The organism is Paenibacillus odorifer, from assembly GCF_000758725.1.
In the GTDB taxonomy this organism is placed as follows: Bacteria; Bacillota; Bacilli; order Paenibacillales; family Paenibacillaceae; genus Paenibacillus_AQ; species Paenibacillus_AQ odorifer.
On record NZ_CP009428.1, the window covers coordinates 922,747 to 980,417 of the forward strand.

Annotated in this window: 37 protein-coding genes, 15 tRNA genes and 3 rRNA genes (2 of these 55 only partly in view); 40 read left to right on the top strand and 15 right to left on the bottom strand. The window is 46.9% G+C overall.

Features of this window, described 5'->3' with window-relative positions:
* The 4 genes in view from PODO_RS03915 to PODO_RS03930 are tightly spaced (at most 36 nt apart) and all read left to right on the top strand, a layout consistent with a single transcriptional unit that may run on beyond the window.
* On the top strand, window positions 1–1,232 hold the 3' end of the coding sequence (locus PODO_RS03915; RefSeq protein WP_038568802.1) for an alpha-mannosidase. 1,927 nt of this gene lie to the left of the window's left edge; the window shows 1,232 of its 3,159 coding nt (coding positions 1,928–3,159); its start codon lies beyond the left edge, outside the window; it ends in the stop codon at window positions 1,230–1,232.
* Between the two features lie 36 nt (window positions 1,233–1,268).
* Window positions 1,269–2,588, top strand: coding sequence for a glycoside hydrolase family 125 protein (locus PODO_RS03920; protein WP_038568803.1), 1,320 nt, complete (start codon window positions 1,269–1,271; stop codon window positions 2,586–2,588).
* A complete protein-coding gene (locus PODO_RS03925; RefSeq protein ID WP_038568804.1) occupies window positions 2,585–5,746 on the top strand; it encodes a beta-galactosidase in 3,162 nt (1,053 codons plus the stop codon). Before PODO_RS03920 ends, PODO_RS03925 begins: the two co-directional genes overlap by 4 nt.
* Window positions 5,747–5,767: 21 nt before the next feature.
* Entirely contained in the window at window positions 5,768–8,515 is a 2,748-nt protein-coding gene (locus PODO_RS03930; protein ID WP_038568805.1) for an alpha-mannosidase, read from the top strand.
* Window positions 8,516–8,559: 44 nt separating this feature from the next.
* On the opposite strand, the gene PODO_RS03935 is transcribed toward PODO_RS03930, so the two are convergent.
* Entirely contained in the window at window positions 8,560–8,847 is a 288-nt protein-coding gene (locus PODO_RS03935; RefSeq protein ID WP_036684938.1) for a hypothetical protein, read from the bottom strand.
* 473 nt (window positions 8,848–9,320) lie between these two features.
* Here PODO_RS03935 and PODO_RS03940 point away from each other — a divergent pair.
* The 18 genes from PODO_RS03940 to PODO_RS04025 all read left to right on the top strand — a co-directional run bounded on the left by PODO_RS03940 (window position 9,321) and on the right by PODO_RS04025 (window position 15,684).
* Window positions 9,321–10,878: ribosomal RNA gene (locus tag PODO_RS03940) — 16S ribosomal RNA — on the top strand.
* A gap of 232 nt (window positions 10,879–11,110) precedes the next feature.
* Window positions 11,111–14,037, top strand: a 23S ribosomal RNA gene (locus PODO_RS03945).
* 74 nt (window positions 14,038–14,111) lie between these two features.
* Window positions 14,112–14,228: ribosomal RNA gene (gene rrf / locus PODO_RS03950) — 5S ribosomal RNA — on the top strand.
* Together the 16S, 23S and 5S rRNA genes with 15 tRNA genes alongside form the textbook arrangement of a ribosomal RNA operon.
* A 57-nt stretch (window positions 14,229–14,285) precedes the next feature.
* Window positions 14,286–14,362 (top strand) — tRNA-Ile (locus tag PODO_RS03955).
* Between the two features lie 3 nt (window positions 14,363–14,365).
* Window positions 14,366–14,441, top strand: a tRNA-Asn gene (locus PODO_RS03960).
* 5 nt (window positions 14,442–14,446) lie between these two features.
* A tRNA-Ser gene (locus PODO_RS03965) sits at window positions 14,447–14,539 on the top strand.
* A 16-nt stretch (window positions 14,540–14,555) separates the two neighbouring features.
* Window positions 14,556–14,627 (top strand) — tRNA-Glu (locus PODO_RS03970).
* Between the two features lie 6 nt (window positions 14,628–14,633).
* A tRNA-Val gene (locus PODO_RS03975) sits at window positions 14,634–14,709 on the top strand.
* A 15-nt stretch (window positions 14,710–14,724) separates the two neighbouring features.
* A tRNA-Met gene (locus PODO_RS03980) sits at window positions 14,725–14,801 on the top strand.
* A gap of 71 nt (window positions 14,802–14,872) precedes the next feature.
* Window positions 14,873–14,949 (top strand) — tRNA-Met (locus PODO_RS03985).
* A gap of 25 nt (window positions 14,950–14,974) precedes the next feature.
* Window positions 14,975–15,052 (top strand) — tRNA-Asp (locus tag PODO_RS03990).
* Between the two features lie 16 nt (window positions 15,053–15,068).
* A tRNA-Gln gene (locus tag PODO_RS03995) sits at window positions 15,069–15,143 on the top strand.
* A gap of 7 nt (window positions 15,144–15,150) precedes the next feature.
* Window positions 15,151–15,226 (top strand) — tRNA-Lys (locus PODO_RS04000).
* A 15-nt stretch (window positions 15,227–15,241) separates the two neighbouring features.
* Window positions 15,242–15,326, top strand: a tRNA-Leu gene (locus tag PODO_RS04005).
* Window positions 15,327–15,333: 7 nt separating this feature from the next.
* Window positions 15,334–15,408, top strand: a tRNA-Gly gene (locus tag PODO_RS04010).
* 10 nt (window positions 15,409–15,418) lie between these two features.
* Window positions 15,419–15,495: transfer RNA gene (locus PODO_RS04015), tRNA-Arg, on the top strand.
* 32 nt (window positions 15,496–15,527) lie between these two features.
* Window positions 15,528–15,601: transfer RNA gene (locus PODO_RS04020), tRNA-Pro, on the top strand.
* 12 nt (window positions 15,602–15,613) lie between these two features.
* Window positions 15,614–15,684 (top strand) — tRNA-Gly (locus tag PODO_RS04025).
* A 209-nt stretch (window positions 15,685–15,893) separates the two neighbouring features.
* Here the strand turns inward: PODO_RS04025 and PODO_RS04030 are convergent.
* The gene (locus PODO_RS04030; RefSeq protein WP_036686880.1) at window positions 15,894–16,349 is read right to left on the bottom strand and encodes a GreA/GreB family elongation factor; all 456 of its coding nucleotides are present in this window, start codon (window positions 16,347–16,349) and stop codon (window positions 15,894–15,896) included.
* Window positions 16,350–16,745: 396 nt separating this feature from the next.
* Here PODO_RS04030 and PODO_RS04035 point away from each other — a divergent pair, with 396 nt between their 5' ends.
* Window positions 16,746–16,940, top strand: coding sequence for a sporulation protein Cse60 (locus PODO_RS04035; RefSeq protein ID WP_036686883.1), 195 nt, complete (start codon window positions 16,746–16,748; stop codon window positions 16,938–16,940).
* A gap of 151 nt (window positions 16,941–17,091) precedes the next feature.
* Here the strand turns inward: PODO_RS04035 and katA are convergent, their stop codons facing one another.
* Both katA and glgP read right to left on the bottom strand, forming a co-directional pair.
* The gene (katA, locus tag PODO_RS04040) at window positions 17,092–18,549 is read right to left on the bottom strand and encodes a catalase KatA (protein WP_036686886.1); all 1,458 of its coding nucleotides are present in this window, start codon (window positions 18,547–18,549) and stop codon (window positions 17,092–17,094) included.
* A gap of 262 nt (window positions 18,550–18,811) precedes the next feature.
* Window positions 18,812–20,428 (bottom strand): alpha-glucan family phosphorylase, encoded by a 1,617-nt coding sequence (gene glgP / locus PODO_RS04045; RefSeq protein ID WP_038568806.1) that lies wholly within the window; start codon window positions 20,426–20,428, stop codon window positions 18,812–18,814.
* 255 nt (window positions 20,429–20,683) lie between these two features.
* Here glgP and rbsK point away from each other — a divergent pair, with 255 nt between their 5' ends.
* Window positions 20,684–21,613, top strand: coding sequence for a ribokinase (gene rbsK, locus PODO_RS04050; RefSeq protein ID WP_218918668.1), 930 nt, complete (start codon window positions 20,684–20,686; stop codon window positions 21,611–21,613).
* A gap of 61 nt (window positions 21,614–21,674) precedes the next feature.
* Window positions 21,675–22,439 carry a type I 3-dehydroquinate dehydratase gene (gene aroD, locus PODO_RS04055; RefSeq protein ID WP_038568810.1) on the top strand — a complete coding sequence of 255 codons (765 nt, stop codon included), beginning with the start codon at window positions 21,675–21,677 and terminating at the stop codon, window positions 22,437–22,439.
* 83 nt (window positions 22,440–22,522) lie between these two features.
* Here aroD and PODO_RS04060 read toward each other — a convergent pair whose 3' ends face one another.
* From PODO_RS04060 to bglX, 4 genes are all read right to left on the bottom strand, one after another.
* Window positions 22,523–23,275 (bottom strand): MerR family transcriptional regulator, encoded by a 753-nt coding sequence (locus PODO_RS04060; RefSeq protein WP_076317262.1) that lies wholly within the window; start codon window positions 23,273–23,275, stop codon window positions 22,523–22,525.
* A 176-nt stretch (window positions 23,276–23,451) separates the two neighbouring features.
* A complete protein-coding gene (locus tag PODO_RS04065; protein WP_036686897.1) occupies window positions 23,452–24,204 on the bottom strand; it encodes a 3'-5' exonuclease in 753 nt (250 codons plus the stop codon).
* Window positions 24,205–24,390: 186 nt separating this feature from the next.
* The gene (locus PODO_RS04070; protein ID WP_036686900.1) at window positions 24,391–25,359 is read right to left on the bottom strand and encodes a metallophosphoesterase family protein; all 969 of its coding nucleotides are present in this window, start codon (window positions 25,357–25,359) and stop codon (window positions 24,391–24,393) included.
* A 116-nt stretch (window positions 25,360–25,475) separates the two neighbouring features.
* Complete coding sequence (gene bglX, locus PODO_RS04075) at window positions 25,476–27,635, bottom strand: beta-glucosidase BglX (protein WP_036686903.1); 2,160 nt, start codon at window positions 27,633–27,635, stop codon at window positions 25,476–25,478.
* 644 nt (window positions 27,636–28,279) lie between these two features.
* Between bglX and PODO_RS04080 the strand changes: the two genes are divergently transcribed.
* The 5 genes from PODO_RS04080 to PODO_RS04100 all read left to right on the top strand — a co-directional run bounded on the left by PODO_RS04080 (window position 28,280) and on the right by PODO_RS04100 (window position 33,822).
* Window positions 28,280–29,224, top strand: a complete 945-nt coding sequence (locus tag PODO_RS04080) for an ABC transporter permease (protein ID WP_305953532.1) — start codon at window positions 28,280–28,282, stop codon at window positions 29,222–29,224.
* Between the two features lie 28 nt (window positions 29,225–29,252).
* Window positions 29,253–30,149: a carbohydrate ABC transporter permease gene (locus PODO_RS04085; RefSeq protein ID WP_036686906.1), complete on the top strand. Its 897-nt coding sequence runs from the start codon at window positions 29,253–29,255 to the stop codon at window positions 30,147–30,149.
* Window positions 30,150–30,229: 80 nt separating this feature from the next.
* The gene (locus tag PODO_RS04090; protein WP_036686909.1) at window positions 30,230–31,807 is read left to right on the top strand and encodes a DUF3502 domain-containing protein; all 1,578 of its coding nucleotides are present in this window, start codon (window positions 30,230–30,232) and stop codon (window positions 31,805–31,807) included.
* Window positions 31,808–31,875: 68 nt separating this feature from the next.
* Window positions 31,876–32,898 carry a LacI family DNA-binding transcriptional regulator gene (locus PODO_RS04095; protein WP_036686912.1) on the top strand — a complete coding sequence of 341 codons (1,023 nt, stop codon included), beginning with the start codon at window positions 31,876–31,878 and terminating at the stop codon, window positions 32,896–32,898.
* Between the two features lie 36 nt (window positions 32,899–32,934).
* Window positions 32,935–33,822 (top strand): sugar phosphate isomerase/epimerase family protein, encoded by an 888-nt coding sequence (locus PODO_RS04100; protein WP_036686914.1) that lies wholly within the window; start codon window positions 32,935–32,937, stop codon window positions 33,820–33,822.
* Window positions 33,823–33,898: 76 nt separating this feature from the next.
* Here PODO_RS04100 and PODO_RS04105 read toward each other — a convergent pair whose 3' ends face one another.
* The 6 genes from PODO_RS04105 to PODO_RS04130 all read right to left on the bottom strand — a co-directional run bounded on the left by PODO_RS04105 (window position 33,899) and on the right by PODO_RS04130 (window position 41,214).
* Window positions 33,899–34,678 (bottom strand): spermidine synthase, encoded by a 780-nt coding sequence (locus PODO_RS04105; RefSeq protein WP_051491484.1) that lies wholly within the window; start codon window positions 34,676–34,678, stop codon window positions 33,899–33,901.
* Window positions 34,650–36,149: a response regulator transcription factor gene (locus tag PODO_RS04110; RefSeq protein ID WP_036686917.1), complete on the bottom strand. Its 1,500-nt coding sequence runs from the start codon at window positions 36,147–36,149 to the stop codon at window positions 34,650–34,652. The genes PODO_RS04105 and PODO_RS04110 overlap by 29 nt, the downstream gene beginning before the upstream one ends.
* 17 nt (window positions 36,150–36,166) lie before the next feature.
* Complete coding sequence (locus PODO_RS04115) at window positions 36,167–37,999, bottom strand: cache domain-containing sensor histidine kinase (protein ID WP_036686920.1); 1,833 nt, start codon at window positions 37,997–37,999, stop codon at window positions 36,167–36,169.
* Between the two features lie 31 nt (window positions 38,000–38,030).
* The gene (locus PODO_RS04120; protein ID WP_051491485.1) at window positions 38,031–38,864 is read right to left on the bottom strand and encodes a carbohydrate ABC transporter permease; all 834 of its coding nucleotides are present in this window, start codon (window positions 38,862–38,864) and stop codon (window positions 38,031–38,033) included.
* A 2-nt stretch (window positions 38,865–38,866) separates the two neighbouring features.
* Entirely contained in the window at window positions 38,867–39,760 is an 894-nt protein-coding gene (locus PODO_RS04125) for a carbohydrate ABC transporter permease (RefSeq protein WP_036686923.1), read from the bottom strand.
* Window positions 39,761–39,867: 107 nt separating this feature from the next.
* Window positions 39,868–41,214: an ABC transporter substrate-binding protein gene (locus tag PODO_RS04130; protein ID WP_038568815.1), complete on the bottom strand. Its 1,347-nt coding sequence runs from the start codon at window positions 41,212–41,214 to the stop codon at window positions 39,868–39,870.
* Between the two features lie 311 nt (window positions 41,215–41,525).
* On the opposite strand from PODO_RS04130, the gene PODO_RS04135 reads away from it, so the two are divergent.
* The 5 genes from PODO_RS04135 (at window position 41,526) to thrC (ending at window position 51,189) form a co-directional block, all read left to right on the top strand.
* On the top strand, window positions 41,526–44,078 hold the full coding sequence (locus tag PODO_RS04135) for a beta-mannosidase (protein WP_038568817.1): 2,553 nt from the start codon (window positions 41,526–41,528) through the stop codon (window positions 44,076–44,078).
* Window positions 44,079–44,103: 25 nt separating this feature from the next.
* Entirely contained in the window at window positions 44,104–46,257 is a 2,154-nt protein-coding gene (locus tag PODO_RS04140; RefSeq protein ID WP_038568820.1) for an alpha-galactosidase, read from the top strand.
* Between the two features lie 617 nt (window positions 46,258–46,874).
* Complete coding sequence (locus PODO_RS04145) at window positions 46,875–47,834, top strand: alpha/beta fold hydrolase (RefSeq protein ID WP_370510575.1); 960 nt, start codon at window positions 46,875–46,877, stop codon at window positions 47,832–47,834.
* A gap of 1,211 nt (window positions 47,835–49,045) precedes the next feature.
* The gene (locus PODO_RS04150; RefSeq protein ID WP_036680734.1) at window positions 49,046–49,549 is read left to right on the top strand and encodes a CYTH domain-containing protein; all 504 of its coding nucleotides are present in this window, start codon (window positions 49,046–49,048) and stop codon (window positions 49,547–49,549) included.
* 248 nt (window positions 49,550–49,797) lie between these two features.
* Window positions 49,798–51,189, top strand: a complete 1,392-nt coding sequence (gene thrC / locus PODO_RS04155; RefSeq protein ID WP_036680736.1) for a threonine synthase — start codon at window positions 49,798–49,800, stop codon at window positions 51,187–51,189.
* A gap of 87 nt (window positions 51,190–51,276) precedes the next feature.
* On the opposite strand, the gene PODO_RS04160 is transcribed toward thrC, so the two are convergent.
* Complete coding sequence (locus PODO_RS04160) at window positions 51,277–52,551, bottom strand: PucR family transcriptional regulator (protein ID WP_038568822.1); 1,275 nt, start codon at window positions 52,549–52,551, stop codon at window positions 51,277–51,279.
* A 121-nt stretch (window positions 52,552–52,672) separates the two neighbouring features.
* Between PODO_RS04160 and PODO_RS04165 the strand changes: the two genes are divergently transcribed.
* The 5 genes from PODO_RS04165 to PODO_RS04185 all read left to right on the top strand — a co-directional run.
* Window positions 52,673–54,613 (top strand): NAD(P)/FAD-dependent oxidoreductase, encoded by a 1,941-nt coding sequence (locus tag PODO_RS04165; protein WP_036680741.1) that lies wholly within the window; start codon window positions 52,673–52,675, stop codon window positions 54,611–54,613.
* Between the two features lie 29 nt (window positions 54,614–54,642).
* Window positions 54,643–55,455 carry an acetoacetate decarboxylase family protein gene (locus PODO_RS04170; protein ID WP_052096788.1) on the top strand — a complete coding sequence of 271 codons (813 nt, stop codon included), beginning with the start codon at window positions 54,643–54,645 and terminating at the stop codon, window positions 55,453–55,455.
* A gap of 77 nt (window positions 55,456–55,532) precedes the next feature.
* Window positions 55,533–56,306 carry an SDR family NAD(P)-dependent oxidoreductase gene (locus PODO_RS04175; protein WP_036680744.1) on the top strand — a complete coding sequence of 258 codons (774 nt, stop codon included), beginning with the start codon at window positions 55,533–55,535 and terminating at the stop codon, window positions 56,304–56,306.
* A gap of 252 nt (window positions 56,307–56,558) precedes the next feature.
* Complete coding sequence (locus PODO_RS04180; protein ID WP_038568824.1) at window positions 56,559–57,545, top strand: Gfo/Idh/MocA family protein; 987 nt, start codon at window positions 56,559–56,561, stop codon at window positions 57,543–57,545.
* A gap of 22 nt (window positions 57,546–57,567) precedes the next feature.
* Window positions 57,568–57,671 carry the beginning of a radical SAM/SPASM domain-containing protein gene (locus tag PODO_RS04185; RefSeq protein WP_036680750.1) on the top strand. 772 nt of this gene lie beyond the right edge of the window, so 104 of the gene's 876 nt are visible here — the first part of the coding sequence; its start codon is at window positions 57,568–57,570; its stop codon lies beyond the right edge, outside the window.

A 57,671-nucleotide genomic window follows, 5' to 3' on the forward strand; every position in this document is an offset into this window, starting at 1 on the left:
TACTGCTGGAAGCAGATGTCCTGACGGAGGAGGCAGCAGTTTCTGGTGTCTCGGTTCTCGTTCCGGAGATTCCAGCCTTTGGCTACAAAACGATCTGGATTCGTGATCTGTCTCAGAACACATCCGATGAAAGTCATGCAGAATCTGCCGCTGCTGAACATAATCAAACAGCTGTAGGAGCTGTTCCCTTCGGCGACCGTTGGGAGACGGACTATTATCGTAGTACCTTTAACGAGCGGGGAGAAATCACCAGTCTTTTTGATAAAAAAGGAAACCGGGAGATCGTAAAATCCGGTGAGCCGGCGAATCGCTTCCACTTTTTCCACGACCGTCCTACGCTTTGGGATGCCTGGGACATTGACAACCGTTATGAAGCCCAACCCGCCGGGGAGGCTGAACTTATAGAAAAGGCAGTGATCCGCACTGGTGCGTTGCAGGATATTTTGCGCTTCCGCTGGAAGCTGGGCCAATCCGAGATTACTCAGGATATGATTCTACATCACCATAATCCCCGGATTGATTTCCAGACGCATGTAAGCTGGAACGAAGCCCATAAGCTGCTTAAGGTAGGGTTTCCGATTGATGTTGTGGCGGATAAAGCGACTTACGAGATACCTTTTGGTGCGCTGGAACGTCCGACCCACCGCAACACCAGCTGGGAGCAGGCGCAATATGAGGTTTGCGGGCACCGTTTTGCCGATGTATCCGAACGTGGATATGGTGTCAGTCTGCTGAATGATTGCAAATACGGCTATGACATCCAAGGCAGCACCATTCGTTTGTCGCTCCTGCGCGCGCCGAAATGGCCGGATGCTACTGCGGATCTCGGCGAGCATGACTTCACCTATTCGCTATATCCGCACCGTGGGGATTGGCGGGAGGCTCATACTGTTCGCCGTGCAGCAGAGCTAAATCATGAGCTGTATACTTTTGCCGCTTCATCAACACAGGGGCAGTTGCCGCCAACGGGCTCATTTATCGGATTCTCCGGTGAGCATGTGGTGCTGGATACGATCAAGCCATCCGAGGATGGGCAGGGGACTGTTCTGCGTTTCTACGAATCCTCGGGAGGCCGCGAGCGGGTTCAGCTCAAATGGCAGCATCCGGTTCAGAGCGTCTACCTGTCCAATGCTCTGGAAGAGCAGCTGGAACTGATCGAACACACGGCTGGCGGTGAACTGGAACTTCACTTTGCCCCTTACGAGATCAAAACAATCTACATCAGAAGTTAAATAATCACATCACAGATGCAAAGGAGCATAACTCACTTGGAACAATTCCGATTACCCAAAATAGCAATGCCCCAGCTACCGCTGCCGCAGGCTGTACAAGAAGTGCTTGCCGAAGCAGAGGAGAAGCTGGCACATCGCCCGAAGCTGTTGCAGCTGTTCAAGAATTGTTTTCCGAATACGCTGGAGACGACGACTAAACTGCTGGATGACGGAACCACCTTTGTGATTACCGGCGATATTCCGGCCTCCTGGCTGCGTGATTCAGTGGAGCAGGTAATTCAATACGTGCCTCTGGCCAAAAACGATCCCGATCTCCAGCGCATTATCGGAGGTCTTATCAAACGCCATATTCAGTATATTCATATCGATCCTTACGCCAATGCATTTAATGAGTCGGCCAATGACTGGCACTGGAACACTACGGATGTGACCGAGATGTCGCCATGGGTGTGGGAGCGTAAATTTGAGATTGATTCGTTATGTTTTGTCGTACGCCTCGCCTATACCTACTGGAAAGAGACGGGTCTGACTGATTTCTTCGACGCGGGGTTCAAGTCGGCCATGCGCCAGATCTTCGATTTGTTCAAAAGAGAGCAGCGGCATTTCGAGCAGTCTCCGTACCGGTTCAGCCGCAATAACGGCATTCCGGAAGATTCTCTGCGCAATAGCGGTCTCGGCATGCCGGTGAACTATACCGGAATGATCTGGTCGGGCTTCCGGTCCAGCGATGATGCCTGTGATTTCCACTACAACATTCCTGGCAATATGTTCGCTGTTGTCGCGCTGCGCCAGATGCAGGAATTCGCGGAGTGGGTCTTCCGCGACCTAGACTTCCTGGCTGAACTTAAAGAGTTGGAATTTGAAGTGGATCATGGCATCAAACTCTACGGCATTTATCGCCATCCGGAGTTTGGTCCGATTTATGCTTATGAGACCGATGGCTTCGGCAATTACTGCCTGATGGATGATGCGGGAACGCCCGGACTGATCTCCATTCCGTATCTGGGTTACGCTTCGGCGGATGATCCCATCTACCAGAACACCAGACGTTTCGCATTGAGCAAAGAAAATCCGTTCTATTACGAAGGCACAGCTGCCAAAGGGATCGGCAGTCCGCACACTCCGGAGAACTATATCTGGCACATGGCGTTGTCCATGCAGGGCATTACGGCTCAGACTGCCGAAGAGAAGCTGGAACTGATTGCGATGCTGGAAAGTACGGATGCCGGAACCGGATATATGCATGAAGGTTTCCATGTAAATGATCCTAGTGTATTTACCCGCAGCTGGTTTGCATGGTCTAACAGCTTATTTTCGCAGCTTGTCTATCGGGCGATGAAGGAAGGTATTCTGTGAGCGGGGGCCGTATCATCCTGTTCGCGGACCCGTCTTTTCCCGGGTATACCGCAGCGGGCGGACTGACCACAGAACAGGCACAGTCCATAGGATTACATCATACTGACTCTCCTGTTCATGCAGAACAGCTGGCCGAAACGCTGGACAGCGCCAAGGCCGGGGACTGCTTCGTTAGCTTCCATGCTCCATACTTCCCGAAGGAGGCTTGGCCTTCCATCGTCGCTTATTTGAGCAGAGGCGGCAGCTTGATCAGCATTGGGGGTGCCCCGTTTAAGCATCCAGTCCGCCTAGTCGCTGAAGAGTGGCGGATCGAAGCTGAGCAGACTGCCTATCACCGCCAGCTGCATATCCATGAAGCGCTGCGTGTGAGCAGCGCAGATCGCATACAGCAGCATGTTGCGCTTAGAGACATTCCGCTCTTCGTAGGTGATGAGCAGCTGCTGGCTCTGACGGATACCTGGAACCTGGTGCCGCATGTCACTAAAAGCAGTGACCTGCCGGAGCAGATGGGTTCCAGTGGACCTATGGACACGCGGATTTATCCGCTGCTTAAGGGCATTACCGCCGCCGGGCGGGAAGTTTCAGCTCCAGCTGTGCTGTGGGAGCATATCGGCGGGCCTTTTGCCGGTGGCCGCTGGATCTTCATCGGCCAACCGCTTACGCCTGATTTCTGGAATCAAGGCGGCACGGAAGCATTAACCCGCTGGGCAACTTTTGCCGCTCGGGGTGTAACAGAGCTGTGGCTGAAGCCTAACTATGCTTCTTATGAAGAAGGCGAGCGGCCGCTGCTGTTTATGCAGGGCCAGCGGCTAAGCCGCAGCCAATCGTCACCGACATCAGCGCAGTGGACCCTGAACATCACTCTGAGCAAAGACGGGGAGTCTATCCCATGTTTCACTCACGAGTGCAAGCTTGAGGTCAGTCGCGAGCTGAACTTCCTACGTGTACCGCTTGCTGTAGAAATTCAACCTGGTCTGTATCATCTTTCTTGCCATGCTGTATCTGAAGAAGGCGAAGTGCGGATGTTGCGTCAAGGCTTCTGGGGACATGACGTGGGCCTGTTATCGCAGGGGGAAGCGATTAAGGCTGGAAGAGATTATTTTATCAAAGACGGTCAGCCTTTGCCTGTTGTCGGCATGACTTATATGACCTCTGACGTAGCACGGAAGTTTCTATTCCTGCCAAATGCTGATGTCTGGGATCGGGATATGGCACAGATGCGGAAGGCAGGCATCAACTGGATTCGTACCGGCATCTGGACAGCCTACCGCAATATTATGCAGGTAGACGGCCATGCCTCGGAAGAAGTGCTGCGGGCGATTGATGCCTTTCTACTGACTGCGAAGCGGCATGGGCTGCAAGTTACCTTTACGTTCTTCTCCTTTACGCCGGAGACTTGGGAAGGGACGAATCCTTATCTCGATCCGCGCAGTGTAGAAGCGCAAAAACGGTTCATCCGCTCCATCGTCGCCCGGCATCGCACGACAACCCATGTCGATTGGGATCTGATCAATGAACCGTCAATGTTTGATCCGCCGCGGATTTTCTCGGACGGACCGAGCTCGGCGCGAGATAAATATGAACGCGCTGCTTTCTCTGCTTGGCTGGAGGAACGCCATGGTGATATAACTTCGCTGCAAGAGCGCTGGAATATGACGCCGCTGGAATTGCCGGATTTTGCGGCTGCACAACCTCCTGAGCAAGAAGAGATTAACTTCAGTGTGCAGGATATTCATTCCGGGAAGCGCGGCACGCGTTGGCTCGACTACTGCCTGTTCTCCATGGACATGCACAACGTATGGGCAAGGGAGCTTAGTGGCACTATCAAGGAACTCTGCCCAGATCATTTAGTGACTGTAGGGCAGGATGAGGCTTTGGGTGCTCAGCGGCCATCGCCGTTCTTTTATGAGCGCGATGTCGATTACACCACTGTTCACAGCTGGTGGTTGAATGACAATCTGCTTTGGGATGGGATTTTTGCCAAAACCCATCACAAACCGAACCTCATCCAGGAGACCGGCATCATGTATGTGGAGACGCCAGACGGACGGGCTAAACGCAGTGAGGAAGAATTGCGGGCCATGCTGGAGCGCAAATATGCCTATGCGTTTGCTTCTGGAGGTGCCGGGGCTGTGCAATGGATCTGGAACACGAACTTTTATATGGATAATGCCAATGAATCGCAGATCGGTGCGCTGCGGGCCGATGGGACTGAGAAGCCGGAAGCGGATGTGTCTTATGATTTTGGGCGGTTCATCGGCGAAGCCGGGGGGTTATTTGACGGGCGGAAGCTGGAAGAGATTTCCGTGGTTTTCCCTTACTCTAATGACTTCTCGAACCGGAAGCTTGCCTATGATGCGACTACTCGCCTGACACGGATCTTATCTTATCAGCTTCATTTGCCTTTCCGCGCCGTATCGGAATACGATCTGGCTCCGCTGGAGGTAGAGCCGGCTAAGTTGATTCTCCTGCCGAGTGTGCACAATCTGGATAATGACGCCCTTCAGCACTTGCTGGACATAGTGGAGCGTACAGGTGCCGTTCTGCTCATTACTGGAGCATTGGGTGTAGATGCATACTGGCAGCCTTCGGATCGTATGGACGCAATAGTAGGAGTCCGTAAACTTGGCAACATGCGCCGTGAGGAGCAGCTTCTATTGAACGGACGCAAGTTTGCCGTGTCCTACGGACAGAAGCGAATCGCGGAGCTAGTCAAAGAAACGCCAGCAAATGCAGATGTTGATTCGTCTAGCTCAGGAGGTGTAGGTGATCACCTCATCGAACGCCAGATTGGCACAGGTCGCCTGATCTGGTGCCCGCTACCTTTAGAACTGAATGACCGCGACGAGCCAATCGCCGCGCTCTACCAATATGCTGCACAAGCCGCAGGTATCGAAACCGAGCTGGAATGGATCAGCGGTGGAGACCTGCCAGGTGTGTACGGGCGAAAGCTTGCTTTTGCAGAAGGTTCATTGTATATCTTCGTATCTGAATACGCCTGGGATGCCGAACTTGAAGTAAAAGATCCTGCAACTGGAGCTCATTACTCATTTTTACTGGAGAAGGAACGTTCGGTGTTGTTTGCAGCTGATTCAGCGGGCAAGCTGGTAGCTGTCTATAGACCTGAAGAGGTTAACATTACGCTTAATAAATGCTGAAGAACTGAGGTGTACACACAGATGACCCACACAACAACCAAAACAGCCCATATCGTGTCCCATACTCACTGGGACCGTGAATGGTATTTGCCCTATGAGAAACACCACGTCCGTCTGGTTCAGCTGGTGGATGCATTGCTTGCCAAGCTGGACGGAGATTCCGCCTTCCGCAGTTTTTACCTCGATGGGCAAACCATTATTCTGGAGGATTATCTTCAGGTTCGGCCAGAGAACAAAGAGAAGCTGGAGCAGTATATCCGGGATGGACGAATCTTGATTGGACCTTGGTACATTTTGCAGGATGCGTTCCTGACGAGCGGTGAGGCAAATGTGCGGAATATGCAGATCGGCCATCAGGATGCCGAGAAATACGGCGAGCCTTCCAAAATCGGTTATTTTCCCGATACCTTTGGATTGGTCGGACAGACTCCGCAGCTGATGTTGCAGTCAGGGATTACGAATGCTTTTTTTGGACGCGGGGTGAAGCCTACGGGATTTAACAACACTGTATCGGATGCGGGTTATGAGTCCTCTTTCTCCGAGCTGATCTGGGAAGGGCCGGATGGATCCAAAATTCTCGGTATCCTATTTGCCAACTGGTATTCTAACGGCAATGAAGTTCCTGTAGAGGAAGGTGCGGCCCGGGAATTCTGGGAGCGTAAGCTTGCGGATGCAGAGAAGTATGCTTCAACGGGGGAGTTATTGTTCATGAACGGGTGCGACCACCAGCCTCTGCAATTGGATTTGCCGGAAGCTATCCGCACCGCCGAAAAGCTATACCCTGAAGTGAAGTTCGTGCATTCAAATTTCCCGGACTATCTGCAAGCCTTGGATCAGCAATTATCCTCGGATCAGCGGGAGCTCTCCACCGTTACAGGGGAACTGCGCAGTCAGCGCACAGACGGATGGGGCACCTTAGTGAACACAGCCTCAGCCCGGGTTTATTTGAAGCAGATGAACCAGCTGGGCCAGACTCTATTGGAAAAAGTAGCCGAGCCGCTGGCCTCCATCGCCCGCCTGTCCGGACAGGACTACCCACATCATCTATTCACCTATGCCTGGAAGACGCTGATGCAGAACCATCCGCATGACAGTATCTGTGGTTGTAGTGTGGATGAAGTGCATCGTGAGATGGTAACGCGTTTTGATAAAAGTCGGCATGTTGCCGAAAGCATCATAGATGACAGTGCTAAGTTTATCGCAGATCAAGTGGAGACTTCGGGCTTTTCCGCCTACGGGGAAGATGCAGTTCCTTTTGTAGTGATGAATACCACGGGGTGGAAGCGTACGGGAACGGTGACTATAGAGCTGGATGCTGAACGGTTATATCTGCGCGAGGGTTATCCGTTGGATGAGACCGCCCGCAGAATGTTGGCTGTTGATTTGTCCGGCCGGATTCTCGTCGATCACACAGGGGAGGAATTAGCGTCTACAGTGGAAGATCTAGGTTTAAGCTTTGGTTATGATCTGCCTGATGACCAATTCCGCCAGCCGTATATGTGCCGCAAGGTGAGACTTACTTTTGAAGCCCGCAATGTGCCTGCACTTGGACTCTGTACTTACGCTTGGGTACAATCAACTACGGAATCCGCTCAGGGAAGCTCTTTAATAGAAGGAGAGCGCAGCTTGGAGAATGCATCTCTCAAGGTAGTTGTTGCTGAGGATGGTTCATTTACGTTATTGGATAAGCATAGCGGTACCACTTATCGTGAGTTGGGGATTTACGAGAATACCGGAGACGTAGGCAATGAATACATGTACAAGCAGCCAGAAGGTGAACAAGCGCTGACGACCAAAGGCCAGCCTGGAGTCATTAAGGTGATTGAAGACTCTCCCTTCCGTGCGGCCATTGAGATCCGAATAGACTGGGAGATTCCGGCTTCGGCGGATGACACCTTGGAGGCGGAACAGCGTGCACTTGTGTATTATCCTGAGCGTAAAGCGCAGCGGAGTGTAAATACGGTGGTTTTGAAGCTTCGTACCGTCGTTTCGCTGGAGCGGGAAGGCAAAGGTGTGCATATTGAATCCACAATTAATAACCAAGCCAAGGATCACCGGGTGCGAATGCTGTTCCCTACCGATCTGTCTACCGATGTGCATCGTGTAGATTCTATGTTCGAAGTGGCTACGAGGGACAATAATCCGGCACCAGAATGGGCAAATCCGAGCAACACTCAACATCAGCAATCCTTTGTGGATGTCAGCAATGGCGATGTAGGACTTACGGTAGCCAACCAGGGATTGAACGAATATGAGGTTCTGCGGGATGGACGCAATACTATTGCCGTCACCCTGCTACGCAGCGTAGGGGAATTGGGGGATTGGGGTTGGTTCCCAACTCCGGAAGCTCAGTGCCTGGGTGAATATACAGCACAACTGGAGCTGATTCCTCATTCTGGTGAGGGAAGTGAACAGCGGGCATTTACAGAGGCCTATCAATTCCAGATCCCTTGGACGGTATGTCAGACCGGCCTGCATAGCGGGAAGTTGAAATCTGGATATACCCCATTGGTTTGGGAAGGAGACAACATGGCCTTCTCATCCATGAAAATGAACGGAACTTCAGGCGACTTGTTTTTGCGTTGGTACAATATGTCCGCTCAGCAGACACAACTGCAACTGAAAGTGAACAGTCCTCAAGAGTATTTATTTAAAAGCAATATCTTAGAGCAGCTTAACCCTGCTTTACAAGGAGCAACGTCTTCGGTTCACCACTTAGAGATAGGTCCATCTGAGATTGTAACTGTAGGTGCGAAATTAAGCTTCTAGGTAAAAAGATGCCCCGGCGCTTCCCTGCCGGGGCATCTTTTGATTTACTTTCTTCTATAAGACTTGTGCCAATCTTGAATGGCCTCTTGGCGGGAGGGAAATCTCATCTGGATCCAGTTGTTTGTTTCCCATTCATGAATCGCCTGCTGTTTAGTTTGGTAAAAGCTGTAGTCGCAAATGTTCCAGCTGTTATACAGTTTCTGATACCATTTCCCTTTAGGGATGTCGCCAGGGGAGCGGCGGACGGCTTTATTGGCTTGCTTTTTAGCCCATGAGGAACCGTGTTTCTGTTGGTCGCTGCACACGGGTTGCTTTTTCACACTTCTGCTCATTGATTCTCCAACCTCCTTTTAGAGGGAAGCTAGAGATCATGCAAGGTCTTTATATGAATCACCTCTTTGCCAAAAATAATGGAGTTGATACCTATGTATGAAGGGGACTTTGATGTTGAATAGATAGACGCGGAAAAGGGGAATGCGGTTGCGATACAATTGCGGAAAAGTATGTGTTTAGTTTTTTTAAAATAAAGCTTGCAATGAATCTCTATACATGATATATTCTAAGTCCGGCCAAGAAATACACATGCCGAGCTCGAAAAAGAAATTGAAAAAAGAGCTTGACATTAAATAGCCGAACATGATATAGTATAAGAGTTGCTGCTGAGACATTAAACGGCGCCAACGAGAACTTGATCTTTGAAAACTGAACAACGAGTGAGTAGGAAATCACGCAAGTGATATCCAAAATTAGAGAATTAATTTTCTCGTCAGATGTTTCAAAATGAGCATATCGCTCTTTTCAATACTAATTGGAGAGTTTGATCCTGGCTCAGGACGAACGCTGGCGGCGTGCCTAATACATGCAAGTCGAGCGGAGTTATTTTGAAAGCTTGCTTTCAAAATAACTTAGCGGCGGACGGGTGAGTAACACGTAGGCAACCTGCCCTTCAGACTGGGATAACTACCGGAAACGGTAGCTAATACCGGATAATTTCTTTTTTCTCCTGAGAGAAGAATGAAAGACGGAGCAATCTGTCACTGAGGGATGGGCCTGCGGCGCATTAGCTAGTTGGTGGGGTAACGGCCCACCAAGGCGACGATGCGTAGCCGACCTGAGAGGGTGAACGGCCACACTGGGACTGAGACACGGCCCAGACTCCTACGGGAGGCAGCAGTAGGGAATCTTCCGCAATGGGCGAAAGCCTGACGGAGCAACGCCGCGTGAGTGATGAAGGTTTTCGGATCGTAAAGCTCTGTTGCCAGGGAAGAACGTCCGGTAGAGTAACTGCTATCGGAGTGACGGTACCTGAGAAGAAAGCCCCGGCTAACTACGTGCCAGCAGCCGCGGTAATACGTAGGGGGCAAGCGTTGTCCGGAATTATTGGGCGTAAAGCGCGCGCAGGCGGCTATTTAAGTCTGGTGTTTAAACCTTGGGCTCAACCTGAGGTCGCACTGGAAACTGGGTGGCTTGAGTACAGAAGAGGAAAGTGGAATTCCACGTGTAGCGGTGAAATGCGTAGATATGTGGAGGAACACCAGTGGCGAAGGCGACTTTCTGGGCTGTAACTGACGCTGAGGCGCGAAAGCGTGGGGAGCAAACAGGATTAGATACCCTGGTAGTCCACGCCGTAAACGATGAGTGCTAGGTGTTAGGGGTTTCGATACCCTTGGTGCCGAAGTTAACACAGTAAGCACTCCGCCTGGGGAGTACGGTCGCAAGACTGAAACTCAAAGGAATTGACGGGGACCCGCACAAGCAGTGGAGTATGTGGTTTAATTCGAAGCAACGCGAAGAACCTTACCAGGTCTTGACATCCCTCTGAATCTGCTAGAGATAGCAGCGGCCTTCGGGACAGAGGAGACAGGTGGTGCATGGTTGTCGTCAGCTCGTGTCGTGAGATGTTGGGTTAAGTCCCGCAACGAGCGCAACCCTTAACTTTAGTTGCCAGCAGGTAATGCTGGGCACTCTAGAGTGACTGCCGGTGACAAACCGGAGGAAGGTGGGGATGACGTCAAATCATCATGCCCCTTATGACCTGGGCTACACACGTACTACAATGGCCGGTACAACGGGAAGCGAAGCCGCGAGGTGGAGCCAATCCCATCAAAGCCGGTCTCAGTTCGGATTGCAGGCTGCAACTCGCCTGCATGAAGTCGGAATTGCTAGTAATCGCGGATCAGCATGCCGCGGTGAATACGTTCCCGGGTCTTGTACACACCGCCCGTCACACCACGAGAGTTTACAACACCCGAAGTCGGTGGGGTAACCCGCAAGGGAGCCAGCCGCCGAAGGTGGGGTAGATGATTGGGGTGAAGTCGTAACAAGGTAGCCGTATCGGAAGGTGCGGCTGGATCACCTCCTTTCTATGGAGAATCGTTCTCTGCAATGAGAACATTCAAATCGGAAGCTTAGCTTCCAAAACTCAGGTTTAGGCCTGTTACTCACTCGTTGCTCAGTTTTGAGAGTTTAAGCTCTCAAGTAAGACTTGATCCTTGAAAACTGGATACCGAAACGAATTTGCGTTTTAGAACATCTTTTAGCAACTTGTGCAAACAAGTAAATGTTATTAGTGAGATTTTTCTTCGGAAGAATCAAGGTTAAGCTAATAAGAGCACACGGAGGATGCCTAGGCGCCAGGAGCCGACGAAGGACGTGGCGAACAACGAAACTGCCTCGGGGAGCTGTAAGCAAGCTTTGATCCGGGGGTGTCCGAATGGGGAAACCCAGCTGTGGTAATTCGCAGTTACTCATTTCTGAATACATAGGAAATGTAGAGGCAGACCAGGGGAACTGAAACATCTAAGTACCCTGAGGAAGAGAAAACAATAGTGATTCCGTCAGTAGCGGCGAGCGAACGCGGAACAGCCTAAACCAAGGGGCTTGCCTCTTGGGGTTGTGGGACGTCTCACATGGAGTTACAAAGGAATATGGTAGGTGAAGAGGTCTGGAAAGGCCCGCGATAGAGGTAAAAGCCCTGTAACCTAAACTGTGTTCTCTCCGAGACGGATCCCGAGTAGTGCGGGGCACGTGAAACCCCGTATGAATCCAGCAGGACCATCTGCTAAGGCTAAATACTACCTGGCGACCGATAGTGAAACAGTACCGTGAGGGAAAGGTGAAAAGCACCCCGGAAGGGGAGTGAAATAGAACCTGAAACCGTGTGCTTACAAAAAGTCAGAGCCCTATTAATGGGTGATGGCGTGCCTTTTGTAGAATGAACCGGCGAGTTACGTTTAACATGCAAGGTTAAGCCGAGAAGGTGGAGCCGCAGCGAAAGCGAGTCTGAATAGGGCGATTGAGTATGTGGACGTAGACCCGAAACCGTGTGATCTACCCCTGTCCAGGGTGAAGGTGCGGTAACACGCACTGGAGGCCCGAACCCACGTACGTTGAAAAGTGCGGGGATGAGGTGGGGGTAGCGGAGAAATTCCAATCGAACTCGGAGATAGCTGGTTCTCCCCGAAATAGCTTTAGGGCTAGCCTCGGTATAAGAGTAGTGGAGGTAGAGCACTGATTGGGTGCGGGGTCCGCAAGGATTACCAAGCTCAGTCAAACTCCGAATGCCATATACTTATTGCCGGGAGTCAGACAGTGAGTGCTAAGATCCATTGTCAAAAGGGAAACAGCCCAGACCATCAGCTAAGGTCCCCAAGTGTGTGTTAAGTGGGAAAGGATGTGGAGTTGCACAGACAACCAGGATGTTGGCTTAGAAGCAGCCACCATTGAAAGAGTGCGTAATAGCTCACTGGTCGAGTGACTCTGCGCCGAAAATGTAACGGGGCTAAACACACCACCGAAGCTATGGCTAGATACGTATGTATCTGGGGTAGGGGAGCGTTGTGTAGGGGTTGAAGGTGTACTGAAAAGAGCGCTGGACACTACACAAGTGAGAATGCCGGTATGAGTAACGAAAAGATCAGTGAGAATCTGATCCGCCGAAAGCCCAAGGTTTCCTGAGGAAGGCTCGTCCGCTCAGGGTAAGTCGGGACCTAAGGCGAGGCCGAAAGGCGTAGTCGAAGGACAACAGTTTGAAATTACTGTACCACCGTAATCCGCTATGAGCGATGGGGTGACGCAGGAGGGTAGTGACGCGGACTGATGGATGTCCGTCTAAGCAGTGAGGCTGATGTGTAGGCAAATCCGCACATCGATAAGGCTGGGCTGTGATGGGGAGCGAAAATTATAGTAGCGAAGGTCATGATCTCACACTGCCAAGAAAAGCCTCTAGCCAGGAGAAGGTGCCCGTACCGCAAACCGACACAGGTAGGCGAGAAGAGAATTCTAAGGCGCGCGGAAGAACTCTCGTTAAGGAACTCGGCAAAATGACCCCGTAACTTCGGGAGAAGGGGTGCCCCGGTAGTGTGAATAGCACGAGGGGGCCGCAGTGAAAAGGCCCAAGCGACTGTTTAGCAAAAACACAGGTCTGTGCGAAGCCGCAAGGCGAAGTATACGGGCTGACGCCTGCCCGGTGCTGGAAGGTTAAGGGGAGTGGTTAGGGGTAACCCGAAGCTATGAACCGAAGCCCCAGTAAACGGCGGCCGTAACTATAACGGTCCTAAGGTAGCGAAATTCCTTGTCAGGTAAATTCTGACCCGCACGAATGGCGTAACGACTTGGGCGCTGTCTCAACGAGAGATCCGGTGAAATTTTAATACCTGTGAAGATGCAGGTTACCCGCGACAAGACGGAAAGACCCCATGGAGCTTTACTGCAGCTTGATATTGAATTTGGGTACGATCTGTACAGGATAGGTGGGAGCCGTAGAAATCGGAGCGCAAGCTTCGGTGGAGGCGCCGTTGGGATACCACCCTGATCGTATCTAGGTTCTAACCTAGTACCCTTACCGGGTACGGGGACCGTGTCAGGCGGGCAGTTTGACTGGGGCGGTCGCCTCCTAAAGAGTAACGGAGGCGTTCCAAGGTTCCCTCAGAATGGTTGGAAATCATTCGCAGAGTGCAAAGGCATAAGGGAGCTTGACTGCGAGACCTACAAGTCGAGCAGGGACGAAAGTCGGACTTAGTGATCCGGTGGTACCGCATGGAAGGGCCATCGCTCAACGGATAAAAGCTACCCTGGGGATAACAGGCTTATCTCCCCCAAGAGTCCACATCGACGGGGAGGTTTGGCACCTCGATGTCGGCTCATCGCATCCTGGGGCTGAAGTAGGTCCCAAGGGTTGGGCTGTTCGCCCATTAAAGCGGTACGCGAGCTGGGTTCAGAACGTCGTGAGACAGTTCGGTCCCTATCTGTCGTGGGCGCAGGAAATTTGAGAGGAGCTGTCCTTAGTACGAGAGGACCGGGATGGACGTACCGCTGGTGCACCAGTTGTTCCGCCAGGAGCATGGCTGGGTAGCTACGTACGGACGGGATAAGCGCTGAAAGCATCTAAGCGTGAAGCCCCCCTCAAGATGAGATTTCCCAATTAGTAAGACCCCTTGAAGACGACGAGGTAGATAGGTTGGAGGTGGAAGTGCAGCAATGCATGGAGCTGACCAATACTAATCGGTCGAGGGCTTATCCTATACTTAGAATGCAGATTTGTTTCGGATTCAGTTTTCAGGCGATTAAGCCTGAGCATTTACGCTGTAAATGCCCGTTTGGTGGCGATAGCGGAGGGGTTCCACACGTACCCATCCCGAACACGACCGTTAAGCCCTCCAGCGCCGATGGTACTTGGACCGAAGGGTCCTGGGAGAGTAGGACGCCGCCAAGCGGACAACCACATTACCCGTGGTATTTTTTTTGCCCTTAATATTAATATGTCTTAGAAGGGCCTTTAGCTCAGCTGGTTAGAGCGCACCCCTGATAAGGGTGAGGTCGGTGGTTCGAGTCCACTAAGGCCCACCATATTCCCTGATAGCTCAGTTGGTAGAGCACTCGACTGTTAATCGAGTTGTCACAGGTTCGAGTCCTGTTCGGGGAGCCATTTATGGAGAGGTGTCCGAGTTTGGCCGAAGGAGCACGATTGGAAATCGTGTAGGCGCCACAAGCGTCTCGAGGGTTCGAATCCCTCTCTCTCCGCCATAAAAATTATTAGCATGGCCCGTTGGTCAAGGGGTTAAGACACCTCCCTTTCACGGAGGTAACATGGGTTCGAATCCCATACGGGTCATATCATGGAGGCTTAGCTCAGCTGGGAGAGCATCTGCCTTACAAGCAGAGGGTCGGGGGTTCGATCCCCTCAGCCTCCACCATATTATTTTCACTGACGCGGGGTGGAGCAGCCCGGTAGCTCGTCGGGCTCATAACCCGAAGGTCGCAGGTTCAAGTCCTGCCCCCGCAACCAATTTACTCTTATACATTATGTTTAGGGATAAGCTGGTATGGTGAAAATGAATAGTATATACTTATTAATGACGCGGGGTGGAGCAGCCCGGTAGCTCGTCGGGCTCATAACCCGAAGGCCGCAGGTTCAAATCCTGCCCCCGCAACCAATTTACACTTATGCATTATGTCTATGGAACCGTGGTGTAGTTGGCCTAACATGCCTGCCTGTCACGCAGGAGATCGCGGGTTCGAATCCCGTCGGTTCCGCCATTTAGTTAATTATTATTGGGGATTAGCCAAGCGGTAAGGCAACGGACTTTGACTCCGTCATGCATAGGTTCAAATCCTATATCCCCAGCCATTTATGAGAGCCATTAGCTCAGTTGGTAGAGCACCTGACTTTTAATCAGGGTGTCGAAGGTTCGAGTCCTTCATGGCTCACCATTTTCTTTAAAGTGTGCGCGTGTGGCGGAATTGGCAGACGCACCAGACTTAGGATCTGGCGTTTCACGACGTGGGGGTTCGAGTCCCTTCACGCGCACCATGTTTTTGCGGACGTGGCTCAGCGGTAGAGCATCGCCTTGCCAAGGCGAGGGTCGCGGGTTCGATTCCCGTCGTCCGCTCCATATAGATTTTGCGCCCTTAGCTCAGCTGGATAGAGCGTTTGACTACGAATCAAAAGGCCGGGAGTTCGAATCTCTCAGGGCGCGCCATTTTTATTACTAAGCAGTTATAGTATTGTTAACGGGATGTAGCTCAGCTTGGTAGAGCACCTGGTTTGGGACCAGGGGGTCGCATGTTCAAATCGTGTCATCCCGATTTTATACCTTTGCGGGTGTAGTTCAATGGTAGAACTTCAGCCTTCCAAGCTGATAGCGTGGGTTCGATTCCCATCACCCGCTTATAATGAGAAACACCTGCCGGTATTAGGCGGGTGTTTTTTTGTGTAACTAAGCATGTATGGATACAATAGAGACTAGAGATTTTTATTTAGGGAGGGACCTGTGTTAAAGGGAATTGGACATTCTTACGGAGACTTAAATAATAGAAACGCCCCCCTCCTTAATATAGGAAAGGGACGCTGCTGTAGTGGGTTTATAAGGGATCGTCCTTATATAAGAACGCCTACCTCACCATTATTCACGAACTTAATACTTTCGATCTTCACCTCTAGTTGACCTGAAGGAATCGCTAGCTGACAAGTACTGCCGAGCTCAGCCAGCAGCAACTGCATGCCTATAGGTGACAACATAGAAATCTTGTTATCGTTAGGTTCTGCTTGGTTAGGAAATACGATGGTATAGATATCTGTAGTATTATCGTCCAAGTAACGAAGCTGCAACTGGCTTCCGATAAAGACCTGAGAATTTAAATCTTCACCATTAAACTCAGTTAGTAATTGTTCCAGCTCGGAGCAATAACGGGACAACAGCGTTTCAGCATTGCTTCTATCCTTGCTTCGTACCGGAAAGTATTGATTTAGAAATGCGATTTTTTCCTCATCAAAATAAATAAGCTGCTGAAGCAGCTGTGTCCGTGAGCCTTCATAGATAAGACTATGGTTCATAGTAGATTTCACCCCCTCTAAGTAACACATTCCTTGTAAACTTGTTATGGTGTGTTGCCATCTTAAAATCCCTCCTATACAAATAGAGGCCCCCCAATGGAGACCTTCTGATCAGTATACCAGCTTCTATTTGTAAATCCAATCCATTTTAAAAGGGGAATTAAAACCTTCTAAATATTGTAATGAAAACCTTTGACTATTACATACTTGGGTGCTATGATAGGCTGATGCATAGGCATTTCGTAGAAAACTGCGAAATGCCTATACTGTATTTTGAAGATATTTTTACATTAATTGTTACCTGGGGAGTGATACGCCATGTACATTTCGTTGAGTTCACATATAGATTCCAGAACTATAAAATAACTACTTAATTTATTAAAGGAGGAGATCAGGATGATTCAAGTTAAAGAGTTTGTAGATGCTGATAATTCTTATGCAGAGAATAAAGCTAATGAGTTCCTGGCAGGACTACGGGAGGAACAGATTGTGAATATCTGTTACGGTTCGGTAGTTAAATCATCACGTGATGGGGCAGAGCACCAAAGAACCACTATACTGGTCGTGTATAAGACAAATGAAAGGCAATAACTGGAACACGTTTTTTTCATGTCTATCCATTGTCTCTACGCTGTGCGTTGTGATTGTCATCATTTATTATGTTTTCAGCTAATTAGTAAAAAGAGGACCTTTCCCATCTACGGGCAAAGGTCCTCTTTAGTTTATAAGTGCATTTACAGTCTTACATTCCGTCTGGTACGGATAGACCCAAACCGGATGCGATACGCTGTCCCAAGTCTGGATCAGCCTTAAAGAAATGTTCAATCTGGCGACGTTTGATATCGTTACTTTCAACAGGAGTCATAGCGCCAACGATATTTTGAACTAGACGGGTACGTTCTTCTTCAGACATTAGACGGTACAAGTCACCTGGTTGTGTATAGTGATCGTCACTATTGTAGGCGACACTATCCGCATATCCGGAGACTTCGAACGGCGATGTTTTATGCTGCGGTGATTCTTTTGGTCCACCTAAGCTGTTAGGCTCGTAATAGGCTCCGGAACCGCCATTGTTGCCCAAGGCCATGCCACCATCACGTTGATAGTTCTTCACTTCTACTTTTGGACGGTTGATAGGCAGGCTGTTGTGGTTAGGGCCAACCCGGTGGCGGTGTGCATCACCATACGCGAACAGACGGCCTTGTAGCAATTTATCCGGCGAAGCTTCAATACCAGGAACGAAAGAGCCGGGAGAGAATGTGACTTGTTCTACTTCAGCGAAGTAGTTCTCCGGATTGCGATCCAATACCATACGGCCAACCTCGATTAACGGATAATCTTTTTGTGACCAGACCTTTGTTACATCAAATGGATCAAAACGGTAAGTCTTCGCATCCTCGATCGGCATAATTTGCACGTAGAGCTTCCAAGCAGGGAAATCTCCTTTATCAATAGCATTGAACAAGTCTTCTGTATGATAATCCGGGTTTTCCCCAGCGATTTTGGAAGCAAGGTCTGCATCTAGATTCTTAATGCCTTGTTCTGTTTTGAAATGGTATTTCACCCAGACTGTATTACCCTCGGCATTTACCCACTTGAAGGTATGGCTACCAAACCCATGCATATGTCTCAGCGTAGCTGGAATTCCGCGATCCGACATCAAAATCGTTACCTGATGCAGAGATTCAGGCGATAAAGACCAGAAGTCCCATACAGCATTCGGGTTCTTCAGATGTGTCTGTGGATCACGTTTCTGTGTATGAATAAAGTCCGGGAATTTAATCGCATCACGAACGAAGAATACAGGCGTATTGTTACCTACGAGATCATAGTTTCCTTCTTCAGTATAGAACTTCACGGCAAAACCACGAGGGTCGCGTACGGTATCAGCAGAACCTAATTCACCAGCTACAGTAGAAAAACGAATGAACAACGGTGTACGTTTGCCTACTTCAGACAAAAAGTTAGCTTTTGTGTATTGGGTCAGATCTTTTGTAACTTCAAAATACCCGTGAGCGCCAGCACCTTTAGCATGAACGACACGTTCAGGAACACGTTCTCTGTTAAAGTGGGCTAATTTCTCAAGCAGATGGACATCTTGCAGCAAAGTGGGACCGCGGTCACCGGCTGTCATTGAATTCTGATTGTCGCCTACTGGAGCACCCCAGCTGGTTGTAAGATTATTATTATTGGAGCTCATTAATAGAATCACCTCATGAGATTTGATTTTAGATTTAGTATAAGTTCTATATTAATGTTTTTTAAAGAAATTGCAACACTTTTTAAATAATTGGCACATTACAATATGTGGGAATCGTCATTACATCGTTGGCACATTCAGATATATATGATAGACAAAGTGATTAATTGCTTAGCAGAATTAAAAAAGAAACAGCGCATCCCTACCATCACTGGAGGGGTGCGCTGCATTTTTTGATATAGAAGATATTCGGTTCTTGTACTTAGGCTTTAATGTACATTCTGTTGTAATATTCATCTAGCATTCTTTTGGTGGCAAACTCCGTACGGGTGGTTTCGATACTCTTTTTCATCATTTGTACCCATTGTTTACGATTCTCGTAAAAGGTTGGGAGCACACGTTTCAATAAGGTGTCGTACAGTGCATCACTATCATGCTTATCCAGCACCTCAAAGTCTGTAGTTTCGAAGCCGTCTCCAATCTGCCAGCCATTCTCACCATCGATGCAGGCTTCCGGCCACCAGCCATCCAGAATAGAACAGTTCAATACACCGTTCATTGCTGCTTTCATCCCGGAGGTGCCGCTGGCTTCCAGTGGTCTGCGTGGATTGTTGAGCCAAATATCAGCACCGCGCGTCAGCTGGGCGCCAATCGTCATATCGTAATTCTCGAGGAACACCACACTCTTTGGATACTTTTTCATCATCGCTACTAGGTTGCTGACGATTTTTTTACCGTTATCATCGAGTGGGTGCGCTTTGCCGGAGAATACAATTTGTATCTTTCCAGACTCCAGATAAGGTTCGATAATTTCTGGCTGCGAGAAGATCAGGTCGCTTCGTTTATATGGAGCTGCTCTGCGTGAGAAGCCAATGAGTAGATTGTCAGCATTTAGGCTAATGCCGGAACGTTCTTTGATGAACTGGATCAGTTCGCCCTTGATCTCTTTATGCACTGCCCATAAGTCGCCATCTTGTTCGTAGGCATGCGTCATTCTTTCATCTACCCAGGTAGGAGTATGGATGGCATTAGTAATGCCTATAATTTCTGATCTTCCGGCTACTTCCTTCCACATTTTATTAGCCGTATCGGCGTGTAGCTGGGCAACTGCGTTGGAGATACGTGACAGCCTTAGACCTGCAACCGTCATATTAAATGGCTCGCCGCCGATCCGCTCCATCTGGTCACGGGTTAAGCCGTTGAACGCACTCATATACTCAAGTCGGTCGAGAGGATGGGTTTCGTTGCCTTCTTTGATTGGTGTGTGGGTAGTGAATACTACTTCTTCGCGAGTCGCTTTCCAAGCTTCTTCGAAGGTATGGCCTCCGGACATTTTTTCACGGATTAGCTCGATAGCCGCTAGAGCCGCATGACCCTCATTGAAGTGATAGACATCAATAGGGATTTGCAGCGCACGCATAGCCTTGACTCCACCAATCCCAAGCACGATCTCTTGTGCGATCCGTTCTTCGCCGAACCAGCCATACAATTGGCCTGTGATCCAGGCATCATTATTCTCGGGGATATCCGTATCCAGTAAATACAATGTGCTGTTGCCAAAATAATCAGTTTTCCATACTTTGCATACCACATCGGTTTTTCGGACTTTAACAGTTACCTTAACCCCTGTATCTTCAAGAAACTCATAAACATAATTGTGATAGGAGTCGTACGGATTGCCGTTTGCATCAATCTTTTGGTCCGTGTAACCTTGTTTCCACTTCAGCCCAATAGGGATGATAGGGGCGTTGATATCTTTTGCACCCTTAATGTAGTCTCCGGCAAGAATGCCCAGACCTCCGGCATACATTTTGAAATCGGAATGCAGCCCGTACTCCATACTAAAATAAGCGACTGACGGTAATTTTTGTTCGTTCACTTGATAAGCCTCCTAATCACGGATTAGATTAAATTGCAGTGAAGCTGCGGGCATTATCTCAGGTGCAAACGTTTGCTCAAAATAGTGCAGCAATCATTGTGGAAGCGATTGCACCACTATTCTAGCACACTCGATGAATAAAAGCATAACGTCAATTTGGTGAAAACAACCATTTTGAAACCAATTGAGCGGAATTGATTGATAAAGTGGACAGAAGCCCCTAAGATAAAGAGATTGAAGAAATAATTAATGGTGGTGTCTAAGTTGGATATAGTTGTGATTGGAAGCTTGAATATGGACATGGTAGTACGTACAAACCGGTCACCGGATGCTGGAGAAACCCTAATTGGACAAGCCTTTGCTCTATCTCCTGGCGGAAAAGGGGCAAATCAGGCCGTTGCCGCAGCACGTCTGAATGCAGAGGTTAGTATGATCGGAAGAGTTGGAAAAGATACCTTTGGTAGCGAAATGCTGGAGATTATCAGGAATGAAGGCATTCATATAGAGCATATTTCTGTAAGTGAACATCAGGCAACAGGAGTCGCTTCGATCGTTATTGAAGAAGATGGAGAAAATCGGATTATCGTGGTACCTGGAGCGAATATTGAGCTTACGGTAGAGGATATTCAGGCATTGGAGGCTGTGATTAGCCAGGCTAAGATCATTGTGCTGCAGCTTGAAATGGATCTGGCGATGAGTGAGCAGGCGATTGCGATTGCCCATCGTAAGAGGATTCCGGTGATCCTTAATCCTGCACCAGCTAGAGTGCTAAAGGATGAGATGCTGGCTCAGGTATCTTACCTGACACCTAATGAGACAGAAGCCGGGATTTTGTCCGGAATGACTGTGGATAGCGCAGAGACTGCTGAGCAGGCAGCCCGTATTTTGCTGCAAAAAGGAGTACAGAACGTTATCGTAACCTTGGGCTCAAAAGGCGCTCTGATTGTGAATGCTGAAGGAGCCAAGGCTGTTCCAGGCTTCCCGGTAAAGGCGGTAGATACAGTTGCTGCCGGAGACTCATTTAATGGCGCATTAGCCCAGCAGTTAGTCTTAGGAAAGACCTTGGAGGAAGCCGTGAGCTTCGCTAATGCTGTAGGTGCATTGGCTGTAGGGAAAGAAGGGGCGATCCCTTCATTGCCGCAGTTGTCCGAGGTCGAGCAGTTTCTAAATCGTAAATCGCTGTAGAATAGACAGTACAGGATACTCAAGATCTATACTAGATGAGATAGGATAAGGAGCTTAAATAATGAGCAGAACAGTAACCGTTAAAAATGTGATCATCGGCGAAGGAATCCCTAAGATATGTGTTCCGCTAATTGGAGCGACCTTGTCTGAGCTGAAGCAGGAAGCTGAAGCGCTGAAAGTACTGCAACCTGATTTGGTGGAGTGGCGGACGGATTTTTTTGCTGAAGTGGAAGACGTTGCTTCTGTTAAGAACGCACTAAGCGAAATCTGTTCTGTGATTCCAGATCTGCCGCTGATTTTTACTTTTCGGAGTGCAAAAGAAGGCGGAGAGAAGCAAGTCAGCACGGAATATTACACAGCACTGAATAAAGCTGCTGCCGAGAGCGGTCTAGTAGATATAATAGATGTTGAATTATTTAATGATGAGCAGGATGTAAAGCTATTGGTCGAAGCTGCTCATACTCATAATGTATCTGTCATTATTTCAAATCATGATTTTCATGGAACACCTCCTAAAGAGGAGATCATCTCGCGGTTATGCAAGGCGCAGGAGCTTGGCGGGGATTTGCCCAAAATTGCAGTTATGCCCCAAGATGCAGGCGATGTGCTAACTTTGCTGGAAGCTACACACATCATGAAGGAAAAATATGCAGACCGTCCGATTATAACGATGTCTATGGCGGGAGCCGGGGTGATCAGCCGTTTAGCTGGTGAAATTTTCGGTTCAGCGCTTACCTTCGGAGCTGCACATAAACCTTCTGCACCTGGACAGGTAGCTGTGGTTGAGCTTCGAAATACATTGTCGCTGTTGCACCGCAGTCTGTGATTTCTGCTGATTGATATTGCCGCAAAAAAAGGCGTCCGGATTATCCGGATGCCTTTTTCTATTTTAAAGTATTGTTCGTGCGCTTACGCATTTTTTCCCGTATATACATGTACGGCATCTCTTAGAAACGCAGCGAGTCCAGGGTGGCGCTTGTCATAGTATTCGGTAAAACGTTCATCATCAACATACAATTGTGCAACACCAACATGAGCTTCTTTGGAATAGGAATTCCAATAGTAGGAGAGCCACTCACGGTGTAGGTCAGCACTTTTTTGCGCCAATACACTGGCAGGATCTCCATGCTCCATCGCTTGCAAGAGCGTTTCGAACATCTCTTCCTCAAGCTGTTGTATAGCTGCATATTGTTCTTCTGTCATCCCTTTAAGCTTTTGGTTGGATTGATTAATGGTGTCATCTCCGTATTTCTCCCGTATTTCTTGGCCATATTTCTTTTCGTTATCATCTACCAGCTTTTGCTTAAAGCCTTCGAATTTTTCAGTATCACTCATGGTAATTCTCCCTTCTTTTTGAGCCAGCGTCTTTTCGACGTTAGCGATTAATAGATCTAATTGCTGTCTTTTTTCCAGTAGCTTGTCATGATGCTCCCGCAGCGCTTTGGCTCCGTCGAATGAGGGCTCTGTCATAATAGCCTTGATACGTTCCAGACTTAAGCCAAGCTCCCGATAAAACAAAATTTGCTGTAGTAGATCTACTTCGGTACGGCCATAGATACGATACCCTGAAGAGTTGATTCTCGCCGGCTTAAGAATGCCAAACTCATCGTAGTAGCGCAGGGTCCGTGTGCTGATTCCAGCTAACTCTGCGAGCTTCTGCACTGTGTATTCCGTAGTATCACCTCCTACAATTCAAATGTACACCTTTACGTAACGTGAAGGTCAAATGGTTTTCTTAACATACCCAAAACAGCGGCAGCTACCCTCTGAATGATCATGGGGAAGTCTGCCGCTGCTATGAATAAGTCTATAATGTTGAGCTTTGCTGCTGCCTGAATTTATTTATGGCCCATTTGTGCTGTGAAATAATTGTGCAATTCCTCCAGCTTGCGAGGGTCCGCAAGGGTTGCTTTGTCTGAGAAGTAGTGTTCAACGACAAGGTCCCAGGTAGGTACAATTTTTTGTGAGGTCATTGCCTTAATGGCTACCTTAACTGTTTTGCGTTCTTTGGCATTGGAGAAGGTATCTACGTAATGCTGTGAACGTTCAAAATCCAGATCCTTAAACACGGCGCGGAAGATCTCTGACGTCATCCGTGCATCATCCAGCGCCCGGTGTGCAGATCCAGTAGGCTCAAGCTCAAACAATGCCATCGCGCTTTCCACGCTGACATCATTGCTAAGACCACGCGCACGTAGAACTCCTTTGAGCAAATCGAAATACGTAGCGGACATCCAGTAGGATTCGTCCATCTTGTGCATGCGCACATCCTGAATGATTCGCTTCATATCTTCGCCACCCCAGGTAAGCAGCAGAACTCCATCTGTACTTAGATCAAGCCACTCTCTAAAAGCAGTGATAACTTTGGGGAAGCGGGCGGCAATGTCGATTTCCTCTTGAGGGATACCGGTTTTTTTCTTAATAAAGGAATTCAGGGTGGAGAAATATATAGGTTTGATCAAGGAAGAAAATTCATCCTTATACTGCAGTGAAGAGTCTAACCGGACGGCTCCAATCTCAATGACCTCCATAGGGTGCTCGCTGGCAAACTTACGGCCGTTGAATTCGATGTCCAGAATAATATAATCCACAGGTACTTGCCTCCGTTTCCATGACTGACGCTGTAGTGCTTAATACGTCGACTTCTCTATTTTAACAAAAAAAGTGATGTAATGGGGAATATGGAGACAAGCTAATATTTGCACAAAAAAATGAACCAGCACAACATCTGCGCACTGGTTCATTTAATCAGTATTTAAATTTAATCCTATAAAAGATTAATGTCCTGAATCGGCAGCAGGTTCAGGCATATGAATCGGCTGTTCATTTATAACAGATCCGTCATCAAGACGAAGCCAGGTATTGAAGTCTTGGGTGCCTTTGACCAGTTCTATGACGCGTGCTCCCCGCATAAAGCCTTCTTTTCCATAAGTATTGTAGCCGGTAGCACGGCCATAAGAAAGACGTATGCCATACAGGTTGCCGCTAAAATCGTTGATATGGTCATGTCCGCAGAAGGTGCCAAGCACATCACCCATTTCCAGCAAAGCCGAGAATAAGCCCGAGTTCACCTCAGGTGAGCATACACGCTCAAACTTATGCCCATGACAGACCTGTGTAGACCAGACATCCCGATATTCAGGAATTGGGATATGGAAGAAAGCCAAGGCAGGCAGCCTGTTCTCAGCAGTTTTCGGATTCACCCGCGCAGATTCAGCCGTCAGCCAGTTGATCTGATTCCGCCCAACCCAATTGTAGCCCGGGATATCCTCATACTCGGAATAGCCGCCAGAGTCTAGAAAATACAAAATAGCGGCCGCGTGGTCTTCCTGATCTTTAATTTCAAGAGTGTAATTGCCCGAGCCTTCCAGCTCTTCTGGACCGGCTTCGGTCAGGCAGTGGGGATGTTCCAGGGCAATTTGCATCAGTTCACTCTTTGAAATCAGAGTTTCTGTGTCATGGTTGCCAAATACAAAGGTCCAAGGGATGCCGGATCTCTCCACGGCAGCGACAGCCTCACGAAATGCTTGTGCGGGGTGCTCGCATGCCTTGTTTCCCGGTGATACAGGACCAGTGTAAATAAGATCTCCCGTGAAAACCACAAGATCAGGTTGTTCCGCATCCAGAATGCGTTCCATCAGTGCCTGGGTAAGCTGATCCTCAGCTCTTCCATCCATCCAGTGCAGATCTGTAAATTGTACGATTTTAAAAGTGCCATCTTGCTGAAATGATAAACTGTGTCTCATTAGAATAATCTCCCTTACTATCGAATATTGAATAGCAAGCTGTGGAGGCGCCAACCCCTCATTGCGCCAAGAGGGCAATAAGGGCTGACGTCGTTAGAAGCATAGCTATACGCAGGTCAGCCGATCCAGATCCGCTGAGTGCAATGATCTCCAGAGTTTCTACCGATCATAATATCATATTCCCCAGGCTCGAAGACCAACTGATCGTCTTTTCCGTAGAACATTAACATTTCTCTGGTGATTTCGAAGGAAACCACCTGTTTCTCATGCGGTGCGAGTGTAATCTGCTGGAAGCCTTTCAGTTCCTTGACCGGGCGCACGACACTTGCGCTGACGTCGTGGATGTAGAGCTGAATGGTTTCCTTGCCGGCGATGTCCGAAGTATTCTCTACTTCAATGGAGGTAACCACCCGATCCGCAGCTTCAACATTGAAGCTGTTGTAAGCAAACTTGGAATAGCTCAGGCCATAACCAAAACAGAACAACGGGTCATTCGGGCAGTCCAGATAACGGGTCACGTAACGCACATTAGGATACATAGGATCATAAGGACGTCCCGTTTGATAAGCATTGTAATAAACAGGAATTTGCCCAACCGAGTAGGGGAAGCTCATCGATAAACGTCCGGAAGGATTATAATCTCCGAACAGCACATCGGCCAGCGAATTTCCTGACTCTGTACCCAGAAACCAAGCCTGCAGCATAGCGTCGCTGGCATCAAGAACGGGTTTCAGCTCCAGTGGTCTGCCGCTGAATACAATGGTGACGATCTTTTTGCCGGTATCCTTCAGACGCCAGATCAGCTTCTCCTGATTGGCCGATAGGCGGAGATTGGCTTTACTTCCGCCTTCCCCGGTATCCTGCTGATTCTCACCGACAGCGGCGAGAATTACATCACAATCCTGCAGCTGCTGGTAGGCGTCCTCGATTTCATCCTCCACATCAAAAACACCCTCAAGCATGCTTCCCAGCTCACCAGTCATGGCCGTAAGTATATCTTCGGCAGATGTTTTTTGCAAAATGCCGGTGTAGAGTGATACAGCCGGATCTTTTTCTGTCCCAGCCCAACCGCCCAGTACATGAATGGAGGTGGCGAAAGGACCAGCCAGACCAATCTTCATGCCACGTTTAAGGGGCAGAGCTTCATTGTCGTTTTTGAGCAGCACAACTGAGCTAGCTCCAAGCTCCCGTGCGGCCTGCAGATGCTCCGCGCTAGGTTTCGGAGCCTCATCCACCAGCGGATCTGCATCCTTGAATGGATTATCGAACAGGCCGAGCGCATCCTTGAGCTCCAGCACCCGGATGACGGCTTCATCGATCAAGGCGATGTCAAGCTTGCCTTCCTCGACCAGAGCAGCGCCGTAGTTTAGATAGTGAGTGGACATCATCTCAATATCCAGCCCAGCAGCCAGACTTTTCTCCGCTGCCTCACGGCCATCTATCGCGGCGCCATGGGGAATCAGCTCATTAACGGAATTGAAATCGGCGATGGTAACGCCGTTGAAGCCCCATTCTTCCCGTAAAATCCCGCGAAGAAGCTCGGAATTACCACTTGCCGGGATACGGTCAATGGTATTAAATGCGGCCATAACCATGGCCACTCCAGCATCTACGGCAGCCTTATAGGCTGGCAGGTAGAACTCACGCAATACGCCGGAAGACATATCCACTGTGTTGTATTCCCGTCCGCCTTCGGGAGCACCGTAACCAGCGAAATGCTTCACACAGGCAGCGATGCGTCCTTTTTCTTTTAGGTCTTTGCCCTGATAACCCCGCACCATACTTTCGGTGACACGGGCATTCAGATAGGGATCCTCACCAGATGTCTCCATGACGCGTCCCCAGCGCGGGTCGCGTACGAGATCCGTCATGGGCGAGAAGGTAACGTGAATACCGGCAGCCGCACTTTCCTTGGCGGCGATTTCGGCAAACCTTTCACAGGCTTCAAGGTCAAAGCTGCTGCCCATGGCCAGCGGAATCGGGAGGATGGTCCGGTAGCCGTGAATGACATCCGCCATGAAGAGCAGAGGAATCTTTTGTCTGCTGGTTTGCAAATGTCGGGTTTGCTGCTCGATAACATTCCTGGCTCCAATACCGTTCAGAACACTTCCGATGTTCTTCATTACCTGCGGCTTAATGTTCAGTTCCTTAAATGGTCCGGTTAAATCCACGGTATCGTCCAAACCCCAATAGTGAGGACCTAGCTGGGTTAATTGGGCCAGCTTTTCGTCCAGGGTCATATCGTTCACAAGATCTTGGATAAACGTTTTAGTCATGGTTAACTCCTTTCTCGTGAGCGCATCGAAAGTTAGTTTGTTAAATAGATGTGTAGTTCCCCGCCGGGCAGCGTAAGCATGATTTTTATTTGCAAAGCTTACGTTATATAGGCGATAAGGATGGGAGTGAACCGTTAACTCTCCTGGCACGCAGCTCCGAGATGCGGAATGGGCCTGAGCTATAATCAGGTTCAATTGTTGTGAAAATCATAGCATTTCTCTCTTCGGATACAGGGATGAGGCATGAATTAAATCAGAAGAGGATTGCATCATTAAGATGTTACATATGGAGACTGACATGTCTATGAAAGAAAAGTATAAAAACGTTTCCACAAACGATACACCTCGATATTAGTCTGAACACCAAAAAAAGTCAATCGCCTTTGGAAAAACAGCTAATTTATATTTTTTTACGTGAAAAATGTAACTTTAGTACTTGTAATTCAAAAATAAAATGAATTGACAGCGCATACATTTTGGGAGTATGCTTCTCACACAGAGAGTTTTACAGAAACACTGGAAACGTTTCCACAACGCTCGATACACTTTTTTATGAAGGTTGGGCAAACTGTTTTTATTCTGGCTGCTGGACAAGAAAGGAAGGTAATTTATGCATGTGACTGAATGCATCTTTCAAATTGGAGGTGGGCACTTTGGCGAGACTGAAGCTTGTGGGTGGAAACATTGTTCGGGAAGTCATTAAGAACAAAGTTCTTTTTCTAATGTTGCTGCCTGTAATCGTATATTTCGTTATCTTTCACTATGCTGTAATGCCTGGAGCTTACGTCGCATTTGTAGATTACAAGCTCAATAAGGGGATTTTTGGAAGTAACTTTATCGGCCTTAAGAACTTTGAGTTTCTGGTTCAAAATGGGGATCTATGGAATATTACCAAAAATACGCTGCTCTATAATATCGTCTTTCTAGCTCTAGGTAATATCATTCAAATAGTATTTGCCATTATGTTGTCTGAGATCTCAGGCAAGTGGTTCAAAAAAATATCACAATCCGTTATCCTGTTACCGAATTTCATCTCCATGGTTATCGTCGGTGTGTTTGCCTACAATATATTCAATTTCAATTCCGGGTTTATCAATACGATGTTAACTGGAATGGGGCTAGACCGTTACGAGTTCTATTCCGATCCGGGCATCTGGAAATATATTATTGTGGCTTTCAAGATCTGGGCGGGTACCGGATATGGAATGATTGTTTATCTGGCAACGATCACAGGAATTAATCATGATCTGTACGAGGCTGCTTATATGGATGGAGCGACTACCTGGCAGCGAATCCGTTATATGACCTTGCCGATTCTGAAGCCAACCTTTATTCTGCTTCTACTGTTCGGTATGGGTGGAATTCTCAAGGGATCCTTTGACCTTTTCTATAATCTGATCGGTACGAACTCCGTACTGTATCCGCAGACAGATATCATCGATACCTATGTCTTCCGTTCACTGGTGGGACAATTCAACTTCTCTATGGGTGCCGCAGTGGGCTTCTACCAATCCTTATTCGGCCTGATTCTGGTGCTTGTGGTTAACTTTATTGTACGTAAGGTAGAACCGGACAGCGCTTTGTTCTAAGACTAGACACGAAACAGGGGTGATAAATATGGAAAATACGACCATCAAACAGGATTCCGGAAGCATTCTCATAAAAGCAGTCAGTTATATCTGTATCGCAATCTTTGCGCTATTCTGTTTATTCCCCTTCGCGTTGATGATCTCCTCATCGTTCATGAACGAGCAGGAAATTGTTCGTGAAGGTTATAAGCTGCTGCCGAAGGCATTTTCCTTTAAAGCTTACGAGATGCTATTCAACAACTCTACTCAGCTGGTGAATGCTTATCAGGTAACTATCTTCATTACCGTAGTGGGTACGGTACTCGGACTGTTTATGATGTCGATGGCCGGATTCGTGCTCAACCGTAAGGATTTCAAGTACCGCAACTTCTTTTCCTTCTTGATTTACTTTACAACACTATTCAGTGGCGGCTTGATTCCGACATACATCCTGATGGTGAAGCACCTGCATATGAAGGACAGCTTATTCGCTATGATTCTGCCAGGTGTAGTTGGCGCATGGTCCATCTTCCTGATGCGTAATTTCATGAAGGCGATTCCGGATTCCTTATATGAATCCGCTACCATTGACGGTGCTGGCGACTTTCGCATCTATTGGCGGATATTTATTCCGCTGGCGGTTCCATCCTTGGCTACCATCGGGCTTTTCTCAGCACTAGGCTTCTGGAATGAGTGGTATAACGGGATGTTGTATATTGACAGTCCGACGAAATATCCGCTCCAATACTTTTTGCAGCGAATGGTCAATCAGACGAACTTAGGAGCGCTAATCAACTCGGGAGCGGTCATCAATACTGCTGATCTTCCGACGCAATCCATCAAGATGGCTACAGCTGTGCTGGCCACTGGACCGATTATTCTCCTGTATCCATTTGTACAGCGTTATTTCGTAACAGGCCTCACCATCGGGGCTGTAAAGGGTTAATGGACGCAATCTTCTTTTCGAAGAGCGTTTATTATAAATGAAAGTTTCATAAATAGAAGAGAAAAGGGAGGCTTACCTAAATGAAAGGTAAAAAGATCGCGTCTTCTTTAATTGCTGTCCTCATGCTTACTGGAGCACTGACAGCCTGCACATCCAAGAACAACAATGAGCCGAGTAATGATCCGGCAGCCACGAAAGCTCCAGAGGCTTCAGCCAATGCAGGCGGAGTGGATACTTCCAAGGAAGCTAAGCTGGTGTACTACCTGTGGGGCAGCGAAGGAGTTAAAAATAAAGAAATCCTCGCTGAGATTAACAAGAAGCTCAAAGCTGATCTAAACGCTACGATTGAAGTGAAGTATATTGACTGGCCGGATATCGCTACTAAGTACCCGCTGCTATTTGCTTCAGGCGAAGAATTTGATATGTCGCATGCATCTCCCGGAGCTCCGGTGTCTTATTTCACATTGGCTAGTGAAGGTGCTCTAGTGGACCTTACAGAAATGCTGGATAAAGTTGCTCCTAAGCTGAAGGCGGAAATTCCGGAAAGTGTGTGGGAAAATACAAAATACAAAGGCAAAATTTATGGTGTACCAAGTCTTTATAGCGAATATACACCTGCCGGTTATGCCTACCGTTCTGACTTGCTGAAGAAATATGGAATGGACAAAATCACTTCCATTGATGATATGGTTAAATACATGGATAATGTGGTTGCTAATGAGTCCTTCCCGCCAATTAACGGCAAGGCAGAAGATGCGGCCAATATGTTCAGAATGCTCGTAGATACTACAGGGATGTGGCTTAACGCACCTGGTATATCCTTGAATGAGCTGAATCTTGTGACCAAAAGTCCAGAGGACTACAAGACCGTCTTCCATCCAGCCTTTACTCAGGAATTTGAAGATTGGGCTGTGAAGATGCGTGAATGGGCGGATAAAGGCTACTGGAGTAAAGATGTGCTGTCTGCAACCCTTGGCAGCAAGGATAACTTCAGAGCAGCCAACTCCGCAGGTTATTTGACTCATGCTCAGGACTGGATCGGCCAATACGGTGCGGATTTGAAAGCACAACCGGAATCAGATCCTTACTTCTTTACTTTTGCGGAAGCTAATAAGAAGATCAAACGTAAAATGGGCGTTGATAACTCGACTGTAATCAGCACGAACTCAGCTAATCCAGAGCGCGCTCTGATGGTGATCGAGAAGTTCATGACCGATGAAAGCTACTACAACCTCATCCAAAACGGTATTGAAGGCAAACAATATGTGATGGAAAATGGTGTTAAAAAGCAGCCTGCAGGCTTCAATGATAAAACGGACGGCGGAGGTTTCGCTGCTTGGTCACTTCGTAATGACAAATTCGTAGTTCCTACGGATACAGAAAACCCAATCCGTAACTCCTTATTCGCAGAATGGGATAAAGTGGCTATCGATGATCCTTACAATGGCTTCAGCTTTGATCCAACCAATGTTACAACTGAAATTGCTTCGATTTCCAACGTAAATTCACAGCTCGGTATTCAATTGATGCTTGGTAAAACAAGCAAAGATCCAAAAGCAGCTGTTGCAGAGTACCGCGATCAGCTGAAAAAAGCAGGAGTTGACAAGGTCATTGCCGAAGTAGAGAAGCAATTGGCTGCGTTTGTTCCTGTCAACTAAAGAAAGTTAAGGGGTGTAAGGGAGCTATAATTCGATATAGCTCCTTTACCCATAAATGGGGGAGTAAAGTGGATGTAAATATCAAGGATATCGCGCGGATTTCCGGTGTGGGCATCTCGACGGTCTCCAGGGTAATCAATAACAAGGGACCGGTGAGCAAGTCTACACGTGAGAAAGTGATGAGTGTGGTTAAGGAATACAATTATATTCCCAATTCCAACGCGCGGAATTTGAAAACTACACAATCTAAGAACATTGCACTTATGGTCAAGGGGATTACCAATCCTTTTTTCTCTAATATGATCAGAGAAATTGAACGGCAGGTCAATCTGCGGGGCTACCCGTTTCTTATCCAGCAAGTAGAGGATGGGACCGATGAAATCAATGCTGCTATTCAACTGGTGAAGGAGAAGAATCTGTGCGGGATTATCTTCATGGGTGGAACCTATGATCATTCTGAAGAGAAGTTCAAACAGCTGACGGTTCCGTTTGTGCTGACAACGATCACCTCAACGCAGGAGGTGAACCCGCTTATTTTTTCCAGCGTTATTATCAATGAAACGAAGGAAGCCTATAAGGCTACCAATTATTTGATCTCATTAGGTCATACGAATATCGGCTTTTTAGCCAAGTCTCCTTTATTGGATGAAACCACGGGCAACCGGCGGTATTTGGGCTACAAAAAAGCACTCGAAGAGCAGGGTCTGCCCTACGATTCGGGGCTGGTCGAGGATTGTGAATACAGTCCCAGCTCGGGATTTAATGCTGCGCGAAGACTGCTCAACAAGAACAAGGGAATTACAGCTATATTTGCCGCTTCCGACACGATTGCCATCGGTGCTGCCAAAGCGGTGCTTACCGCGGGGTTATCTATCCCTGATGACATTTCAATCATTGGCTTTGACGGGATCGAGATGGCTGAATATTATCATCCTTCTCTGGATACAATCAGCCAGCCGGGTACGGAAATGGCCTTATCCAGTGTAGGTGTTCTGTTCGACCTCATTTCCGGACGGTCAAACCATCAGCATATTGTCTATGATGCGGTATTGCTCAAGCGTGGTTCCTGCAAGATGATTAAACCTCGTTAAGATCACACTATAAACCTTTATTGGAGTGGAACCGAAATGCAAGATACACTGAGAATAGGTACGATTGTTCGTGGTGGAGAAGCCGTTAAGGTCATTCCACAAATTGTGGGGCATGGATTTGAATCATTTAATCTGAACTTTTGGCAGACCACCGGCGAAACCGATTTGATCGAAACGGCTGCACGACTGAGGGAGTTAGCTGCTGAGCATGATTTTGTCATCTCTTCTGTGGGCATCTATGGCAATCCGCTGGATGGCAGCGGCGACAATGCCGACACATTGGCCAGCTGGGAGCGGCTGATTGATCATGCACATTTATTTGGCACAGATATTATAGGCGGGTTCACCGGCCGATTGCCAGGTTTGTCCATTGACGAGTCCATCCCGAAGTTTACAGAGGTGTTCGGAGAACTGGCGAAGAGAGCGGCAGATCGCGGCCTGCGAATTGCTTTTGAGAATTGTGCTATGGGCGGAAACTGGCAGAGCGGAGAGTGGAACATCGCTCACAATCCTTCGGCCTGGGAGAAGATGTTCAATGCCGTTCCGGCAGATAATCTGGGATTGGAATGGGAGCCTTGCCACCAGATGATCGCATTAATTGATCCGCTTCCGCAGCTGCGCAAATGGATGGATAAAGTATTCCATGTGCATGGCAAGGATGCGACCATCGCTTGGGACATCGTCAAGGAATACGGTATTCATGGCCCCAAACCTTATGTATGGGATCGAACCCCTGGCTTCGGGGATACCAATTGGGTAGATGTAATCACCATCCTGCGCCAAGCGGGTTATAAAGGTACGATTGATATCGAAGGCTGGCATGATCCAGTGTATCGTGATGAGCTGGAAATGACCGGCCAGGTGCATGCACTGAATTACTTGAAATATTGCCGTGGTGGCAGCTTTGTGCCTAATCCGGTTTAAATGGTGCGATATGAAAACAACCCAAAAATGACCTCGAAATCCACAATGAAGTGGAGGATGAGGTCATTTTTTATAGTTAATCCTGAATCAGATATCCTTGTCCCAGCTGTATTTCTTTGAAACCTGCCAAATGGCGGGCTTGAAAGCGGACAGGGGAGCTGCCGCCAACCATAATGATATTTTGGATATCAGCGGCCCCTTCTGAAGGCAGGGAGAAGGCTTTGATATAGGCGTACTCTTCGGTAAGCGTCGTATAAATCGCGTTGATAAGCGGGTCATTTTCACCTTTTCCCATTAGATTCATGAGAATATATCCGCCTGTGTTTAGCTTCGAACGGGTAATACTGAAAAATTCACGGGAGACTAAATGCCTTGGTGTACCAGCGGCAGTAAATGCGTCCAAAATGATGTAATCATATACTTGCGGATTTTCACCTTCAAGGATCTGACGTCCGTCACCGATCACTACGTTATCTTGACTATATCCGAAGCAGCGGCGGCTTAATTCGACTACTTCGTTGTCTAGCTCGGCTACTTTAAATCTTTTCTCCGGAAAATGCCCGGCAATTGTTCCAATTCCATGCCCAATAAGAAAAACATCCTCAAAAGAGGGGAGGTTGAACTCCATGAAGTGAATGATGGCCCGCGGATATTCAAAGAGAATTCGTTGCGGGTCATTAAGATCCATCGCACCTTGAGTGGCATGATTCGAGAACTGCATAACGCGGAAGGAGCCTTTTTCACCATATAGTTCTGTTGTGTCGTAGACGGTTATTTCATGATTTTCGCTATTTCTTTGAAGCTCTGAATGCAAGTGATCAATCTCCTTATACAATAGAAATTCGTTTATATTCATTGGGTGTAACCCCGACAACACGTTTAAAAAGCTTGTTGAAATAGGCAGGGTCGCCATATCCAACCTCTGCCCCAATCTCGTGAACCTTTAGGTCCGGAGCATTCTTGAGCAGATGTTTGGCTTTGCGCAGCCGAATTTCGGTGATGTAGTCCGTCAGTGTAAGTCCAGTCTCTTGCTTGAACAGCTTGCTTAAATAGCTTGGGGTCAAAAAAACCATATTCGCCAAAGTGTTCAGATCCGCATGCTGATTATAGTTAGCGGATATCCAGCGTTTGATGGTTTCTATGGCTGTACCGGACATTTCCAGACGATGGGTTCTGATTTCGGTCAGAATATTTGTAAAGTGGGCGGTAAACATCTCCTCAATGTCGCTAAAGCTTAAGCTGGACGCGATTCTGTCATCCAACCTGAGGTCGGGAGCACTTTTATTGCGGGCCTCGAATTCTTGCAGTTCCTTTTGTGCGGTTTCTTCAATCCATCGACAGACACGGAGAATTTGGTCAGGGCCGGCTTGTTGCGCTTTCAACACTGAGAACAGGTCATGAACCCATTCTAAGATGCCTGTCACATTCAGAATCTGCAGGTTATGGATCAGCGGTTCTCTAATTGTATTAAAGTGATCCAGGATGTTTATCTCCGGCTGTTGAATATCCTGAATATTCGCGTAATGCACAGGCTCCGGATTATATATGCCCAGGTTGCACGCTTGTTTAGCATCTAGGTATGCCTGTCTAAGCTTGGAAACCTCATTATAACAACCGCTGGTACCTACATGTAGGATCTTTCCGTGCGCAGATATCCGCATAATGTCACCGATATCTTTTAAATCGTTGTCTGACAGCGGCTCAGCAGAATATACAATCCACACGTATAGTCCCTTTTGAAGCTCTAAGCTGTCAAAGCTCAACGCCTTCTCTTGCCGCAGACTGTCTGCACAGGAGCAGACGGTTTCTCTGGTGCTCCCTTTGAGGACAAAGACCGAGAAATAAGTCTGGGGCAAGGTAAGGCTGGATAATAGTAGAGGGGAAGAGGGCTCTTCGATATGTAAGAATGTCAATAAAAGCCCGGAACGGTGGCGTTCTTCCTTGTCGCGCGCGAGCTGCCGTTCTTTGTCTAGCCGATATAGCAGCTCGAACAGCTGCTCTTTATTGATTGGTTTTAATAAATAGTCTACAGCTGAGCTGCGGATGGCTTCTCGGGCATAATTAAATTCAACAAATCCACTCATTAGAATAGAATAGATCTGCGGATGGGTGGCTTTTAACTGCTTAATCAGCTCCAAACCATTGATTTGCGGCATACGAATATCTGTAATCACGACATCAAGTTGAAGTGTGGTTAACTCATCTAATAGATGTTTTCCGTCGGAGTAGGTGCCGATGACCAGAAATTCGGCGCTTTCTTTACTGATCATTCGAGCCAGTCCTTCGCGGATTAAGATCTCATCATCAACAATCGCAATACGCAGCAATCAGAGCAGCCCCTCTCCTAAATAAATTCATCTTCGCTATATTTAGCGTTAATATCCTCAATGCGCAGGGTAACACGAGTGCCGACTCCAAGCTCACTCTCTACAAGCAGTCCAAACGAGCTGCCGTAATGCAGGCGGATTCTCTCATTTACATTACGTAGTCCAATCCCGAACCTTTCATTGTCCGTTCCAGTTTGCAGACTATTGTTTAAGGAACGAAGATTAGCTTCATCCATACCGATCCCATCATCTTCTACACAGAAAACGGCATCTCCATGCTCGCTCCATGCGGTGATGCTCAAGGTGCCCAGTCCTACTTTTTGATCCAAGCCGTGAAAGACTGCATTTTCTACGATCGGTTGAAAGACAAGTTTAATAACAGGAAGATGAAGGAGTTCGTCCGGCACGTCAATGTTAAGTCTGAATTTGTCTGGGAATCGGATTTCCAGCAGCTGATAATAATTCCGTACATGATCCAGCTCTTGTCTAATTGTAACAGCCTCTTCGTTTCGGACAATGCTGTAACGCATTTGAAGTCCCAGTAAATAGGTTAGCTTCGCCACACGTGGATCATCATTGCTTTCTGCAAGCATGCGGATGGATTCCAGCGTGTTATAAATAAAATGGGGATTGATTTGGTTCTGAAGTGCCCGCATATCAGCCTTCTGCTTCCGTTTCTCCGTGATGGATACTTCTTGTAACAGATCTTTGACCCTTACGATCATCCGATTAAAATGACTGCCCAGCATCCCAATCTCATCATTATATTTGGAATGCTGCCAGACATCCAGATTACCATGCTGCACCCGTTTCATTAGGCGGACCAAGGATTTAAGGGGTTTGGTCAGGGCATGGGAAATTATAGTCGCAACAAAAAGCGCAAAGGCAATGATGATCAGTGTGGTCAAGATAAGCGTATTCCGATTCTTTTGTACAGGGGATAGGATACGTGTTAAAGGAATCGTAACCATGGTGGTCCAACCGGTCTGTTTCGAGACGGTATACACTGCAAGATAAGACTGGCCATTCAAGTCTATTTGAAAATGATCCTGCTGCTGATTTACTTGCTGCAGCAACAGCTTTGTATTCAGAGTTTGTGTATCGGCAGCCAGATTCGGAACCGCTGAATCTTCACTGGCATAGATCAGTTCTCCATTGTTATCTACAATGAACGTATTTCCTTGCGTAACTGCATTTACGGGATCGATAATACCCTTAAACAGATTGATGTCTACATCGAAAACGAGAATTCCTATATTCTGCAAAGTACTTACAGAGTTAATCGTACGCAGAACACTAAAGACCTCTTTATGGACATTCGAGTTGGTACGGATTGTATGTCTGCCCTGAATGACAGGCGCCGCTCCGGCATCTTCACTCATGGCTCTCCATTTAGCTAATCGTTCCTCTGGATACAGCTCATTAATTCCGGCGTCCTTATCATAAAAGACCGAACCGTACTGGTCTACCAAATACACGGCAATGATCTCTTCCTTAGTATGATTCAAATAGCTAAGGAACATCGCCATGCCCGTATTTTTTTCCCAGTCGGTATTTTGCTGTGTCAGGTAGACTTGCACATCGGTGTTATACAGCGGCAGGGCTGTATATCTCTTGAGGTCGGCAATATACCGGTCAATGGTATCTGAAGCATTCGATGTCATTTGACCCGCACCGTCAGTCGCATTCACAAGAACCGAGTTGAACATGGAGCGGGATGATAGATAACTTACATAAGTGATCGGCAGAGAGATCAGAAAAACAAAGATAACGATCAGCTTGCGCTCCATCGGTAGATTGGCAAGGAACAACCACATTTTGCGTAAAGTTAACCGGATGTATGATAGCATTTGCGTTGTTCCTTTCCTGTAATAAGCTACCTTATTTGACCGCTCCGCTGGTTACGCCTTCAAAGATGTAACGCTGCAGGAAGAAATATAAAATTACTGTTGGCAGCAGAATAAGCAGAATAGCTGCACAGATTAAATTCCATTCCCCCGAATTGACCCCTTGAAAACGCATCAGGATCGTCGTAACTACACCAAGGCTTTGTTTAGGCATATAGAGATAAGGGATGTACATGTCATTATAGATACTAATGGTTTTTAAAATAATCAAAGTAGCCGTTGCTGGCGTAAGTAAAGGGAAAATAATCGACCGATAGATTCTGAACAGAGAGGCACCTTCTACCATCGCACTTTCATCGAGATCCACGGGAATATTACGGATAAATTGCAGGTATAAAATGATTTGAATTACATCTGCTCCAATATAGAGCACGATCGGGGCGCCAAGCGTATTGTAAAGACCCATATTTTTGATGATACCAAAAGTCGCTACTTGTGTCGTGATACTAGGAATGATAGTGGCTACTAAATAAGCACCGAAAACAATGGGTTTCAATTTGAAAGAAAAGCGTCCTAATACAAATGCTACCATAGTCCCGAACAAAATGTTCAGAATTAAAGTGATAGCTATAATAATTAATACGTTGCCAAAGCCATTGAGTAGACCTCCACGCTGAAACACGGCAATGAAGTTATCGAAGTTTAAAAAGCTTTTTGGCAACGCGGTGGAGCTACTGCTGTTGAATTCTTCGGTCGATTTGAAGGCGTTAACGATGACCACATATGGAGGGAAGAGCACGACGAATACGCCGATAATTAGCGAAAAGTATTTAATGATATCTGTAAAACGAAACTTAGAGTGTGTCATAGCTACTTATCTCCTCCCCGGCTAAGAACAAGTTGTTGTATGAGCAGTACGATGACGACAAAGAAGAGTAGGATTATACTCATTGCAGATGCAAGGCCGTAGTTGTTAAATGCAAATGCGGTATCGACAACCCGTTGTACATAAGTTTGGCTGGCCCCTGCTGGACCACCTTTGGTCAACACGAAGGGGAGATCGAATACTTCCAGTGCCCCTGTAACGGTAAGAAATAAATTAAGCTGAATAACAGCCTTCATATTGGGCAAAGTGATTCTCCACAGCGTTTGAAAGGAGCCGGCACCATCGATCTTAGAAGCTTCATAAATGTCACGTGGAATGGCCTGCAAGGATGCGATATAAATGACCATGTTGTAGCCCATGAAACGCCAAAATCCTGTGGATGCAAGGGAGTAGTTGACTAGTCCTTCTGTTCCAAGCCAACTGGTCTGTCCGAGGCCGGTCAGGCCAATGCTATTCAGGAGCATATTCAATGAACCGTTAGTAGTGTCAAAGACATAACCGAACATAAAGGCTACAGCGACTCCGTTCATGATATAAGGAAGGAAAAGTAAGATGCGGAATGCATTTTTCCCTTTTAGTCTACTATTCAGCACAACCGCAAAATAAATAGCAACGATATTCTGGAGAATTCCCATTGCAAAATAAGCAAAGTTATGTGTGAAAACCTTGAAGATATCAGGATTGGAGAAGACCTCGCGGTAGTTATCTAGGCCAACCCAAGGTTTTTCGGGACTATAGCCATCCCAATTTGTAAAGCTGTAATAGATCAGTTTAAGTGCCGGATAATACGTGAATGTTGCAAGCAGCAACAATGGAATCGTGAGGAAGGATACAATGATTATAGTCTTCTGTTTGTTATAGGAAAGTGTTCCGAACATCGCTAGCCCTTCTTTCATAAAAGCGTGGTATGGAAAGGCAAAATGGATTATCCGTAAAGGCAATAATCCATTTTGCGCCGTTCTGTACTTCTAATCACAAGCTCAAATTAATAGCCGAGGTCCTTCTTGGCTTTAGCCCAAGCTTTATTCCACTTGTCTAATACAGTTTGTGGATCCTTGGCAAGCACGAATTCCTGTACTACAGCAGGAAGATCCAGTTGTGCCTTGTTACCGATCTCTGTAACCTTCGCATCGTCAACAGTTCCTTCTACCAGTTCTACTCCGGTAGCTTGGAATTCTTTCAGCTGAGTCAGATTGGATTCCTTGCCTTTTAATGGAGAGATAAAGCCAGCGAAATCCTCATAGCCCGAATCCTCAATCATCCATTTTACGAAGGCTTTAGCTGCCTCTAAATTTTTGCTGTTTTTGGCAACGGCATAGAAGAAGTCAGGGCTTAGGGTAGCAGATGGTTTACCCGAATTGTCATAAGGGAATGGGAAGAAGCCGACATTGTCTGAAGCAGCGCCTGCTCCGATGACTTGGTTAATAACCCAGTTGCCAAGATAATACATGGCGAACTTGCCGGAAGCGATGTCCTTTTTCGATTGTTCCCAGTTGGTGGAGTTGATGTCTTTTTCCAGATAACCTTTTTCGTTGAGCTCACTAAGCAGGCTAAAGGCTTTACCGTAACCGTTGTCCATAGTGAATGGTGTTTCAGAGTTCAGCTTAGCATTAGGAAAGTCGGGATTGCCTTCAATTAGGCGTGGTGTATCATAAGCCCAAGTACCAAGTGGCCATTTGTCTTTGAAGTTGGAGGACAGTGGAATGACACCTTTTGCTTTCAGCTTCTCGCAGGCAGCCAGGAATTCATCCCAAGTCTTAGGCGTTTCGGTGATGCCGGCATCGGTGAATGCTTTTTTGTTATAAACAATTCCGGAAGTAGAGTTCCCTGTAGTAATTCCGTACAGCTTACCATCAAAGGATTTGAAGTCTTTAAAGGTGATTTGGTCATTCAAACCGAGATCATCCAGTGAAGCAAAGTATTTCGGCAAGTCAGAGTTAGGGATGGAAGGAATAAACATAACATCTGGAAGCTCGCCGCTGGCCATTCTGACTTTAGCCTGTTGGTTATAGTCGGTTTGGGAAGCTTCGAACTCGACTTTAATGTTCGGGTATTTTTCATTAAAGCGCTTTACATATTCGTCATATTCTTTACCGATCATGTCTGTTCTGTTAGTTAGGAAGGTGATTTTGCCGCTGATATCAGCTCCTGCTGCAGGTTCTGCAGTTGCATTCGTGTCACCGCCGGTATTCTCTGTGTTAGTTGCTGCGGGCTTATCAGTTGCGGCAGCACCGTTATTCGTGGTGTTGTCATTATTCGAACCACAGCCAGCAAGCGTTGAAGATAAGACCATAATCATAACAAAGGATAACGAAAATAACTTATTTCTCATAGCTTAATCCCCTTTTCGTTTTTATTGTTAGCGTTTACATGAACATTATAGCTTTATCGAAGCCGTTAATAAATGTATTGTATTATTATTTATTGTCTTTATTTGTTTTGTTTCTGCGTTTATAATTAGCATGTACCTAACAATAAGATAACAAAATACAAAGAATATCAAAAGGGTTCAATGAATTAATTTGAGTCTTATGCTATTTTTGAGAAGTCTATGCTTACCAAACTTAGGCATATGCTTCCGAAGCGAGTTTTGCGCGAAGTCATTCAGAGAAGTCTATGCTTACAAAACTTTTAGGAGGTATTATGAAACATTTGCATATGAATCTTGCGAAGTGGGAATTTAGAGGCTGTGGTGATGAGGAGTGGCTTCCGGCGACTGTGCCAGGTACAGTTCATACGGATTTACTAAAGAACGGAAAAATTTCAGACCCCTTTTATGGAACAAATGAACATGATCTACAGTGGATCGATAAGAAGGACTGGGAATATCAAACCTCGCTGCAGTTGGGGGAAGAGTGGCAGGAGCTTGCTTGTACGGAGTTAGTTTTTGAGGGACTGGATACTTATGCAGATGTGTACGTGAATAATGTACATGTGCTCGCTGCTGATAATATGTTTCTGGCATGGAAAGTGGATGTCAAAGGTCAGCTGAAGACTGGAGAAAATAATATACGGGTGAAGTTCCGCTCTGTGGTTAAGGAAGATTTACCGAAATTAGCGAAGCTGGGTTATGCGCTGCCTGCCTCGAATGATCAATCCGAGCTTGGGGGATTAGATGAACAACGGATTAGTATTTTTGCGCGCAAAGCACCTTATCATTACGGCTGGGATTGGGGCCCGCGTTTTTTGACCAGTGGAATTTGGCGTGCAGCATCTCTGGTGGGACGTGACACCGTTCAAATTACTGACCTCTATATCCGTCAAAATGTGATTGCTAAGGAAGAAGCTCGCCTGACCGCAATGGTAGAAGTGGATGCTCCTGCTGCTTGGCGGGGAATGCTGCGAATAAGTGCCGATGGTTTGGAGTGGATGCAAGCGGTTACTTTAGAGGAAGGCAAGCAGCAATTAGAGATGAATATTGTTATACCTGAGCCAAAGCTCTGGTGGTGCAGGGGCCTTGGAGAGCCTCATTTATATACCTTCCAAGCGGAATTGCTGCAGGGAACGGAAGTAGAGGTTAGCAAAAGTGTAAAAACCGGACTCCGCAGTATTGAATTGATTCGGGAGCGTGATGCCAAAGGAGCTTCGTTTTCTTTTGCGCTGAATGGAGTTTCCGTCTTCGCCAAAGGTGCCAATCATATTCCAAATGACAGCTTCACCACAGAAGTAACCGAGGAGCGGTATCGGCATGAAATTGCCACAGCAGTAGAATCGAATATGAACATGCTGCGCGTTTGGGGCGGCGGTATATATGAAGAAGATATTTTTTATCAGCTCTGTGATGAATACGGACTGCTGGTCTGGCAGGACTTTATGTTCGCTTGCAGTATGTATCCCGGGGACGAGGCGTTCCTTGAGAATGTGAAAAAAGAAGCCGAATACAACGTCAAAAGATTGCGCAATCATCCCTGCATCGCCTTATGGTGTGGCAATAACGAGATTGATTCGGCCTGGTCACAGTTCGAGGAAAATATGGGCTGGGGCTGGAAAGAAAAACTCGGCGCTGAGCAAAGAGCGACAATGTGGGCCGATTATATTAAAATCTTCCACCGTATTCTGCCGGAGGCTGTAGCCGCATTCCATCCAGGTGTGGGCTATTGGCCGTCTTCGCCGCTGCGGGAGCTGACTGGCGATATAAATCAGCATGCGACGCGGATTGTGGGCGAAGGGGATGTGCATTACTGGGGTGTGTGGCACGGGATCGAGCCTTTTGAGAACTATAATACAAAGGTTGGCCGCTTTATGAGTGAATACGGCTTCCAGTCGTTCCCGGAACTGAAAACCGTAATGAGCTATGCAGAAGAGCAGGATATGGAGCTTACCTCAGAGGTGATGCTGGCACATCAGAAGAATGGTCGCGGTAATCTGCTGATCAAAGAATATATGGATATGTATCTGCCGCAGCCGAAGGACTTCAAAGCCTTTTTATATATGAGTCAAATCCTGCAGGCCGAAGCGATCCGAATCGCGATTGAAAGCCACAGAAGAAATAAACCTTATTGTATGGGCACTTTATACTGGCAGATGAATGATTGCTGGCCGGTGGCTTCTTGGGCGGGGATGGATTATAACGGGCGCTGGAAAGCTCTGCAATATACCGTGCGTTCAAGCTTCCAAGATGTTTTGTTGTCTATCGACGGTACAGACCGTGAGAAGGTAGACGTTCATGTCGTATCTGATTTAAGAACAGCAGTGAGCGCTGAGTTGGTGCTTACTTTGTATCAGTTTAACGGTTCGGTGCTGCGAGAGTGGACACATCCCTTTGAGCTGGGAGCTGATTCTGCTGCTATCGTATTCTCTTCTCCTGTGGCAGACCTGCTAGAAGGTCAAGGGGTGGGTGATGTATTGCTTGGAATTTGCTTGCAGGCGGATGGCCGGGTGATAGATCACAAGCTGCATTATTTTATTCCGGAAAAAGAAATTGCGTTACAGCGCTCAGTAATTACTGTGCTGGAAACTCCAGAGAGTGGCGGATTAAGCTTCACCGTGACCAGTGATGTATTAGCTAGAGGCGTATACCTGACTTCAGAAGACGAAGGAATATTCTCTGACAATTATTTTGACCTTCTCCCAGGTCAGACCAAGACGTTAGAGTTCTCACAACGCGGGAACGATGGAAAAGACTGGATTCCTGCCGCACCTAAAGGGCTAAAGGTTCAATCGATGGTTGATTTTGTGAGCGAAGATTTGCTGTAAATCCTAAGGAGAGAAGGACTGGCGCATGGGGATTTTAGTTCAGGAAGATAAGGGATTATTCCATTTACAGAGTGCAGGGATGAGTTACATTCTTCAGCTTGTAAATGATTATCCGGCACATGCGTATTGGGGCAAGAAGCTGCGTAGTGACAGCAATTTGGAAGGGCTGTTGAATCTGGGAGGAAATACGGGTCTCGACCGGCTCCCGCAGGAATACCCACAATACGGGACGGGAGATTTCAGAACACCTGCTTATCAAGTTCGGCTCGAAGACGGCACTCGTATTACAGAGCTGAAATACAGCGGGTATCGGGTAGTTGAGGGTAAACCTTCACTGCCGGGTCTACCATCCGTATATGTTGAGTCTGCGCAAGAAGCACAGACGTTGGAGCTTACACTTAAAGATGATTACACCAAGCTGAATGTTATTTTGCGCTATACAGTTTTTGAACATACTAACGTAATCACCCGCTCTGTGGAGTTCACCAATGCGGGGAAAACGCAGCTGCAATTGCAGCGTGCACTGAGTGCTAGTGTCGATTTCTCGTCTGGCGATATGGATATGATCTATTTGGCAGGAGCTTGGTCAAGGGAAAGTAATCTGACTCGTAGACGTCTGGTGCAAGGTGGTACGACCATTGGGAGCCGCAGAGGGATGAGCAGCCACCAGTTAAATCCATTTGCTGCGCTGGTGAAACCTGAAACGGATGAAAATCATGGAGAGGCCTACGGCTTCAGTCTTGTATATAGTGGAGGCTTTGAAGCTGAGGCAGAGGTCGATTCCTTCGGGATGACCCGGTTTACGATGGGACTGAACTCTTTTGATTTCTCCTGGCTGCTGGATCCGGGCGAACAATTCCAGACCCCTGAGGTAGTGATGGTTTATTCTTCCGAGGGGATCGGGGAAATGTCGAGAACCTATCATCGTTTGTACCGGACCCGTTTATGCAGAGGATTATATAGAGATAAGGAACGGCCCATTCTGGTCAACAATTGGGAAGCTACCTATTTCAACTTCGATGCGGATAAATTGGAGTCGATTGCGGCGGAAGGAGCCAAGCTCGGGATAGAGCTATTCGTGCTGGACGATGGCTGGTTTGGCAAAAGAGACGCTGACAACTCCTCTCTCGGAGACTGGGTGGAGGATCTGCGCAAGCTTCCGGGCGGACTGTCTGATGTGGCGCAGCGCGTGAACAATCTAGGCTTGCAGTTCGGCCTTTGGTTCGAGCCGGAGATGATCTCGCCGGACAGCGAGCTCTATCGTAAGCATCCCGACTGGTGTCTGCATGTGCCGGGACGCCGCCGCAGCGAAGCTCGCTGGCAATTGGTGCTGGACTATACTCGGGAGGATGTGCGCCAGTACATTTATGAGTCACTGTCCCGGATTTTCTCGACCGTGCCCATTAGTTATGTGAAATGGGATATGAACCGTTGTTTAACGGAGATTGGCTCTGCAGAGTTACCTTCTGAACGCCAAGGGGAAACCGCACATCGTTATGTGCTTGGTCTGTATGAGCTATTGGAGCAAATAACTTCAGAATTTCCACATATCCTGTTCGAGAGCTGCTGTAGTGGTGGTGGCCGCTTCGACCCAGGCATGCTGCATTACATGCCGCAGACCTGGACCAGTGATGATACCGATGCTGTGGAACGACTGAAGATTCAGTATGGAACAAGTCTGGTGTATCCGGTTAGTTCGATAGGCGCGCATGTGTCTGCCGTGCCGAATCATCAGGTAGGACGGATCACCCCGCTGTCCTTCCGTGGAGATGTAGCTATGTCCGGTAATTTCGGTTATGAGCTGGATCTTACGAAGTTTACAGACGAAGACAAGGAAATTGTGAAGGAACAGGTTGCGAACTATAAGCAAATCCGCAGTCTTGTGCAGCAAGGGAATCTGTACCGGCTGCAAAGCCCGTTTGAGGGCAATGAGACAGCATGGATGTTCGTGTCCGATGATCAGCGTGAGGCATTAGTTTATTACTTCCGGGTAATGGCTGTGCCGCATCCGCCCCGCCGCAGCCTGAAGCTGAATGGTTTAAATCCGGAGCTGGATTACATTCTGGAGGCAAGTGGTGAGGTTTACGGTGGTGATCGGCTAATGCAGGCTGGACTGGCTCTGCCGGATATCCAGCAGGATTTTGTTAGCGGATGTTATAAATTGAAGGTGCAGGATTAGAATTCATTAGATAAACAGAAAGCAAACCCCGAGCAAACACGAGCAAGCTGCGAGCAAGCCATGAGCAAGCTACGAGTAAGGTATGAGCAAGCTGCGAGCAAGCCATGAGCAAGCTACGAGTAAGACATAAGCAAGCTGCGAGCAAGACATGAGCAAGCTACGAGTAAGACATGAGCAAGCTACGAGTAAGCCATGAGCAAGCTACGAGCAAGCCATGAGCAAGCTACGAGCAAGCCATGAGCAAGCTGCGAGCAAGCCGTGAGCAAGCTACGAGCAAGACATGAGCAAACACGAGCAAGCCACCAGCAAGCCATGAGCCTAGCTCGTGGTTTGCTTTTTTTGTTGGCAATGACGAATTTGAACCAGCTGAAGCTGCGGATGGCAAGGCAGCCTTGACCGTCTCCGCCTATACACATATATTCCTTATGTTATGACATCCTGTGCAGCTACCTTGCGTAAGACGCTGTAGCTTTTTTACCTGTTCATATTCCGTTCATATTAAGGTCATAGAGAGTACATCTTTATTGGTTAATCTTAGATTAGCAGTTAGTTATGGCAGTCCAATACACAGGTGATGACAGGAGAAGATACGATTGAAAATAAAAGAAGTAATGAAAATGAAGGCGGGCACGAGAACAAGTAAAATACTAAACATACTACTTAAAGTAATAGGAGCAATAATTATCGCAATCCTGCTTTTTCTCGCCATTGTTTATACAGTTAATCTGATCAGCAACAAATCGGAACAGAGTAAAATAGAGCCCTATGGTCAGTTAGTACCCGTAGATGGGAAAAACATGAATGTTTATATTCAAGGAAAAGGTGAAGAAACAGTTGTGCTACTACCGGGTTATGGCACAGCAGCGCCAGCTCTTGATTTTAAATCATTAATAGATGAGCTGTCACCGTTTTACAAAGTCGTCATGATTGAGCCTTTTGGGTATGGATTAAGTGATCTGACCAAAAAGGAGCGCAGCACAGAGAATATTGTAAGTGAAATTCATGAGGCTTTACAGGCTCTTAATATTGACCGTTATATTCTAATGGGCCACTCCATTTCAGGCATTTATGGACTAGATTATGTTAACAAGTATGAAAATGAAGTGAGTGCATTTGTCGGGCTTGATAGTAGTGTTCCATCGATAAGCGAGAGGAAAATCGAAGCTTCGGAATTAAAAACTATAAATCTGCTCAAAAAATCAGGTCTAATCAGATTGCAAATGAAATTTAGTGCTGACCCAATTGCTGAACTACCATTTGATGATAAAACAAAAGAACAAATGAGATTGATCAATCGCAAAAACATATTTAATCCCACCCAATTAAATGAAGCTGGAATGATGTATTCTAATTTTAAATCAGCTGAAAGTTTAACATTTCCTAAAAATCTTCCTCTTATTTTCTTTATACAAGCGAATCAACCAGCAACGGATAGATGGATACCAGAGCATGAAAAGCAAATCAAGGACTCTGTACATGGAAAAATAGTGAAGTTTGAAGAGGGACATTATTTATATCGCACTAAAGCAAAAGAAATCGTAGAAGACTTTCAGGCATTTATGAAAGAAATAAAATAAGTTTGCCGTCGAGCCGACCGGATTTCAGGATTTTCTCTGATTTTCGTTCGGTTTTTTATTAGTCTGTAAGATATGGGGGAGTGCCACCAGTTAACAATGGTCTAATCTTTAGGGTTTGGTCTGGGTTAAGAATGAGAAGGCGTCGGCTACATTTAATGGAGAGTTCCCTTGGTTGCTGCTAGGTTCCTAGGTACCCTGCTTCGGATCGGACTGAGGAGTCCTTATTTGCTGAAAAAGAGGCAATTGAGGTTACTTTCGGACTCCAGCGACGCTATTGACTAATTATCGCAACCGCATGGGGTGTTTTGGAGTAAATAGCTGCACCTGAGTCCGATAGCTTCCCCAAAAAGCGTTTTTTTCGCAAATAGCGGCTATACGGTCCGTAAGTAAATGGGGAGTAGGGGTGGTATGAGAGAGTATGAGTAAGTATGAGAAAGTATCACCAGTTAACGATGTTCCAATCATATGGTCTGGTCTGAGATAAGAATGAAATCGTGCTGTCTACATTTGATGGAGAGTTCTCTTGGCTGCTAGGTATCTAGGTACCCTGCTTTGGATCGGACTCAGGAGTCCTTATTTGCTGAAAAAGAGGCAATTGAGGCTACTTTCGGACTCCAGCGACGCTATTGACTAATTATCGCAACCGTATGGGGGGTTTTGGAGTAAATAGCTGCACCTGAGTCCGATAGCTTCTCAAAAAAGCGGTTTTTTCGCAAATAGCGGCTATACGGTCCGTAAGTAAATGGGTGAGTACGACCAGTGCACACTGACCAACTAATCGAATGGGGAGCCACGCCAGTGCGCGCTGACCAACTAATCGAATGGGTGAGTATGACCAGTAGCGCGTGATCAACTAATCGAATGGGTGAGTCCGACCAGTGGCGCGTGACCAACTAATCGAATGGGTGAGTACAACCAGTGCGCGCTGACCAACTAATCGAATGGGTGAGTACGACCAGTATCGCGTGGCCAACTAATTGAATGGTGCTTCCCTACGATCGACGGCTGACTCGCTAATTATCCGTAGTTTCCAGTAATCTATGGTGAGCCCCATCTTCCACAACCTCCATAAATCCCACAATGAGCACCACGGTAGCCTTTTTAAGCTAGAGCATGTCCTATTTCTCTATAATCCACATTGACTTGGGTTTGTCACACCCCTATGATGATTATTAATATAAAATATATGACACGAAGAGGAGCGAAACATCATGGCTTTGGAGATCGAACGCAAGTTTCTGCTGCCGGAATTTCCGGAGCAGCTGATTCAAAAGGGAGAATTGAAGATTGTTACCCGTCATAATATCGATCAGACATATCTGGCGATAGATGGTGGTCAAGAGCTTCGTGTGCGTAAAATTACGGATCTGGACTCAGGTGAGGTAACCTACACGCATACGTTTAAGGATGGCAAAGGGATCAAACGCGAAGAGATCGAATATTTTATCTCAGAGGGTTTATATAATCAGATGATCGAAGCGGTAAATGCGGTAGCTTTGGTCAAAGAGCGAATTACAGCGGTGTGGAATGGCACAACGGTTGAGATCGACGTATATTCCCAGCTGAAATTGTCCGTACTCGAGGTTGAATTTGAATCTCTGGAGGAAGCGGAAAGCTTTAAAGAGCCGGAATGGTTCGGTAAGGATGTTAGTACAGAACGGCAATACAGCAACAAAACAGTCTGGAGAGAGCTGCAAAATAAGACAAAGAATTAACGGACTTTAGCGCGTAAACGTGGTAGTATATAGGGAAAACAAGCAGAAATAGCTTTATCATCCCTAACTAGCTTAAGGATAACGTTTAGGGTGAAACTTATAGTTAATTATAAGAACTTATAAGTGGTGCAACTATAATAGCCTTATATTTCTGCGAGAAACAGTTGTCATCTCTATAGGACGACAACGTTGTTTCTTCTTATCATATATTCTTGTCATATATTAACGAGGGGTTCAGGAGGATGAGCATGAAGTTTATAAGCACAAGAGGTAATGTGGAACCTAAAGGTTTTATTGATACGGTGTTGATGGGACTTGCGGACGACGGTGGGTTGATGGTTCCATCCGAGATTCCAGTGGTTTCAGCAGCAACGTTGGAAGAGTGGAGAAGTCTTAGCTATCAGGAGTTGTTCCTGAAGATTGTTGCCTATTACACCAATGATGAGATTCCTTACGAGGATCTGCAGGAAATGGTCAACACCAGTTATGCCAATTTCCGCACACCTGAAGTAACGCCTATACACCAAGTAAATGATTCTTTATATGTACTTGAATTGTTCCATGGGCCTACTTTTGCTTTCAAGGATGTAGCGCTGCAGTTTATGGGTGAGCTGTATTCATATATTTCCAAAAAACAAAACAAAATCATCCACATCCTCGGTGCAACCTCTGGGGACACTGGAGCGGCGGCTATTCAAGGTGTACGCGGCAAAGAAGGCATCAAGATCTGTATTCTCCATCCACACGGCAAGGTAAGTAAAGTGCAGGAGCTGCAGATGACTACGGTGGACGACAGCAATGTACTGAATCTGTCTGTTCATGGTAACTTTGATGATTGCCAGAAGGTGATTAAGGATCTGTTCGCAGATCTGGACTTTAAAGGTCGGTATCATCTGCGTGCAATCAATTCCATTAACTTTGTACGGATTCTGGCGCAGACTGTTTATTATTTCTATGCATATCTGCATGTTGATGGCAGCAACGAGAAAAAGATTAATATCAGCGTGCCTTCCGGTAACTTCGGTAATATTTTCTCGGGCTATTTGGCTAAGCAAATGGGGCTTCCTATTAACAAGCTAATCATTGCTACGAATGAAAATAATATTTTGGAGCGTTTCGTGAATACTGGCGAATACAAACCAGGTAATTTCACAAGCACTTACAGCCCTTCGATGGATATCCAAGTGGCAAGTAATTTCGAACGGTATCTGTATTATCTGGTAGGCGAGGATTCTGAGAAGTTATCCGCGTATATGTCCAAGCTACAAACCGAAGGCAAGATTACGGTTGAAGGCGAGGCGCTTCAGCAGGTGCAGAAGGATTTTGCAGCGCTGGGTGTGAAGAATGATCAATGCTTGAATACGATCGCTAAGTATCAAAAAGAATATGGCTACCTGCTTGATCCACATACAGCATGTGGAATCGCGGCTTACGAAGCCTTTAATGGCCCGGATGAGATTGGCGTTACCTTTGCGACTGCACATCCAGCTAAGTTCGATGAGGCAATTACTTTGATCGATATTAAGCAGGAATTCCCGGCACAGATTAAAGCATTGTTCGAGATGCCACAACATCAAACCGTAGTGGATCATGACAAGGATGAAATCGTGCGTCAGCTGCAAGCTTTTTACGGATTGTAATATCATATACAGTTCTACTTCACAGCACAGCCCCCGTTCTTGGGATAAGAACGGGGGCTGTTTGTGCGTTTATAGTAGCTTCTAACATTAACGTTGCGGCGTACGGGTCTGCTCCCTAGCTTTTTCACAAAAAGCAGCGACCTTGTAAGAGACATAGTACGCCAGCATTTTTTCAGAATCGGTAAAGTCGGTGTCCAGCAGTCTGCTAATAAGATCGAGCTTATATCTGAGTGTATTCCGGTGAATGTACAGCTCGTCTGATGTAATCTGCATGTTCCGGTTATTTTTGAGATAAACGTAAAAGGTATGATACAGATTGGACTGGTGCACAGCATCGTATTCTTGAAGCTTGAGCAGCTCTGGATGGTAGTAGTTATTATCCTCGTTAAACACAACATCAGCAGAGAGCATCTCATAGAGCTGGATATCTGAGTAGTAAGTCAGCTGCTGCTGCGGGCTGAGAATGGAACCGATCCGAATAGCGTTTCGGGAGTGAAGATAGTGTCTCCTACACTGCGTAAGATTAGTGAATATATTGCTGATGCCAAGCGAGATGCCGGTTTGAGTTAGAAATTCCTGCAGTTGCTTATTTACAAGCTCTTTGGAGAGATTTCCGTCATGGATCATTACAATCTGCCCATCATAATAGGTGGAAGGACTGCCCGGAAAAAGCTGTTGCAAACGTTCTCTTAAATAATCATCATAACGGCCTGAACCCTCATACCAGGTAAGATCGAACAGCAGCACAAGCAGCTGATTTCCGAACTTTAATCCTGCACTCCGCATTCTGTCCTGAATGATCCGGTTGTCCTGAAGCTGTTCCTCTAGCAGTGCGCAGATAAAATCTTCAACTTTTATATTTTTGGCGTTGCGATAGTAGCTGTTTTTGCCCATCTCTTCGGCAAGTATGGTAGCGGTGATGGACAGCAGCTCGTTATCTCTGGCGCGAAAAGGATTTTTGCATCCAAGAAGCAATACATTACCGATTTGTTTGCCGGCTACTTTTATTTTGGAGATCAGTTTAGAGTTTGACGTTTCCTCGCAGGTTACTTCATAAGATTCATCGCTTTGTTTCCCACGCTGGACACTGTTCATTTTACTCACAGCCGCAATGAAGTCGTAAGAGCAATAACCTTTGCGGATATTATCACTCCATATGTAATCGTCGATATCGGAAAGGTCAGAGTGAGCTACAATTTTGAAGCTGCAATCAAATACAATGACGGGATTCTGCAGTAGCTCGGCAGCTGTCTGTACGATAGCTGAAAGGCCTGCACCTGAAATGTATGCAGTAAACAAAGATGCGGTATAATGCTCCATTTCGATTTTACCTGATATTTGCTCATTTAAGGAAACATCCATTCATATCGCCCCCTAGTTCAATAATAGTGCAATATGCACTATAAAGAAGTGATTTTTGGTGCTTGTAAATATATTCACAAAGTATTGGACGCCTTAAACTAAAGGTGGAGGTGCTAAGCAGATGAAATATGAAAAACTGTTTGCAGCAGGTAAAATTGGACGCCTTGAACTTAAGAATAGAATTGTATTGCCGGCTATGGGAACGTCACTGGCCGCGGCCAGTGGTGAAGCATCGGACGAAATGATTGCTTTTTATGAGGAACGTGCCGCGGGTGGCTGTGGTCTAATCATTACGGAAATTACGCGTGTGGATAATGAGACCGGAGTAGGTACACCGAACCAGCTGAATGCAAGTGACTTGCTGTTTGTGCCGCGTCTGGAGAAACTGGCAAGAGCTGTGCACCGTCATGACAGCAAAATATTCCTTCAGCTCCAGCATCCGGGCCGGCAAAATCACGGACGGCTTATTGGAGGCAAACAAATTGTTGCTCCTAGCGCAGTGATGTCTTCAGCGATTGGGGAAATGCCCCGGGAGCTGTCTACTGAAGAGGTAGAAGAGTTAGTTCGTAAATTTGTGTTCGGAGCTTATATAGCTAAAACAGCAGGTATTGATGGCGTGGAGATCCATGGTGCCCACGGCTATCTCGTAGGACAGTTTCTGAGCCCGCTTACCAATCTGAGAACTGATAAATATGGCGGTTCACTGGAAGGTAGAATGTCATTCCTGAACGAAATTGTGCTTGGCATCAAAAAGATCTGTGGCGCAGGATTCCCAGTATCGGTGCGAATCGACGGCGATGAATTTGTCTCAGGTGGGATTACACTGGATGAGGCTATCCAGACTGCGAAACATCTGGAAAGCATCGGAGTGGATTGCATAAATGTAAGCTCCGGCACTTATGAATCATCCAATACGATCATTGAGCCGATATCCTACCCGCAAGGCTGGAAAAAACATCTCTCCGCAGCCATTAAGCAAGCGGTGCAAATTCCAGTGATTGCTTGTGATGTGATCCGTAAGCCTGAATTTGCTGAGAGTCTGCTACAGGAAGGAAACACGGACTTTGTAGCCCTTGGAAGAGCCCAACTGGCCGATCCGGAGTGGGGTAACAAAGCGGCAGCAGGCAAAGAAGCAGAGATCAGAACCTGTATCTCTTGCCTGTACTGTATTCAGGAAGTGATGGAGTGCAAGGTAATCAAGTGTGCTGTCAATGCCAGAGTGGGCCGGGAGCTTGAATTTGCAGAACCAGCAAAAGATGGCGATGGCAAAGTAGTAGCTGTGATCGGCGGGGGTCCAGCAGGTATGGAAGCAGCACGGATTTTGGCGCTCAGAGATTTTAAACCTGTATTGTTCGAAGCCAGAGATGTGCTAGGCGGCAGTGTGGAGCTGGGAAGCCGGCCACCATTGAAGGAGAAGCTGAACTGGTTTATTGATAATATGCAGCATCAGTTAGAGGACCTGGATGTTGATGTCCATCTCTCTACGAAACCTACGCTGGAACAACTGAAGCAACTGAACCCTTATGCGGTATTTGTTGCCGCTGGGGCACAGCCTATAGTGCCTGTTATTCCGGGAGTGAAAAAGGCAGCGGTCTGCACGGTTGTTGACGTACTTAGTGGGTCAGTTGTGATTAAGAACAAGCAGGCTGTGGTCATCGGCTCCGGCATGACAGGGCTGGAAACGGCTGAATATTTAGCCGATATGGGAAATCAGGTCACGGTGGTGGAAATGCAGCCGCGGGTTGGCCCAGACGCCTATCTGCCAAATCTGATCGACATTGTGACTAGGCTGAAAAAGAACGGCGTGGAGCTCTTAGCATCAACCAAGCTGGTAGAAGTGCAGGACGGCGCGATTGTGCTTGAGAATACGTCCACTGGGGAAACTTCGCTGAAAAAGACGGATGCTGTTGTATTATCCATTGGCGTTACACCCGATCGCTCATTCGTTGATGAGCTGAAGCAGGTACTGCCCAATGTGAAGGTAATCGGCGATGCAGGCAAGCCAGGACGAATCGGACAGGCCATTCAATCTGGATTCGAAACGGCATTTGTGCTGAACTAAAGGGTTACTAATCTAAGGAGGGTTCATTCATGGTGAGTTTTGTGAAAAGTTTCGCAGATATGCAGAAATACGGAGGCAAGCCAACCACCTTTTATGATGCAGAGATGCTGACGGTGTATTGGGAGACCAAACCAGAGATTATCGAGCGTTTGTTGCCGAAGCCACTGAAGCCAACAAGCCGGCCGCTGGTAAATGCCTTTATCGCCAATTACCCAGCTACGAACTTTTGTCCACCTTATCGTGAAGCTGGATTGTTCGTTCTAGCAGACTATAACGGACAATTAGGCAACTATTGCCTGTCGATGCCTATTACAAGCGATATCGGGATGGCTATGGGCCGGGAAGTATGTGGGCTGCCTAAGAAAATGGCCGATGTGCGTATGAACACCTCAGAAGCTGGCATTGATGGGGCAATCGGCCGGCATGGCATTGACTTTTTCAACGTAAAAGCCACTATGGATGGACACTTCAATGACAATGGAGCCGAGAAGATTCTGGAGGAATATTACGGCAAAGATATCCCTTTGTATAACATCAAATATGCCAATGCAATTGACGGAAACGGCTTCGATCTGATGCCAACCTTGGTCACACAGCGTTTAGTAAGTGAGGTTAAAGTCTATAAAGCGGCAGAAGCCTCTATCACCTTCCAAGACTCCCCGCATGATCCTTGGAGTGAGCTTGAAGTTGTGAATATGCTGGGCGCGGTTTACACCGTCAGTACAAATGTGCTTGAAAAAGGTAAAATTCTGGAGCCTCTGAATCCAATGGAGTATCTTCCATACTGCTATCTCCGCTGGGACTGGTGGGAGAACAATTTGCAACCTGTTTCCTCAGTATAAGCCTATGTGTTTGAAGTGAGTTTGTACGAAATGAAACCGAAGAAGGATCGGCTAACCAAACATTAGGAGGAATTAGAATGACTAACCTTTTTGATTTGACGGGTAAGACAGCTATTATCGCAGGAGCATCCAGTGGGATCGGGGTACAATTCGCAGAGATGCTTGCTGAGCAAGGAGCAGACATTGCTATTTTGGCTAGAAGATATGACAAGCTTGTAGCAGTTGCCGAGGATATCCGGGCTAAATACCCTGAACGCAGAATAATTCCTATTGAGTGTGATGTAAGAAAAGAGGACCAGATTATTGTGGCTGTTCAAAAGGTTATGGAAGCCTTTGGAAAAATTGATATTCTGCTGAACAATGCTGGTGTGGTGGATGCGGTTCCGATTGAAGCGCTGGAAGAAGAAGCTTGGGATCGGGTACTGGATACTGATTTAAAGGGCGTTTTCCTGATGTCGAAACATGTGATCCGGCATATGAAGGAACGGAATTACGGTAAAATCGTCAATACAGCCTCAATGTTAGGCCTTACAGCTTCTGCTTCGGTTCCTACGCATTCTTACAATGCTGCTAAAGGTGGAGTGATCCATCTGACAAGAGGGGTGGCGGCAACTTATGCTAAGCATGGGATTACTGTTAATGCGATTGGACCAAGCTTGTTCAAAACTGAAATGACTGAGAATACGTTATTTGCAGAAAAAGCGCTAAAAATGTACAACGCAGTGTGTCCGATGGGGCGCCCTGGTAATCCGGGAGAATTAAACGGCGCCGTGCTCTACTTTGCTTCAGATGCTTCCAGCTACACTACAGGTCAGACTTTGTTTGTAGATGGCGGCTGGACGATTATATAGAGTTCATCTGGGTCCGTAAGTTCAGGCAATAGTTGTAACTCCAAAAAAAGGGTATCTCAAAAGCCATGAAAGGGTGGCTGGGATACGCCTTTTTTTTGCATTGTACGATGAAAGATGCTCCGCCAGTAACAAGGGAATTGCTGAATTTATCAGAAATTGTCGTTAATTTGCCTTAAAAAGTAGACATGACTACCTATGAGTGAGAAAATAGCATGTAGAGTTAGTAATAACTAAAAAGGACGGGATAACATCATGACAATTCGTTTCGGGGTCATTGGAACAAACTTTATTACAGACCGCTTCGTGCAAGCCGGCTTGGAGAATGAGGAGTTTATCCTGACAGCCGTGTACTCTCGCACAATGGAGAAAGGTCAGGCCTTTGCTGCTAAATATGCGGGAGCTACAATTTATACGAATCTGGAAGATATGGTGAAAAGCAAAGATGTAGATGCTATATATATTGCCAGCCCAAATTCTATGCATGCAGAGCAAGCGATTATGTGCTTAAATCACGGCAAGCATGTGCTCTGCGAGAAACCGGCTGCATCCAACAGTACAGAGCTTAAAGCTATGATTGAAGCTGCGCGCACAAATGATGTGCTGCTGGTAGAGGCGATGAAATCGACCTTTATGCCGAACTTTGGAGTGATTCGGGATAATTTGTATAAACTCGGCCAAGTTCGCCGTTATTTTGCAAGTTATTGTAAGTACTCCTCTAGATATGATGCCTACCGGCAGGGGACTGTGCTAAATGCGTTTAATCCCGCTTTTTCCAATGGCTCGTTAATGGATCTTGGTGTGTACTGTTTGTATCCAATGGTAGTGCTCTTTGGCAAGCCACAATCAGTACAGGCAGTGGGTGTCATGCTCTCCTCAGGTGTGGATGGTGAAGGAAGCCTCATTATGAAATATGACGATATGGATGCGGTAGTTATGCACTCCAAAATTTCCGACTCCTATCTGCCAGCTGAGATTCATGGAGAGAACGGTACGATGGTGATCGACAAGATCAATGAGCCTTATCAGGTGAAAATTTACTATCGTGATGGTACAGTTGAGGAGCTTACGTTGCCTCAAGTGTTTGAACCTATGTATTATGAGGTTGAGGAATTCATCAACTTGATTAAGAATGGTGAACGGGAGAGCAGAATTAATACTCATGAGAACTCCATGGCCGCAGCAGAGATTATGGAGGAAGCCAGAGCACAGATCGGTCTCCGCTATGCCTCAGATTTATAATAAATAGAATGGGGAGCAGGACTTGAAGACTTTTAAAAAGGTTTATATTGAGATAACAAGCGTCTGCAACCTCGCCTGCAGCTTTTGTCCACAAACCGCCCGGACGAAAAATTTCATGAAGCTGGA

Excerpts from the sequence above, each read along its gene's own strand:
- PODO_RS04105 (WP_051491484.1), bottom strand. The coding sequence starts at position 34,678 with ATGAATATAAACGAATTTCTATTGTATAAGGAGATTGATCACTTGCAT.
- thrC (WP_036680736.1), top strand. The coding sequence starts at position 49,798 with ATGAAGTTTATAAGCACAAGAGGTAATGTGGAACCTAAAGGTTTTATT.
- PODO_RS03930 (WP_038568805.1), top strand. The coding sequence starts at position 5,768 with ATGACCCACACAACAACCAAAACAGCCCATATCGTGTCCCATACTCAC.
- PODO_RS04130 (WP_038568815.1), bottom strand. The coding sequence starts at position 41,214 with ATGAGAAATAAGTTATTTTCGTTATCCTTTGTTATGATTATGGTCTTA.
- PODO_RS04150 (WP_036680734.1), top strand. The coding sequence starts at position 49,046 with ATGGCTTTGGAGATCGAACGCAAGTTTCTGCTGCCGGAATTTCCGGAG.
- katA (WP_036686886.1), bottom strand. The coding sequence starts at position 18,549 with ATGAGCTCCAATAATAATAATCTTACAACCAGCTGGGGTGCTCCAGTA.
- PODO_RS04180 (WP_038568824.1), top strand. The coding sequence starts at position 56,559 with ATGACAATTCGTTTCGGGGTCATTGGAACAAACTTTATTACAGACCGC.
- bglX (WP_036686903.1), bottom strand. The coding sequence starts at position 27,635 with ATGACTAAAACGTTTATCCAAGATCTTGTGAACGATATGACCCTGGAC.
- PODO_RS04175 (WP_036680744.1), top strand. The coding sequence starts at position 55,533 with ATGACTAACCTTTTTGATTTGACGGGTAAGACAGCTATTATCGCAGGA.
- PODO_RS04125 (WP_036686923.1), bottom strand. The coding sequence starts at position 39,760 with ATGTTCGGAACACTTTCCTATAACAAACAGAAGACTATAATCATTGTA.
- aroD (WP_038568810.1), top strand. The coding sequence starts at position 21,675 with ATGAGCAGAACAGTAACCGTTAAAAATGTGATCATCGGCGAAGGAATC.
- PODO_RS04115 (WP_036686920.1), bottom strand. The coding sequence starts at position 37,999 with ATGCTATCATACATCCGGTTAACTTTACGCAAAATGTGGTTGTTCCTT.
- PODO_RS04170 (WP_052096788.1), top strand. The coding sequence starts at position 54,643 with ATGGTGAGTTTTGTGAAAAGTTTCGCAGATATGCAGAAATACGGAGGC.
- PODO_RS04140 (WP_038568820.1), top strand. The coding sequence starts at position 44,104 with ATGGGGATTTTAGTTCAGGAAGATAAGGGATTATTCCATTTACAGAGT.
- PODO_RS04145 (WP_370510575.1), top strand. The coding sequence starts at position 46,875 with ATGAAGGCGGGCACGAGAACAAGTAAAATACTAAACATACTACTTAAA.
- PODO_RS04090 (WP_036686909.1), top strand. The coding sequence starts at position 30,230 with ATGAAAGGTAAAAAGATCGCGTCTTCTTTAATTGCTGTCCTCATGCTT.
- PODO_RS04165 (WP_036680741.1), top strand. The coding sequence starts at position 52,673 with ATGAAATATGAAAAACTGTTTGCAGCAGGTAAAATTGGACGCCTTGAA.
- PODO_RS03935 (WP_036684938.1), bottom strand. The coding sequence starts at position 8,847 with ATGAGCAGAAGTGTGAAAAAGCAACCCGTGTGCAGCGACCAACAGAAA.
- PODO_RS04030 (WP_036686880.1), bottom strand. The coding sequence starts at position 16,349 with ATGAACCATAGTCTTATCTATGAAGGCTCACGGACACAGCTGCTTCAG.
- PODO_RS04070 (WP_036686900.1), bottom strand. The coding sequence starts at position 25,359 with ATGAGACACAGTTTATCATTTCAGCAAGATGGCACTTTTAAAATCGTA.
- PODO_RS04135 (WP_038568817.1), top strand. The coding sequence starts at position 41,526 with ATGAAACATTTGCATATGAATCTTGCGAAGTGGGAATTTAGAGGCTGT.
- PODO_RS04160 (WP_038568822.1), bottom strand. The coding sequence starts at position 52,551 with ATGGATGTTTCCTTAAATGAGCAAATATCAGGTAAAATCGAAATGGAG.
- PODO_RS04120 (WP_051491485.1), bottom strand. The coding sequence starts at position 38,864 with ATGACACACTCTAAGTTTCGTTTTACAGATATCATTAAATACTTTTCG.
- PODO_RS04100 (WP_036686914.1), top strand. The coding sequence starts at position 32,935 with ATGCAAGATACACTGAGAATAGGTACGATTGTTCGTGGTGGAGAAGCC.
- PODO_RS04085 (WP_036686906.1), top strand. The coding sequence starts at position 29,253 with ATGGAAAATACGACCATCAAACAGGATTCCGGAAGCATTCTCATAAAA.
- PODO_RS04035 (WP_036686883.1), top strand. The coding sequence starts at position 16,746 with ATGATTCAAGTTAAAGAGTTTGTAGATGCTGATAATTCTTATGCAGAG.